Here is a 51,403-nt window from a genome sequence, read left to right as displayed (position 1 = left end):
GGCCCCGCCGGGGGGCGGGGGGGGGGGGCCCCCCCCCCCGCGGGGGGGGGGGGGGGGGGGGGGGGGGGGGCGCCGGCGCCGGGGGGGGGGGGGGGGGGCGCCCCCCCCGCCGAGGGTGGTGCCACGGCCGCGGGATCGGCGGGCGGCCGGGGTCCGGGTGGTTACTTCACCCACAGCTCGTAGTTCTCGAACTGGCCGCCGCCCGTGCACTGGTAGGTCGACCAGCGGCCGGCGTTGATCCCCTGGTTGCCGGTGTCGTTGCACGCACTGGCCCAGTAGTAGTCGGTGATGTAGGTGTAGCCGGGGCTGGCCGGCGGGTGGCACGGGTGGGTGCAGGCGACCGTCGCCGGAGCCGCCTGGGCGGGCGCCGCGCCCAGCACGGTGCCGGCCAGGACGGCGGTGCCGGTGGCGAGACCGAGGACGAAGTTGCGGAGACGCATGATGGAGCTCCTTCGAAGTGCGAAATGCGGACATCCCGTACACGTTCGGTGACGACACCCGGTATGACACGGATTGTGTGACCTGGGTCACATTGCGTGCTCGCCTGCTCGATCTGCGCGGCTCGACGCGGCACGGGCCCCCGCGCCCCGGCTCTCGATCCACCGGGTCGGGCCGGTCGAGGTCTGGTCGGGGAAGGTGGTCGATTCCCTCAGGCATCGACCTGCGTCGAGAGAGCCGATCTATCTTCAGTCGATATGCCGGGTATAAGCGCATTTCGCGGATTGCACTCTTGTCAAGGGAGGCGCAACCAGGAATATTGATCCTACCTTTATTGATCGCGCTCCGGCTCGGCCCTGCCCAAGGATTTCGCATGTCTGCATCCACCCCCGGTCACGACGATCCCGTTCGCCCGCTTCCCGGCTGGTTCGACGACGCCAAGCTCGGGGTGATGATCACGTGGGGGTTGTACTCGGTGCCGGCGTGGGCGCCGCTGGACGATCGGCTGGTCCGACTGCTCGCCGAGCACGACGACGGGGCGGACCGGAATCGCTCCTACGAGGCCGAGGTGGACGCGGACGGGTTCGATCCGATCGTGACCACGAGCTACAGCGAGTGGTACCTGAACTCGGTGTCCGTACCGGGTAGTCCCACCTGGCACCACCACCGGGAGACCTACGGGGACCGGACCTACGCCGACTTCCGCGGCGACTTCGGCGCGGCCGTGGAGCAGTGGTCGCCCGAGCCCTGGGCGGAGTTGTGCGCCGCGGCCGGCGCCCGATACGTCGTTCCGCTCGCCAAGCACCACGACGGCTTCCTGATGTGGCCCAGTCGCACGGCCAATCCGCACCGGCCCGACTGGGCTCTGGAGCGCGACGTGCTGGGCGAGTTCCGGGAAGCCGTCCGGGTACGCGGGATGCGATTCGGGATCTACTATTCCGGCGGCATCGACTGGACCTTCGCCAACCTGCCGATCCTGCGCGCCGACGACGTGGCCCGCGCGGTGCCGGACTCGCCCGAGTACGCCGCGTACGCCGACGCGCATTGGCGCGAACTGATCGAGCGCTACGAGCCCGCCGTGTTGTGGAACGACATCGGCTATCCGCCGGCCGCCGAGCCGGAGAAGCTCTTCGCGGACTACCGCAGGGCCGTTCCGGACGGCGTGGTCAACGAGCGCTTCTATGCCGGCACGCCCGACTTCGTGACGCCCGAGTACGCGACGCGCGCCACCTCGGGCGGTACCAAATGGGAGACCGTGCGCGGGGTCGGACTGTCCTTCGGATACAACCGCCAGGAGGACATGTCGTGCACCACGTCGGGGCCGGACCTGGTCGAACTGCTGATGGATGTGGTGAGCAAGGGCGGCAATCTGCTCCTGGGCATCGGTCCCGATGCGGCCGGCCGTATCTCGCCGGAACAGGACGCGGCGCTGCGCGAGTTGGGGGCCTGGCTCGCGGTCAATGGTGACGCGGTGTACGGGAGCCGCTCCTGGCACGTCCCGGAAGATCGGACGGCTGAGGGCCTGCGGGTGCGCTACACCGTGCGCGACGGCGACCTGTACGCGACTTTCCTGGACCGTCCGAGCGCCGGTTTCTCGGTGCCCGAGCGGCTTGCGGGCGCCGCCGACGCCGGGTGTGCGTGGCTCGGCGGGGACGGCGCCGTGGGCACCCTCGGCGGGCTGGCGGGCTTGTCGGTGCCGCCCGTTCGGGACGGAGTGCCCGCACCGGTGGTGTTGCGGATCAGCCCGGCACCCGAGCCGATGTGACGGCGAGCGCGCGTCGCGAGCGGACCGGCCGGGGGGCGGCGACCCGACCGACCTGTCGTCTCGTACACCGCCCCGTCATACTGGAAGTCATCGGACCTCTGGAAGGATCATCGGCATGGCTGTGACGGATGAGGCCATCGACAGGATCAAGGAGATGATCGTCTCCGGGGAGCTTCGGCCCGGCGACAAGCTTCCGAAAGAGGCGGATCTGGCCACCAAGCTGGGGCTGTCCCGCAATTCGCTGCGCGAGGCGGTCAAGGCGTTGTCGCTGATCCAGATCCTGGACGTGCGGCAGGGCGACGGCACCTATGTGACAAGTCTGGAACCCGGTCTGTTGATGGGCGCGATCGCGTTCGTCGTGGACTTCCACCACGACAAGAGCGTGCTCGACTTCCTCCAGGTCAGGCGGATCCTGGAACCGGCCGCGACCGCCCTCGCCGCGGCCCGGATCGATGCCGCCGGCATCGCCGAGCTGCGTGGCCTCGCACAGGTCGACGAGCCGCACCCCACCGCCGAGCAACTGATCGAGCAGGACCTGTCCTTCCACCAGGCGATCGCGGGTTTCAGCGGCAATCTCGTGCTCTGCTCGCTGCTGGACTCGCTGTCCAGTCCCACGATGCGCGCCCGGGTCTGGCGTGGTCTGACCCAGAGCGACTCGTGGGAGCGTACGGTGCGCGAGCACCAGGCGATCGTGGACGCGCTGGAGAGTGGCGACGCGGAGGCCGCGCGGGCGTGCTCGACGGCGCACATCGCGGGTGTCGAGCAGTGGTTGCGGAAGGTGGCCTGACGCGCGGTCCGGCGGGCCGGCCGTCCCGCGCGTCGGGCGGCTCAGGCGTCGGCGAAGGTCTGGCGCTGGGTGCCGAGTCCGGTGACGGCCAGTTCGACGGTGTCGCCGGCGCGCAGGTACGGCTTGGGCTCGGGCTGCCCGAGCGCGACGCCGGCCGGGGTGCCCGTGTTGATCACGTCGCCCGGGTACAGCGTCATGAACTGCGACAGGTACTCGACCAGGAACGCCACGGGGAAGATCATGTCGGCCGTCGTGCCGTTCTGGCGGAGCGTGCCGTTGACGCTCAGGGTGAGCGCCAGCGCCTGTGGGTCGGGCACCTCGTCGGCGGTGACCAGCCACGGACCGAGCGGGTTGAAGGTCGCGCAGTTCTTGCCCTTGTCCCACTGGCCGCCGCGGAACAACTGGAAGTCGCGCTCGGAGACGTCGTGGCTGATCGTGTACCCGGCCACATGATCCAACGGGTTCTGATCGGCCGTCAGGTATGCGGCGGTGCGGCCGATCACGATCGCGAGTTCGACCTCCCAGTCGGTGGCCAGGGATGTCCGCGGCACCAGGACCGTGTCGTTCGGGCCGACCACGGTGTCCGGGGCCTTCATGAACACGATCGGCTCGGTCGGTATCTCGGCGCCGGTCTCGCGCGCGTGGTCGTGGTAGTTCAGGCCCACGCACACGATCTTTCCGGGCCGGGCGAGCGGCGGGCCGTAGCGCAGGCCGGTCGCGTCCAGGACCGGCAGGCTCGCCGGGTCGGGCAGCACCGACAGGTCCGCGAGCAGCGCGGCGTCGATGTCCGGGACCACCGCCGACAGGTCGCGCAGGATCCCGTCGGCCTCCAGGACGGCCGGGCGTTCGCAACCGGGGTCGCCTACACGAACCAGCTTCACAACGGTCTCCTCGGGTGATCGCATCTTGCCCTTGTCGAATAAGTCATCCGATGTATAGGCCATGGTAGCGGGTTGAAACAAGTCGATTATGGCTCACTGTGCCCGTCTATCGAGATATTGATCCGACGGATGCTGGACGTATGCGCGCCGCCCACGGTATACATCGGATGTCTGGGGTCTCCGGGCCCAGCCCGTCCCGGACACCCACCGCAGGGAACCCATCCCGTTCGCGGCGGCCGGGCCGCACGGCCGACAACCGAGGAGCCACACGTGACCCCGCAGCACCCGAACGGCGTGAGCCGGCCCGCCCCACCCGAACGGCCCACGACACCGAGCCGACCCGTCGTCACCGAACTCGTGACCACGGACATCCGTTTCCCGACCTCCCGGGACCTGGACGGCTCCGACGCGATGAACCCCGACCCGGACTACTCCGCCGCCTACGTCGTCCTGCGCACCGACGCCGCAGACCGGCACGAGGGACACGGCTTCTCGTTCACCATCGGGCGCGGCAACGACGTACAGGTCGCCGCCATCGACGCGCTGCGTCCGTACGTGGTCGGCCGGCCGCTGGACGAACTGCTCGACGACCTGGGCGCGTTCTCCCGATCTCTGGTCGGCGACAGCCAGTTCCGCTGGCTGGGCCCGGAGAAGGGCATCATGCACATGGCCATCTCCGCGGTCGTCAACGCCGCGTGGGACCTCAGGGCCAAACGCGCGGGCAAGCCGCTGTGGCAACTGCTCGCCGACCTGACGCCGGAGGAGATCGTCGACCTGGTCGACTTCCGCTACCTCGGCGACGCGCTCACCCGCGAGGACGCGCTGGCGATCCTGCGCCGCGCCGAGCCGACCCGCGCCGAGCGGGCCGAAACGCTGCGCCGCGGCGGGTATCCCGCGTACACGACCTCGCCCGGGTGGCTGGGGTACGACGACGACAAACTCGCCCGGTTGTGCCGCGAGGCGGTCGCCGAGGGCTTCACCCAGATCAAGCTCAAGGTCGGCGCCGATCTGGCCGACGACGTCCGGCGCTGTCGGATCGCCCGGGAGAGCGTCGGCCCGGACATCCGCATCGCGGTGGACGCCAACCAGCGCTGGGACGTGGACGAGGCGATCGACTGGATGCGCGCGCTCGCCCCGTTCGACCCGCACTGGATCGAGGAACCCACCAGCCCGGACGAGGTGTTGGGCCACGCGGCGATCCGCAAGGCGATCAGCCCGATCAAGGTCGCCACCGGCGAGCACGTGCAGAACCGGATCGTCTTCAAGCAGTTGCTCCAGGCCGAGGCGATCGACTTCGTCCAGATCGACGCGTGCCGGGTCGGCGGCGTCAACGAGAACATCGCGATCCTGCTGCTGGCCGCCAAGTTCGGCGTCCCGGTATGCCCGCACGCCGGCGGCGTGGGTCTGTGCGAACTGGTCCAGCACCTCTCGATGTTCGACTACGTCGCGGTCAGCGGCCGGATCGAGGATCGGGTGATCGAGTACGTCGACCACCTGCACGAACACTTCCTCGCCCCGGTCGTGATCGCCGACGGCAACTACCGGGCGCCGTCCGCACCCGGTTTCTCGTCCACCATGAAGCCCGCCTCGATCGCCCGATTCCGCTACCCGGACGGCGAGTTCTGGGTCACTGATCGCGCCGCACAGGCGCCTGTCGTGGAGGTGTCCGCATGAGCAAGCCGGTCGGCCCGTCCAATCCGTCCTCCTCGTCCTCCGCGTCCGGCTCGTCCGGCTCGTCCTCGGCCTCTGTGCCGGCCTCGCCGTCGGCCGGAGACTTCGCCGGCCTGCGCGCCCTGGTCACCGGCGGCGCGTCCGGGATCGGGCTGGCCACCGCCCGGATGTTGACCGCCCGTGGCGCGACCGTCGCCGTGCTCGACCGCGACCCGGCCGCCCTGACCGGCGACCCGGAACTGTCCTCGTTCACCGCGGACGTCGCCGACGACGCCTCGGTCACCGCGGCCGTCCGGGACGCGGCCACGCTGCTCGGCGGCCTGGACATCCTGGTCAACAACGCCGGCATCGGCGCGGCCGGCACCGTCGCCGACAACGAGGACGCCGAGTGGCACCGGGTGTTGGACGTCAACGTCGTCGGCCTGGTTCGGGTCACCCGGGCGGCGCTGCCGCACCTGCGGGCGTCGGCGCACGCCGCGATCGTGAACACGTGCTCGATCGCCGCGACCGCGGGGCTCCCGCAACGCGCGCTCTACTCCGCCTCCAAGGGCGCGGTGCTGGCGCTGACCCTGGCGATGGCGGCCGACCACGTCCGTGAGGGCATCCGGGTGAACTGCGTCAACCCCGGTACCGCCGACACCCCGTGGATCGGCCGGCTGCTGGACGCCGCGGCCGACCCCGCGCGCGAGCGGGCCGCCCTCGACGCCCGCCAGCCGATGGGCCGGCTCGTCGGCGCGGACGAGGTCGCGTTCGCGATCTGCTCGCTGGCGAGCCCGCTGGCGGCCTCGACCACCGGCACCTCGCTCGCCGTCGACGGCGGCATGCAGGGACTGCGGCTGCGGCCGGAATAACCCGATCACGACCGGGATCCTGGAGTCGAGGGAGGCGAACGCATCGTGCGCGCCCTCGACTCCGCGGTCGTTTTTCAGCAAGGGAGCATCGTTCGTGGACACCAACCGCATCGGCGGTACGCCGGTCGTCACGAGCTCGATCGGGCTCGGGGCGGCGGCGTTCGGAAATCTGTACACCGCGACCGACGACGAACAGGCGCACGCGACCGTCGAGGCCGCGTGGGCCGCCGGCATCCGCTGCTTCGACACCGCGCCGCACTACGGGGTGGGGCTGGCCGAGACCCGGCTCGGGGCCGCGCTGCGCGGGCGCCCGCGCAGCGCGTACACGATCTCGACCAAGGTCGGCCGGCTGCTCGTCGACGACCCGGCCGCGCCGACCGCGGCGGACGGCTTCGTCGACACGCCGCGTCGGCGACGCGTGCGCGACTACTCCGCCGACGGCGTGCGACGCAGTCTCGAATCCAGCCTGGAACGCCTGGGGTTGGACCGGATCGACATCGCCCTCGTGCACGATCCCGACGAACACTGGGAGCAGGCCGCGCACGAGGCGGTACCCGCGCTGGTGGCCCTGCGCGAGCAGGGTGTCGTGGGCGCGATCGGGGTCGGGATGAACCAGTCCGCGATGCTCGATCGCTTCGTCGCCGAGACCGACGTGGACTGCGTGCTGCTCGCCGGCCGGTACACGCTGCTCGACCACAGCGGCCGCGCGCTGCTCGACCACTGCGCGAAGCGCGGCGTCTCGGTGCTGGCGGGCGGCGTATACAACAGCGGTCTGCTCGCCGACCCGCGACCGGGCGCCCACTTCGACTACGCACCGGCCGACGCCGACCTGCTCGCCCGCGCCCTGCGCTTGCAGGCGATCTGCGCGCGCTACGACGTCCCCCTGCGCGCCGCGGCGATCGGATTCGCCGCCACGCACCCCGCGGTCGCCACCGTCCTGGTCGGCGCCCGCAGCCCGGAGGAGGCGGCCGACGCGGTCACGATGGGCGAGTGGAACGTCCCGGCGGCCCTGTGGGCCGAACTCGCCGCCGCGACCTGAGACTCGACTCGCCCCGCACTGGGGCAGGGCGAGCCGAGCGGCCCGTTTCCCGCCGGGGAAACGGGCCGTTTCGTCGCGTGGTTGCGTATTGCCTGGTCACTTCGTTGTCGCGTTGCTGCGCCGGCCCGCCGCCGCGCACACGGTGCACACGGTGCCGACGAGAGAGCCCGACCGTACGTGAAGTACGGCCGGGCTCTCGGGTGACCGCGAACGGGGTCGGAGGCTACTTGGTCACGTATGCCGCGTCGAACTGGAGGTAGCTGCCTCCGGTCTTGGTGAGTGTGACGGTGTGCGGGCCCGAGGTCGGGAACTTCACCGAGTACACCTTCTGGCGGGGCGCGTACGATCCGCCGTTGTCGGTGGTGGCGGTTCCGGCCGCGATGCCGTCGAGGGTGACATCGGCGGTTGCGTAGCCGTCGCCCATCGGGGCGAGCACGTCGACGGCGCTGCCGGTGAACGTGATCGTGACCGAGTCGCCGTTCGTCGAGGTCCAGGTCACGTCGTCGCCGTGGTCGCCGCCGCCGCGATTGCCGGAATGGGTCCAGGCGCCCTGGTAGGAGACCGCCGGATCGGTGTCGTTGAGCGCCATCGGGCCCTCGATCATCCGGGCGCCGTCGATCGCGAGCCGCACCCCGGAGACCTTGACCAGCTTGACCGTGTGCGTGCCCGGCGCGAGGTGGCGCGCCGCGTACAGCACCGACTGCGGTCGGGGCCACCAGGAGAAGCCGTCCAGCCGTTGGACGAGCGCGCCGTCGAGGTAGACGTCGTACTTGCCGCCCAGCAGGTTGCGCGGGCCCAGGACGTCGGCGGCCGTGCCGGTGAACGTGTACGTGACCGAGCTGTCGTTCGCGGTCGCCGCCTGCACGTCGTCACCGAGATCACCGGTCCAGCGGTTGTTCGTGTGCGTCCACGCGCCCTCCCACACGAAGCCCGCCGTGTCCTGGTTGACCGGCTTGGCGTCGATGCGTTCGGCGTTGCCGCGCAGGGCCTGGCGCACATCGTTGAGGATCGAGAGGGACTGCTCGGAGACCTTGCCGTCCTCGTACATCATCATGTTGAAGCTGAGCGGGACCTTGCGCGAGGCGGCGTCCAGCGCCCAGTCGACGGCCTGCTTGGCGGAGAAGTTCGGGCCGCCGATCTTCTGGCCGCGCAGGTGGATGCCCCAGTCGTCCTCCATCCGGAACATCGCGTGCTGGAGCAGGCCCTGCTGCGGACCGGAGCGGAAGATGCCGTCGCCGCCGACCGGTGCGCTGCCGTCGATCGGCTCGCCGTGCACCTCCTCGGCGAAGTAGGTGTCCTGGAAGTCGGTGTAGCGCGGCAGGATCCACGAGTTCCAGGAGACCATGCGCGCCGGGTTGCCGGTGCGCGCGATCTTCTCCAACTCCTCGAACGGGGCCGGGTAGTAGATCAGGCCGTCGTCGAAGAAGAAGCCGTCGAGCTTCTTGCCGTAGCGGGTGCCGATGTCCGCGACGACCTGCTTCCAGTTGTTCAGCAGCGTGCTGCGGTCGCCGGTGCCGGTGGTGTAGAAGGTGCTCGGGAACTTCTGGGTGGGCCACCAGGCCGCGTCCTCGGTGCCCAAGTGGTAGTACAGCGTGAAGCCCAGGCCCTCGGCGTGCAGCGCGTCGGCGATCTCGCCGATCAGGTCGCGCTCGGCGGTCAGGTCGCCGTTGCCGACGACCTTGTCGATCGCCGCGTTCGGGCCGTCGACGTGGTAGCCCCACCAGCTGTACGACCAGATCACGTAGCCCGCGCCGGTGCCCTTGACCATCTTCACGAAGGCCGGCACGTCGAAGTCGGCGGCCTGGCGATTCAGCGACTTGGCCGGCCCGCCGTTCTCCGGGAAGCCCCAGGAACCGTACTGGAACATCAGGCCGTAGCCCGCCGACGCGAAGTCGGAGGTGTTCGCGCGGGCATCGGCGATCCGTGCCTCGCGGGCCGGGCGGTCCTTCTCCCGGACCAGTTCGAGCGACTTGACCTGCACGTCGCCCGCGAGCGTCGCGGTACGGCTGAGCACGATGGTCGACGTCCCGGACGGCAGCGCGAGCTTGCCCGCGTCCACGCGCGCCCAGCCGCCGGCGGGCTGGGCGAACCCGGTCGCCGCGGCCGAACCGCGGACGCCGATCTTGAACGTCTGGCCCGGTGCCGCGTTGAGCATCCCGGTGATCCGGTACACGTCGCCCTTGGGCACGGTCACGGTCCACGCGAGGTAGTCGTCCGAGGTCCTGAAGTTCTCGACCCAGAAGTTCTTCCTGGTGTCGGGGGCGAACACGGACATCGAGGGCGTGCGCTCGGCGGCCGTGCCCATCAGGGTCGTGACGTTGTCCCTGACCGCCTTCTGGTCGACCGGCAGCGGGACCTGTCCCGCCTGCGGGACGGCGCCCGGTGCCGCGGCAGGCGCCGATTCGGCGGGCCGGGATGTGCGCGCCGCGTGTGCGGCGGGCGCGACGACCACGAGCGGCGCGCACATGGCCGCGGTGGTCGCCAGGATGGTGCACCATCGTCTCAACATCGGTCAAGACTCCTTGCTTGTCGCCGGGAGGGTGCTGATGGATCGGCGCCGCCGCGGCCAGGCGGCGGCGCCATACGCGAATGCCCGGCGGTACGGGCGTACGGCCGGGCATTCGCGGGTTCGAGGGGTGGGGTGCCCGATCAGCGCAGGGCAGCTCCGGATTCGGCGTCGAACAGGTGGATCCGCGCGGGGTCCAGGGCCAGTTCGACCTTCGCGTCCGCGACCGCGGCGCTCTCGGCCGGGAAGCGGCAGGCGATCGGCGCACCGGCCGAGGCCGCGTCGTCGCGTACCGCGCCGAGGGTGACATAGACGTTCTTCTCCGCGCCCAGCGCCTCGACGTACTCGACGATCGCCGGGATCCGCACATGCTCGGCGGTGCCCCCGAGCATCGATGCGTCCAGCAGGTGCTCGGGCCGCACGCCGACGGTGACCGGTCCTTCCGGATACCCGCGCTCGACGGCGGGCAACGGTACGTCCACGCCGCCGAGTACCACCTCGGTACCTCGCTCGCCGGTGCGCAGCCGCGCCTCGACCAGGTTCATCGGCGGCGTGCCCATGAACGACGCGACGAAGGTGTTCGCGGGGCAGCGGTAGATCTCGTCGGGCGTGCCGATCTGCTGGAGGCGACCCTCCTTGAGCACCGCGACCCGGTGGCCCATGGTCATCGCCTCGACCTGATCGTGCGTCACGTAGATCATGGTGGTGCCGACCCGGCGCTGCAGGCGGGCGATCTCGCCGCGCATCTGCACGCGCAGTTTGGCGTCCAGGTTCGACAGCGGCTCGTCCATCAGGAACAGTGCGGCGTCGCGGATGATCGCCCGGCCCATCGCCACGCGCTGGCGCTGGCCCCCGGAGAGTTGGCCGGGCTTGCGGTCGAGGTAGTCGGTCAGCTCCAGCATCGCCGCCACTTCGCGCACCCGGCGCTCGATCTCGTCCTTGGGCCGCTTGGCCAGGCGCAGCGGGTAGGCGATGTTGCGGGCCACCGTGTAGTGCGGGTAGAGCGCGTAGTTCTGGAACACCATCGCGATGTCGCGCTCGCCGGGGTGCACGTCGTTGACGACGCGGTCACCGATGCGCAGTTCGCCGCCCGTGATCGATTCCAGGCCCGCGATCATCCGCAGCAGGGTGGACTTGCCGCAGCCCGAGGGGCCGACCAGAACCAGGAACTCGCCGTCGGCGATGTCCAGATCCATGCCGTGCACCGCGACGTGCCCGTTCGGGTAGGTCTTGGACACCTGGTCCAACATCACCTGGGCCATGAGTGCTCCAACGTGCAGAAGGGGTGGTGGGCGGTCGGGGCGGGCGCGGTCATTCCTTGACTCCGCCGCTGGTCAGGCCCGCGGTGATGAAGCGCAGGCCGAAGACGACGAGCAGCAGCGCGGGGACGGCGAGCAGCACCAGCGAGGCGTTGTACTTGCCGATGTCCGAAGGGCTGGTCGCCAGGTACTGCTGGAAGGACTGCACCGCCTTCGCGGCGGTCGTGTACTTCTCGTCGGTGAACAGCAGGCTCGGGAACAGGAAGTCCTGGAGCGACCACATGACGCACAGGATGGAGAGGTTGACCAGCGCCGGCCGGCACAGCGGCAGGTAGACCGTGCGGAAGACCTGCCAGTGCCCGGCCCGGTCCATCCGCGCCGCCTCGATCAGCGAATCGGGGATGTTGTCGCCGAAGTTGCGCAGCAGCAGCACCGCGAACGGCAGGGTCAGCGCCGCCTCGGGCAGCGCGACGCCCAGGTAGTTGTCGAACAGGCCCGCCTCGCGGATCGTGTAGTACAGCGGCACCAGGATCGCGGTCCCGGGTACCGCCAGACACAACACGATGCCGTAGTACAGCGCCTCCTTGCCGCGGAAGTGCAGCTTGGAGAAGGCGTATCCGGCGAGCGCGCCGACGCTGACCACGATGCCGGCGTGCAGTACGGCGATGATGAAGGAGTTCAGGTAGGTGTCGTAGATCGTGACGTCGCCGACCGGGTCGGTGAACAGCGCGGTGTAGTTGCCCGTTCCGCCGCCTTCGAGGGATCGCTTGATCGCCGCGTAGATCGGGAAGAGCCAGATCGCGCCCATCAGCAGGAGCATGCCCTGGAGGATCCGGCGGTCGCGCTTGCGACCGGTGAGTACGCGCATGGCGTCGCTGGTCTCGGCCACGGTCTACTCCTCGGACTTTCCGGTGAAACGGAGCTGGATCGCGGACAGCAGGAGCGCGAGCAGCAGGACGACCACGGCGGCGGCCGACGCGTAGCCGACCCGGGGACCGGGCGAGGTCGCGTAGTTGTACACGTAGGTGCCGGAGATCTCGGTGCCGCCGGCCGGTCCGCCCTTGGTGGAGAAGAAGACGATCTCGAAGGCACGGAAGGACATCAGCAGGATCGAGACGACCACCGTCTTGTGGGTGGTGCGCATCAGCGGGAAGAGCATCGTGCGCAACAACTGCCAGAACGAGGCGCCGTCCAGTACGGCGGCTTCCAGGAGTGAGGTGTTCAGCGCGCTCAGGTCGGCGGTGTAGTACATGATCGGCAGGCCGACCAGGTAGACGAAGATGCCGATGACCACGGCGTACGCCAGGCCCGGTTCGGTCAGCCAGTGACCGGCCAGGAAGTCCAGGTGGGCGCTGCGCAGCGTCTCGTTGAGGGTGCCGTAGCGGTTCTCCATCATGCCGCCGAACACCGAGGCGACCAGTGCGACGGGCATCAGCGAGGGGACCAGGAAGACCGCGTAGAAGACCTTGCGGCCGCGCATTCCGGTGCTCAGCACGACGGCCAGGAAGAAGCCCAGGGTCAGTGCGCCGGCGACGGCGGCGGCGGCGAACACGACGTTGTTCAGTAGCGCCCGGATGAACCGGTCGTCGGTGAACAGCAGTCGATAGTTCTCCAGACCGACCGACTCCGCGTCCAGGAAGGACAGGTCGGTGCGCTGGAGGCTGGTGCGAGCCAGGAACACGAAGCCGAAGACGTAGAACACGAGGTAGAAGGCGAGGAGCGGGAGGAGGAACAGCAGCGCCGTGCGCATCATCCCCCGCTGCTGCGGGCCGTCGATCCGCTTGGTTTTGCGTGTGCGACCGGCCTTGCCTGCACGGCGCAGGCCGGGCAGACGGCGGGGGGCCGCCGGCCCGGCCCCGGCTGACGCGGTGCCGGCCGGGCCCGGGGCGGTGGTGGTCATGATGGGCGTCCTTGCCGATCGGGGGCGGTGCAGCGGCGTGCCGGCCGAGGGAGGGCGGCGTGTTCCACGCGCGTGCTTGGGGTGCGCCGGGTGGTGTGGCTACTTGCTGTAGCGGCCGCTCCTGAACTCCTCCTGGAGCTTCTTCGCCTCGGAGGAGGGGTCGGAGCCCTGGATGACCTTCTTGACCGTGTCGCCGGCGACCACGGTGAAGTCGCTCATGTTGTTGCGCTCGCCGACGGAGGAGTCCACGAGCTGCTGGAGCGCGGTGTAGCCGGCCTTCGCGGTCTCGGTGGACAACACGTCCGGCGCGAGCGCGAAGTCCTTCTTGCTCGGGAACAGGCCCAGGTCCGCGCCCCATACGGAGACGCCGTCGCCGACGGTCAGGAACTTGAGCAGTTCGGCCGCTTCCTTGGGGTGCTTGGAGTTCTTCGGGACGGCCAGACCGGTCTCGATGAAACCGCGCAGCGAGGGGGTCGCGGTCGGGTTCAGCACGGGCAGGGCGGCGGCGCCGACGTCCTTGATGTCGATCTTGTTGGCGCTGCGGTAGCCGGGGGAGAGCATGCCCGCGTCCCAGGTGCCGCCCAGGTAGAACGCCGACTTGCCGGACGCGAACAGCTCGGTGGCGCGGGTGCCGGTCAGGTCGAGGGTGTCCTTGCTGAGCGTGCCGTCCTTGTACAGGCCCGCATAGTCGCGCAGCGCGCCGACGTAGGCCTCGTTGTCCCAACGCCCCTTGCCGTAGCGGATGTCGTTGAACAGCGTGGGTGCGGTCTGCCCGGCCACGGTGAGGGCGACCTCGTCCTGGAACCACGAGTCGCCGGCCATCACAACCGGGATGCTGTCCGGCGCCGTCGCCTTGACCTTGGTGACGGCTTCCTTGAGCTCGGCCATGGTCTTGGGCACGGTGGTGACGCCGGCCCGGTCGAGCATGTCCTTGTTGTAGAACATCGCGGCCGAGCCGAGTCGGCCCATCGGGATGAAGTAGAGCTTGCCGTCCTTGACCAGCTTCCGGCTCTGGTCCAGGGCCTTCGGTGCGAGTTGGTTCAGTACGTCGTCACCGATGCCCAGGTCGGCGATCGGGGTCAGCTTGGCGTGCAACTGCTCGGCCATCGCGGAGGTTTGCACGCCGACCAGGTCGAGTTTCTGGCCGCTGTTGAGCGCCAGCGGAAGCTTCTTCTGGTAGTCGGAGTTCGTGCCGAGCTGGAGGTCGACCTTGATGTTCGGGTTCGCGGCCTCGAATGCGGCGATGGTCTTCTTGAGCGTCGCGTCGGTCGGGAACCAGGTCGAGTACTTGAGGGTGACCTTGCCGTCGGTCGAGGACGACGCGCCGTCGTTGCCGCACGCCGAGGCCGACATGGCGAAAGCCGCGATACCCGCCACCGTGGTGGCGAACCGCCGTATCCCTGAGCTCTTCATGGTGCTCCGTAAGTTGTTGGAACGCTCGTGGCTCGGACCGACCCCGTGATCGAGCCGCGCAGGGCATCTTGTGAGGCACCTGCGGAGGGATGTGAGGGTTTGCGGGTCGCCCTTCAGGCGATCCCGCGCTGAGTCGGAGCTTATACATCCGATCTCTGGCCGCACAAGGGTTACGGAGTGCTGCGGCCGACTCGATACCTGGGTCCGTCTTTACAGGCAATCCTGACCTCGATGACACTGGATATCGGGGCTTTGGCGGTGAGATGCGCAGTTCTCGATCGAAGGCGGAGTTGTCGGTTCCCTACTGACGGTGACAAATACATCGGCTCTTTGTGATGGTGGGAGGTGTGCGTCGCCGAGGGATGCGGGTCGGGCCCTGGGCATCACAGGCTCCAGACCAGGGGCAGGGTCGCCTCCTTGCCGTCGGCCGAGTAGTCGTGCGGGACCTCCGTCAATTCGCCCATGCGGGCCTGCCATTCGATGTTGACCGGCAGGTCGGCCAGGGAGGTGAGCAGTGCCGCGTAGTCGTCGCATTCGAGTACGTGGAACAGGTCCAGGCCGCTGCGCCAGATGTTCCACTCGTGCACGCCGGCCGCCCGGATCGCGGCGATCAGTGCGGCCGGCACCTCGCGGTGGGCCTGTTCGTACTCGCTCTCGCGGCCGGCCGCGAGTCGGGTGTGCAGGGCTACGCGCATGATGAACTCCCAGGTGGGTGGTGGGCTTTGGGTGGTTGTTGTCGGTGTCGGTGACGGCGTCGAGCCTTGACAGTGGGTCGGCCGTCACGCTTCAGTGATCGGATCAATTCTTCGGATTGCCGCAACTTCGTTGCGCAACTCGGACTCTAGACAACGCAATGATCCGATGACTACCTCTCATGTACAGGAGGTCCGAGCGTGACCGTTTCGGTGCGAGTGGACGCGCATCACCACCTGTGGGATACGGCCGAGCGCGAATACGGATGGATGGACGGCGCCTGGGCGGACCCGCTGCGCGGCCGGTTCGGGCCGAACGAACTCGCGGCGGCCGTCGGCGGTCGGGCGGAGGTGGCGACGATCGCCGTGCAGGCGGTCGCCGACACCGCGGAGAGCGCCGAACTGCTGGCGATCGCGGCCGACCCGGGCACGCCGGTCGCCGCGGTCGTCGGATGGGTGGACCTGACCGCTTCGGACGCCGCCGATCGCATCGCCGCACTGCGCGCCGGTCCGGGCGGCGAGCACCTGGTCGGGATCCGGCACCTCGTCCAGGACGAGCCCGACCCCGAGTGGCTGCTGCGCCCGGACGTGACCCGCTCGCTGGCCGCGCTGACCCGCGCGGGCCTGGTGTACGACCTCCTGGTCAGGGCGCCGCAACTGGCCGCCGCGGGTCGGGTGGCCAGGGAGCATCCGGAACAGTCCTTCGTGCTCGACCACATCGGCAAGCCCGAGATCGGCGTCGGCCGGTGGGAACCGTGGGCCGAGGCGATCCGTGAGATCGGTGCGCTGCCCAACGTCACGGTCAAACTGTCCGGCGTCGTCACCGAGGCCGACTGGCGGGAATGGACGGTCGACCAGGTCCTTCCCTATGCACGTCACGCGCTGGAGACGTTCGGGCCCGAACGCACCATGTTCGGCTCGGACTGGCCGGTCTGCACGCTCGCCGCCTCGTACGAGGACGTGCTCTCCGTCGCCGAACGCACCTGCGCCGACCTGTCGACGGCCGAGCGCGAGCGCGTCTTCGGCGGTACCGCCCGGGCGGTGTACGGGTTCTGACGACCCGGCGGGGACGGCGGAGCCGGGGCATGCGGGCGGCCGATCCGGGTCAGGCCCACCCCTTGCGAATCGCCAGGGCGCCGGCCTGGAATCGGCTGTCCGCGCCCAACAGGGCGAGCAGGTCGCCGACCCGGCGGCAGTACGTGCGCGCGGACAGGCCGATCCGGGCCGCCCCCGCCTCGTCGGTCAGACCGGCGAGCAGGCAGTCGAGTACGGGAAGCAGGTGCGCGGGCGGTTCCTCGTCGCAGGGACGGGCGTTCGGGTCCTCGCCGCTCTGCCACGAACGTTGGTGGGCCCGGACCAGGGCGCGGACGACGACGGGGTCGCGGACGAGAAGCATGCCGTTGTACAGGACGTCGAGGTCGACCGGGACCAGTGCCACCGACCGGTCCATGACGCCCATCCGGAACGGGATCTCGTCGATCAGTCGGGCCTGACCACCGTCACGCCATCGGATGGTGCCCACCTCCGCGTCCCGGGCGAGGCCGCGGCGTGAGGTGATCTGGCGAACGTGCGGAACGCGGGCCACGACCTCGCGGACACACGTCGCCGCGTGCGCGAGCATGCGCTCCGGCACGCCCTGCCCGATGCAGCCGGACGGGTCGTCGAAGGTGAGCAGTTCGTGCCGGGTGGCGGCGGAGAGTCGGGCGGCGATCGTGCCGACATGCTCGGGGCGCACCCGCTGGGCGGGCGGCCTGATTCCGCGATCGGCGTGAAAGGCGGACTCCGCCAGCGTCTCGCTCAACGACTCGCGAAGGACCGAACGCGCCGGCGCAGGGTCGAACGACACCGACATGACCGCCCTCCTCGGACAAGCATGGATGAACCCGTCATCACCGAGAGTACGCAACCGAGCGTATGGCGCATTCGATTTTCCGATGGTCGAAGTGCATCGAAGTGCATCGAAGTGCATCGAAGGGGGTCGAAGCGGGTCGAGGTCGGTTGGAGACGTTGGAGACGTTGGAGACGTTGAAGTTTGTACCACTGGCGAGTTCACGCCATCGGGGCGCACGGGCGAAGCCGCGCTCGGCACAGTGATCTCGGGCCGCACAGCCGACCACCCCGCCTCGCCGGACGACGCGACACCGCGTCTCCGGTGACGTCGCACCGCGTCGGCGGCCCCGTACCGACGGATTCCCGTCCGTCGAGGACATGCGAAACGAGATCCGAAGATGCGCATCAACCATCCCGCGCGCCGCGCGGCGACCACACCGAACGCCGACCGAAAGGGAAACCCCGTGTCCATTGCTCGTACCACCCTCGTCACCCTGTCCACCGCCGTGTTGCTCGCGATCCCGGCGACCATGGTCACCGCCCCGACCGCCGGTGCCGCCTCCGTCGCCCCGGGACCGGGGTGCGCACAACTGGGCAACCACGGCCCCGGTTGGGCGGACATCGTCAACGACTGCTCGCACGGCATCAACGCCTCGGTCGAGATCGACGGTTGGGATCCCGACTGTGTCGCGATCCCCGCCAAGGAGACGCGCAAGGTCAGCTTCGCGGCGGACGCCGCTGCCTACTACGCGTACGAGTGCTGAGCATTCACCGCTCTCGGCGGAGCCCCGACCGGCCGCGCCGGCCGGTCGGGGCTCCGCCCTCGTCGTCCGGGGCGACCGACTCCGGCTCACCCGGGCGCCGGCGCCGCCCCCGCGCAGCCGCCGTCGCGCCAGAAGTCGAGGTTGTGCGTGCTCGCGTAGTCGACGGGTGCGATCCGGTCCGGGGCCAACGACTGGGTCTGCGGCGGTGCGGACGACGCCGGTGTGTCGACGAAGCGCGGCCAGTACGGCAAACCCCGGCGATTCGGGTCCCCGTCGGCCGCGAAGGCCGCCCAGTAGTCGGTCATGGTGTCCGACAATCGCACCTGCGCGGGGGTGAACAGGCGCTGCGCCGCCGGGTCTTCGAAGAGGTACGGGGTGTCCGCGGCATGGTAGGCGCCGAAGTCGAAGCGGCCGGGCAGCGGCAGGTACATCGGCGCACCCCGATCGGCGAACTCGTAGGCGTAGGTCGGCACGAAGCGGGCGAAGGCGGTGTTCTGCGCGTACGTTCCGCGCGCCCACATGCGATCGGTGACGACCGTGGACCAGGCCAGCGCGGGGTACGGGAAATCGCGCACCGGATACTCGGCGAGCACGCATTCCCGCCGGCCCGGGAACGCGGTCTCCACCGCCTGCCCGTAGTGCTCCTCGGTGAACGGACGTGCCACCGGGTCGTAGTTCGCGCCGACGAACAGACGGTGCTCGTCCCGGGTGGCCCCGGAGAGCACCGACACCCGGTGGAATCGACCCTCGCGCAATGCCCGTTCCGGCAGCTCGGGCAGGACCTCGTTGCCGAAGGCGAAGGCCTGGAAGGCGTTCATGATGTACGGCACCCGGAGCAGCCGCTCGACCGGCAGTGCGCGCAGGCAGCGCAGCACCTCGCCGGGATCCGACGCCGAACAGCCCAGGGAGGCGGCCGTCTCGACTCCGGTGTCCTGCATTTCGCGCGTGGTGCGCCAGCTGTACCACGGATACGCCGGAACGCCCGGGCCCATCGCGCCCGCGGGCATGTCCATCATGGCCTCGCCGCTGGAGACGGCGGCGCGCCGGAACAGGCCGCGGGCGGTGGGCGAGGTGAGATGCGCGCCGATCGCAGCGGCGCCGAACGACGAACCCGCCACCGTCACCCGCTCCGGATCGGCGCCGAACGCGCGGGCGTTGCGTTGCACCCAGCGCAGCGCGGCCTGCTGATCCTGGAGGGCGAACGTGCCCGAACCGGGCAGGCCCGGGTGGGCGAAGCCGCCGAAGACGCCCAGTCGGTAGTTGATCGTGACCACGACCACCCCGCGGTCGGCGAACCGGCGACCGTCGAAGAATCCGCCGCCGCCGACGGTGCCGTCCCCGTGGATCCACACCAGCACCGGCGCGGCGCGCCCCGGAGTGGTCCGCGCCGGCGTGGTGACGTTGAGCACCAGGCAGTCCTCGGCGCTGCTCGACACCTGCGCGTGGGCGGCCTGAAGCTGCGCGCACAGCGGACCTGGGGTGGTGGCGTCCCGGACGCCTCGCCACGGCGGGGCCGGCCGCGGGGCGGTCCAGCGGTGGTCGCCGGTCGGTGCTCCCGCGTACGGGATGCCGTGGAAGAGGCGGTGGTCGGCGGTTCGGACGCCACGCACCAGGCCGGCATCCGTGCGCACCACCGCGCCGGTGGCGGACGCGTCGGCGCGGTGGCCGAAACCGGTCGCGGAGCCGGAGGCCGCAGCGCTCGACGCCGACAACACCGCCCCGGCCAGAATCAGTGCCGCCAGGGCTCGTTTGCCGCCTGTCGGCGGAGTCCATCGCGCGGTCATGGTGTGGTGTTCATGGTCTTGTGCTTCCTTTCCCGGACCGAGGATGTTCCGGTCCCCTCGCCGGTGCTGGATCAATCGGCCGTGGGTGGTGGCGTGGCCCGTGTGGGTCGTAGGGGCCGTCCGGGTCACACGGGCCGTGTGGGTTGCGTGGAGGATGTGGATTACACGGGCCGTGTGGGCCGCGTGGAGCGGTCGTTCGGGTGCGGCGTGTGGATTGTGGGGCCGAGGGTCGTGGCCTTGCGGGGCGGCGGTTCACAGTCGCCACCGGACTTCGGGATCCGGCGTGTAACAGCACGTCGCGCCGGTCGAGATGGCGGCCCGCAGGTGCGCCGCGAGCTCCGGATGCCGCTCGTCCAGGCGTCGCAGGGTGTCCCGGATGCGGGCGGTGACGGTCTTGCGCGCGCGTTCGCTTTGATCGCCGAGGCGGCGCACGCGTCCGCCGAGGCCGGCCGCGCGGCGCAGTTCCGTCACCAGGGCGGCCCGCTCGCGGTCGTACTCGGCGGCCTGCCGGTCGTCGCCGCGGCCCAGGGCCCGGTCGATCTCCTCGTCGAGCCGATCCAGGCGGCGGCGGTAGCGCGTGCGCGCCTCGTCGTCCAACACCGTGTCCCCGCCGATGGTCGCCGCGGTGGAGACGACGGCTCCGCCCTCGGGCGCCAGCAGCCCGGTCGCCGGGATCGCGGTGCCCGGTTGTCCGAGCAGGCGGTGTACGTCCCGAAGCCCCTTGGCATCGGGCACGTGCACCACACGACCGGCGAAGCCCAGCCGCCAGACGGCTCCGTCCGGGCGGAACTCGCAACAGTGGGTATTCGGTTGTGCCGGCTTCGTCGACGCTGCCGCCCCGGCGTGCCGATCGGGCGTTGTGGGGCGGGTCGGTTCCGATGGCCCCGGGAGGTTCCCGGGCTCCTCCGCGTCCGCCGGCTCCTCCGCGCGCGCCGGGTCCGCCGGTTCCGCCGGTTCCGCCGGGTCCGTCGGCTGTGCGCGGCGGCGCGGTGGGGTGCTCAAGCGGCGTACGCGGTCGACCAGGTGTGCCATCCCGAGCCGATGTGCCTCGGCCCCCGCGTCGGTCAGCAGTACGCCGGCCCGGGCGCGGTCGCCGTCGGCGTCCCGGGCGAGCAGGGCCTCGGCCAACTCGATGCCGGCGCGGGTCGACCAGGGACGGGCGTGCAGTCGGTCCGCCGAGCGACGGGCGTCGGCGAACTCGCGTACCGCGTCGTCCCAGTGTTCCCGGGCGGCGTCCACGAGGCCCGCCCACAGGGACGCGGGTCCGGCGATGTCCCATCCGTAGAGCGAGACCAACCACCGGCCCCGGTACGGCGCCAGCGCGGCGCGCGCCTGCTCGCACCGTGCCGGATCCCGGTCCGCGGCGGCGAACTGGGCCTGGTGGCGCAGCCACAGCGGAACGATGCTCCGGTGCGCCACGGCGCCGTCGCCGTCGCCCACGGGAATCGCACACGGGTACCGGGGCCGGTCGCCGGACTCCAGCGCGCCGATGCTCTCCAGCAGATCCGCGAACGGGTGATCGTGCTCGCGCAACGCGCGATGCGCCCGATCCAACTCCGCGCGGTCGCCGCGCAACAGGGCCATCGACCAGGAGTGTTGGCAGCCGAAGTGGCGGTAGCTCGGCCGTGGACCGTCGAGCGCCAGCACCTCGCCGAGCAGCGACTCGGCCTCCTCGAAGCGACCCTGACACGCACTCACCACACTGCGATCGATCAGCGAGGTGAGCGTCATCCGAGGCGAGCCGCCCGCCCGGGCCACCGCCTCCAGCGCGTGCAGCCGGTCCAGGAAGCGCGGATCGCCCAGCTCCAACAGGGCCACCCAGCGCAGCGACATCGCGATGTGTTCCATCCAGCGGTCGCCCCGACGGCGCGCCACCTCACTCAACTCCGCGGTCAGGGAGGCGCGTTCGGGCACGGTGTCCGGCCCCCACGACGCCTGTACCGCCGCCCACAATCCGGTCTGCAGGGCGTGGTCGTCACCGTCGCGGCGGGCGGCGGCCGTGACGTGCCGGGCGACCACCGCCGCGGGCACGCAGGGATCGCCGTACGGGGTGGGGGAGTCGGCCGCGGCAGCGAGGGCGGACGGCGCGGGCCGTGGGCTCGGGGAGTCCGTGGTGAGAGCGGTGTGTGCCTCGTGCAGAAGGCGAGCCTTCAGGCCCGATGTGTCGCCTCGGGCGTCGACCGAGAGCAGAGTGAGCGCCACCAGGCCCAGCAGTACGGGGTCCTGCCGACGGGCCGTCGCGGCGGCCTCCTCGAAGGCGAGCCAGGATCTACGGTGGGCGCCGACGAGTTGCAGGGCGAGCGCCAGGTCCAGGGTCAGCATCACCCGGCGGCGCGGCGCGTCGGTGCCCAGTCGCTCCAGCGCGTGCAGGTAGTGCCGCACCGCCTCCTCGTTCGCCAGCCGGGCCGCCGCGTGCCGGGCGGCGGCCACGAGGAGGTCGACCACCGTCCCGGGAGCGAGTTCGGCGCCGGCGAGATAGGCATGGTGGGCGGCCTCGTTCGGCCGCGACGAATGGGCGACGGACGCCGTGGCGGGCAGCGCGCGCACCACGGCGGCGTGCAGCCGGCACCGGCGGTCCTCGGCCAGGGACGCGTACAGGGTCTCGCGTACCAGGTCGTGGCGAAAGGCCAGCACGCCGTCCGCGACCGACTCCAGCACATGCGCGTCGACCGCGTCGGTCAACAATCGGTCGGCGGTGGTCGCCCCGGCCCCGGCAGCCCCGGCGAGCAGGTCGACATCGAAACTCGGTCCCAACACGGCCGCATTGCAGAGGAGTTCGACGACGGCGTCGTCGAGGAGTGCCAACCGGCGCCGAACGGCGGCCCGTACGCCGGGGGAGAGCGCGGTGACGGGCCGACCGGCGGCCCACAAGCGGGCGGTCTCCTCCACGAAGAACGGATTGCCGCCGGTGCGCCGATGCACCTCCTCGACCACCGCATCCTCGGGCCGGGCGCCCGCCGTACGGGTCATCAACTCCGCGACCTCGGCGCGGTTCAGACCGGCCGGGCGTACGATCGCCGTCTCCGCGCCGGCCGCGGGCAGCTGCCGGCCGGCCTGCCGTGCCTCGAACTCGCGGCAGGTGCCCACCACCAGCAGGTGCTCGAACCAGGTGTGTCGGGCCACGAATTCGAGCAGGTCCAGCGACGCCGCATCGGCCCAGTGCAGGTCCTCCAGGACCACCAGCAGCGATCGCCTCCGGGCCGCCGTGCCCAGCATCGTCGTCACCGCGTCGCCGATCGCCAAGCGGTCGGGGCCGGCGGCGGGCTCGCCCGGTGCGGCGGGATCACCCGGTGCGGCGTGCTCGGCCGGCAGGACGGGGAGCGCCGCGCCGGCCGCCGCCGTGATCAGGGCCCACTCGTCGTCGGTCGTCTCCCGTCGCAGATTCCGGAAGACCTGGGTCCACGGCCAGTAGTCGGGCGTGGCACCGGAGTCCCAGCACGTCCCGCGCAGCACGCACATGCCCAGGCCCAGGGCCTCGTGGGCGATGTGGCGCGCCAGGGCGGTCTTGCCGATCCCGGCCTCCCCGCCGACCAGGACGAGCCCGCCGCGGCCCGCGCGGGCCCGCTCGACCCGGGACCGCAGCACGCCCAGACAGTGGTCCCTGCCGATGAGTGCGGAAGGCACGGTGTCCTCTCGGGCCGAAACGCCGGGGCCGCCGGGCGACGAGCCACGATCGCATCGGAGCGCCGACCCACTGCCGACTCTAGTGCCGCGCCCGGCGACGTTCACCCCGTCGCGGCGCCCGGCACGGCACCTCGCCGCCCCGCCGAAACGTCCGAGTACTCCGGTACGAGGACGCTCCTGCGGCACGCCGACGCACCGCACCGAACACCGCTACGGGGCAAACGTCGCCGGGCGCGGCACTAGGAAGCCGGCGGATGGGCGTGTCGCATCCGCGGGCTCGATTCCCTCGAAAGGATGGCCCCCGGGCGGGACTCGCGGACACGCGCCGGGGCGACCCGGTAGGCCTCGGGAGCCAGATAGACCGTCACCCGCGGCGGGCGGGCCGGCGCCTGCACCAGGGAGAGGTACGAGATCAGTCCCACCCCGTCCGCCGGACGGCGCCTCGACACCGCGCCCAGCGCCCGATCGAGCAGGCCGGTGGGCAGCCCCTGGCGTCGAAGCAGCGAGGCCGCGCGATCGCGCGCGTGGCCGTCGTCGGTGACGTGGTCCCGCACCGGTAGATGCAGCGTGTAGGCGGCCGGAGTCCGGGGGTTGCGACCGGTGAAGGACAGGCAGGACACCGGCGGACGGCGATCGAAACGATCCGTGCCGGCGGCGATACGGCAGAACTCCACCGCCTGCCGGCCGCACCGCTCCGAGAACAGCCCGGCGACGCGACGCACACCGTCGAGGTCGAATCGGTGGTGCGCCACGTAGACCTTCACCCGCGGGGCCGCCCACGGGCCCAGGTCCACCGCGAAGAAGGCGAAGCGATCGTCGTGGGGGTACCGCGCCGCGACGTGCTCGCGCAGCAGTGGCCAGGCCCGTGCGCAGCCGAACCGGGCCAGTGCCTCCTCGACGACGTCGGCCGTATGTTCGGGGCCGTGCGCGGCCGGGTCCAGGTAGGCCTTGAATCCCGGTGTGCCCGGTGTCGCCGGCAGCTCCATCGCACACCACAGCGCGAACGTGCCCTGTGGCGCGGCCGGGAGGAAGAGCGTCTCGACGCGGCGCAGCGGATCGAGCGGGAAGTCCCAGCGTCGGGCCGTGCGTTGCAGGGCCAGCCGGCCAAGCCGACCGTTCTCGGCGAGCGTTGCCGCGCCGCAGCCGGGCTCGGTCAGCACCCGTACCCGCGGGCGGTCGCCGGCCGGGAAGGTCACCGAGAACTCCGCCGGCGTGTGGTCGTCGGAGACCCCGGACGGCGGTGCGGGCGCCGAGAGCGGCCGATCGGCCCCCGCGCCGAGCAGTTCGGTCAGCGAATCCCGGTACCGCCCCTCGGGATCGGCCGTTCCGGCCGCCCGACACAGGCGATCCAGTCGGCCGCGCAGATGATCTCCCAATGTGGCCGCGGCGTGTTCGAGTTCCCGCCGCGTCGCGGTGATCCCGTGCGGGTTGTCGACCATGGTCATGACCGGCTCCAAGCAATCCGTCCCGATGCCCGCGGGGTCGCCCACGGGCTTGCCGGGGAGGGGGAGAACGCGGGTCGCTCGCGACCCGCAGAGCCGCCCGGACGGCGGGCCCTACCGAAGAGGCGCCGGATTCGATCCGGCGGGTGCTGGATCGAATCCGGCACCGCAGGGGGCGCCACCGACCGCATTCGTGCCGAGGGCCGCGGCAGGTGCGCGGCCGCACGGGCGTTCGGTGCGAAATCTTCGTCACCAACGCTGGTGGGGTCCCGCGGATGGCGATCGTGGGGCCGGGGCGGAGGGTCCGTGGCTTCGCGACGACGGCGGTGTTCGTCGCGGTGGCCGGGTGCGGTGGCGGGGACGACGAACGGGACCGTTCGAGCGACCGATTCGCGCGCCGGTCGCGCGCGACGACGACTGGATCCGAAATCGAATCCACCACGGACCGGTGCCGTCGTGCGCGGGGCACCCTCCCGAACCCGGCGCAGCCGAGCGAGGACCGCTTCCCGAAGAACCGCGTGAACGGGTAATTTTCCGGAGCTGTAAGGCAGTTCGACGTCCGGCCGACGATAGTCCGCGGATCGCACGGGAGCAGGATGCCCCCTCGCCGAACCGGCCTTGCGCTATCCGAGGGCGCACGGACCCGTCGATGTGGCGGACTTCGCGACCTGCTCGGGTCTGCCGGTCACGTAGTGGCATCCTCGGGCCAGAGGCGGCTCAGACGCGGGACGTCGCCGGCGAGGACGGAGGCGAGGCGGCGTTGCCGGCTACGCCGCAGATCGGGCAGCGCCGCGCGAACGGTATCGCGTCGTCCGACCACGATCAGGGTGTGCGCGCAGGCGAGGGCCGGATGGTGATGATCGTCGGCCAAGCCGTGTCGGAGTGTGGTGTCGATGGAACCGCCGTTCCAGGTGACTCCCGTGTTGTGGAGTCGGCGCAGGGCGTCGGCGGCGTTGGTGCGGACCCTGTGGTGTGGATCGTGCAGGGCACCCTGGAGGAACGGCAGGGCGTCGGGATCCGCGGTATCGCCCAGTGCCGAACAGGCGAAGTGCCGTTGCCGGGGCTCATCGGAGGCGAGCATGCCCGCGTAGTGGGAGACCGGGGAAAGGCGACGTAAGCGGGCGACGCCGAGTCCGATCATGTACAGCGGGTTGGTCGGGCTGACGAAGGGTGGTCGGTATCGCTTCGGGAAGCGAAACCGGGCCATGCCGCGTGCCATGTCCTCGTAGAACGGTCGCAGGACATCGATGATCGGGTCGGGATCGCGGTCGGGGTCGAGTTCGGCGGCGATGCGAGCCGCGATCTCGCGGGTTTTCGACAACCGGAAGGGGGTTTCCTGCGTGGGCGCGGTGCGGGTGAGGAAGTCGGTGACGGCGGCTTCCGCCTGCGGGCCACGGATGCGGTACAGCGACAGGAGGCCGGTGCGCCGGGACAGCGGGTCTTCGGTGTGGAGTTGAGCGATCGCGTGGTCGAGGTCGTCGTTGATGGCCGGGATCCTTCCGGAAGCCGACGTGGAGGAGCGCTCGCACGGCGGTTCGACGATGGCTACCGAGATTGTGGCAGCCGACTCCGGTGATGCCGGGAGGTGGAGCGGGTGGTGGCCTGCGACCCGGCCGTGGGCGGTGGGCCGTCGGCCGGGGCGACGGCTCGGGTGTGGTCGGGATGTGGCGGGGCGTCGGGTCAGCAGGCGTTGAGGATTGTGGTGAGTGTGTTCTTCTCGGTGGAGTCGACGGTGAGTGCGTAGTCGTGCTTCACCTGGACCCAGGCTCGGGCGTATGTGCAGCGGTAGGACGTCTGGGGGAGCCACTCGGCGGGATCCCGGTCGCCCTTGGAGCGATTGGACGAGGCCGAGACGGCGATGAGCTGGGGGTCGTTCACGTCGTTGGCGAAGGTGCGACGACGGGTCGTGGTCCAGGCCCAGGCACCGGAGGCCCAGGCTTCGGACAGCGGTACCAGGTGGTCGATGTCGAACGTCGACGGGTTGGTGGTCACCACGTTGTCGTAGGCGCTGGTCCAGGTTCCGGAGGTCGCGGTGCACGCGCTGTTCGTGGTCACGCCGGCGCCGTCCCGCTTGAGGATCCATTCGCGGGTGTCGCAGGTCCCGGAGATGGTGATCCAGGTGGGGAACAGGTCGCGGTCGTAGCTGTCGCCGTGCGTTTCGGCGGTCGCGGTCATGCCGGCCAGGTAGGAGCGGGCGGTCGCCGCCGATATCGGCGTGGGCAGTGCGGCGTGCGCGGGGGCGGTCGCGGTGGCGGTCGCGGCCAGGGCAAGCCCGGCTATACACATGGTGGTTGCGGTGCGACGCAGGGCGGACGGAGCGGTCACGGCAGGGCCTCCCGAAGGCGGTTGGCGGCATCCGGCCCGGACCCGGGCGCGGATCGGCGCGCCCAGCGTGCCCGAGCACCCGGGTCCACCGGGACCCCACGCGGCGTGAATTCTTGGTGACGGGGCACCGCCGAGGCCCCCACGTGCGCGGATGTACGACGTGAACTTCGTTCTCCGGCAACCGAATCGGGGCGAGCCCGGCCGGAGGCAGATCAGGCCATCCAGCGCGCTCGGAGCACCCCGTCGGGGTCGGGCAGCACGGCCGCGACCGGGGAACGCGAAAGGGATGGGGTGCGTCGGAAGGGGTGGGGCCGTTGGGGCGGTCGGCGATGCGGTGCGAATCGGAGGAGATTCATGCGTTTTGGGCGGCGAGCGGGCGATCTCGGTCCCAGGAACGGGGGGCGGGCGTTGGCCCGACAGGCCCGTGAACTGGCCGTGCAGGGCAAGGAGCGTCGCGCGTTGGTTCGTGCCTCCACCGCATACGAGTTGCTCGCCGACGAGTGGCCGACGCGCGACGCGTTCGCGACCGCGGACGCGTTCGCGGACTGTGCCGCGGCGTTCACCGCGTTCGGCAACCACGGCATGGCCTTCCGCTGCCTGAGCTCCGCCGTCGACGTGCTGGGCCGGCTGCGCGAGGACGAGCCCGAGAACGGGCCCGCGCACGTACGCTTCGGCATCCTCGGCTACGCGGCCTACACCTCGGCCGTGGCCGGTGGCCGGGAGCCCGCCGCGCTCGTGGACGTGTTGGAGTTCACGGTCCGGGCGCTGACGACCGGCCTGGAACTGGGCCACGCCGAACCGGACACCTTCATCGAGGCCGCCAAGGCACTCGCCGATCGCTACGACGAAGACAACCGCCCCGACGACGCGGCGGCCGTCAGACGAGCGGTCGAGGGCATGGCCGAACTGGATTGACGCGGCCCGGCTCGGCCCGGTGCGCCCCCGCCGGGGTGGCCGGGCGGGGGCGGCGTGGGAGCGGTGGGTGTGTTCAGACCGTGGTCACTTCGGTGTCGGTCACCCAGACGTTGACCGAGCGGGTACCGCCCAGAAGGCCGGGAAGGGTGAAGGCCACGTCGAGGCGTCCGTCGAAGCGATGCCCGACGACCACGCCCCGGGTGCCCGCGGGGATCGACTGGGCGAGGGCGCCGCCGAGGTCCCGTACGGCCTCGACCTTCGTTCCGATCTGCACAGCGGGCCTTCCTCGTCGTCGGTGGGCAGGCGTTCAGTGGCGGCGGTGGCCGCGGCCGCGTCGGTGTCGGTCACCGTCCGGGTGCCGGTCACCGTCCCGGTCCCGGTCCCGGTTGCGATGCCGGACTCCGTTCTGGTCCAGGCTTCAGCCGGGACTCCGGCCCCGGCCCCGGCCCCGGTTCCGGCTCGGGCCCCGGTTCTCGGGTCGGAGCGCATGGGCGAGGGCATGGTTCGGTCGGCGGTGCGGTCGGTCACGATCGGCCGTCCGGGTCGGCGCCGCGGTCCTGTTGCAGGCGCCACAGTTCGGCGAACAACCCGTCCTTGTCGGCGAGGAGTTCCTCGAATGCGCCGCGCTGTACGACACGGCCCGACTCCATCACGACGATCTCGTCGGCCACCGCCACGTTGGCCAGGCGATGGGTGACCAGGACCACGGCGCTGTCCCGGGCGATGCCGCGCAGTCCGGCGAAGATCCGGTGCTCGGCCCGGGGATCGAGTGCGGAAGTGGGCTCGTCGAGGCAGATCAGGCCGGGTCGCCCGTACAACGCCCGGGCGATGCCGAAGCGTTGCCACTGCCCCACGGACGGATCGATGCCGCCCCACCACTCCCGGGCCAGAAGCGTGCCGAGGCCGCGCGGCAGGCCGGCGATGACGTCGTCCGCGCCGGAGGCCGTCGCCGCCCGGTCCAGGGCGGCGTCGTCGTCGGCGCGCGGTTGGCCGAGGTTGATGTTCAGCCGGGCGGACAGCGGCCACCGGGCGATCTCCTGCGGGACGTAGCCGAGATGGCCCCAGGCCGCGTGCGGGTCGAGATCCGCGATGTCGGTTTCGTCCCAGGTGACGCGGCCCTCGTGCGGCAGGTAGAGGCCGCACAGGAGGCGGGAGAGGGTGGATTTGCCGGAGCCGTTCTCGCCGACCAGGGCCAGGATGCGGCCCCTGCGCACCTCCAGGTCGACGCCGTCCACGGCGGCGGTCGCCTTGCCCGGGTAGTGGTACGTGGCGTTCTCCGCGCGCACGACGAGCGGCGAACTCGGCGCGAGGGTGCCCCGCTTCATGCCGTGACCGCCGGCTTCGTCGAGGAAGCGGGCCCAGTCGTCGAGGTAGAGGCCGACGCTGTACAGCCGACTGCCCGACACCACCAGACCGCCCAGTGCCGTTCCCACGGTGCGCAGCGCGATGACGGCGGTGCCGGCGGCGGCCACCGACATCCGGCCGGTGGAGAGCAGGTAGGCAAGGGTGGCCCACACCAGGCTCGCGGCGAGGCCGCCCACGGCGGCACCGACCAGGCCGATCTTCACGGTGGTCCAGGCGCCGGCCTGGGTGACGCGTTGCACCCGCTCGGCGGCGATCGAGTAGCGGTTGAGCAGGTACGGCGCCATGGTGCAGGCGCGGACCTGGTCGGCCCAGCGCTGGTCGGAGATGTGCCACCGCAGCATGTTGAGCAGCCGCCGCTCGTCCTGGGTGCGCAGCGTGGTCAGGTACTCGACCCTGGCCCCGCGTACCGCGGCGACTCCGCGCGGCAGCGCGCCGAGCAGGAGCAGCGGGAGCAGCACCGGGTGCAGGATGGTGAGGACGGACGCGGCGGCGATCAGGGACGCGCACGCGGCGAGCACGTCCTGGGATTGCGGCATCAGGCCGCGCATGGATTGCAGGCCGCGGTCGGCGGCGTCCCAGCGGTCCTGGTAGCCGGGATGGTTGTAGGCGGCCAACTCGGCCCGGGAGGCGGCCTGGAGGAGGAGCCATTCGGATTCGCGGGTCAGGCGAGGGGTGACCCGCGCGGACAGGCCGACGACGGCGATGCCGAGTACGGCGCGCAGGCCGACCGCCGAGGCGAGCAGGACGATGGAGGGCAACGCCTCGCGCAGGCGGTCGGCGACGTCGCCCGAGGAGATCAGTGCCGTGATCGTGCCCGTCGTCGCCAACAGGCCGCCGGCTTCCAGGAGCCCGGCGAGGACCTGGCATACGAGCAGCGCGATCAACGCGCCCGGATCGGCCCGCCAGGCCAGGCGCATCGCGCGGATGATCAGTCGGGGCAGACGGGCCGCCATCGCCCGGGTGGTGATCCTGGTCAGCGCGATCGCGGTGTCGCGTCCGGGTGGCGCGAACTGCGGCTCCTGGTCCGCGGGTTCGTCCGCGGCGGCGGGGTTCGGCGGGGTCGGTCGAGCGGTGCCGGCCTGGTGTGGGATGCCGGTGGACCCGGGTTTCGAGCGTGCCGAGGAGGGGTCTCCTCCGGTGGCTTTCGTGGTCATCGCGGTGCCTCCTGAAGCTGCGGGCGGGGTCGCCTGCGGGAGTGTCCGCTCATGCTTCTGGCGTGTGCCCGGCCCCGGCAGAGCGCACGGATGTGCGAGCAAGGCGCGGGGGCGACGAGGGCGCCCGGACCGGACGCTCGACCAAACGAGTCGCTGCCGGGTGTGATCGGACGGCCTTCGGGAAAGACCGCGCGGGGTCCGGTATTTCGGCGGCGCTGCGGCCGTGCGCCGGGCGCACGCGGGCGGAGCGCGAGACCTCCGCGAACGGCGGCATGCGCAATGGCCGCCCGGGGGCGAGTCGTGCGCCGACGGCTTCGGGAGGCGCGTGAGGTGACGCGACGCGTGCGGTGACGCGACACGACGCAACCCGCGCGGCGGGGCGGGACACGATGCGACGCGAACACAATCCCGCACGCCGCCAACCCCCCCACACCGCCACGCGATGTGACGCAACGCATCCCGCACGCCGCCACTCGCCGCGCCCGCGACCGGTCTCGGACCCGGATTCCGGACCCGGACCGATTCCGGCGCGCTCGGTTCAGCCGGCGGTGCCGCCGGTGGGGATCGTTCGCTCGAAGAAGGTCTCGAGCACGATCGTCGCCCGCGTGCTGCTGACCCCGTCGATGGCGTGGATGCGGCGCAGTACGTCCTGCATCGCCTCGGTGGACGTGGTGCGGACCTTGAGCAGCACCGAGGCCGTCCCGGCGATCACATGCGCCTCCTGGATCTCCGGGACGGCCGCGAAAGCCGGTCCGGAGTCACCCATCCAGGCCACCGAGTCGACGGTGACGAAGGCCAGGACGTCGAGGTCCACAGCTGCCGGGTCCACGTCGACGAGGGTACGGCGGATGACCCCGCTCGCCCGCAGTTTGCGCACGCGCTCGTGGGCGGCACCGGCGGACAGCCCCACCTCCTTGCCGAGCTCGGCATAGGTGCGGACGGCGTCCTGCTGGAGCAGCGCGAGCAGGTCCCGATCGATGTCGTCCAAGGGGTTCCTCCGTGGTCGCGCCGATCGAGGGCGGTTCGGTGATCGAGGGCGGCTCGGTGATCGAGGCGGCTCGATGGTAGCGAGCCGTCTCGAACACGCCGCGACCGAGTACACCCGCGGCGCCAAGTGCCCGCCGCACCCCGGCCGAGCACTCGTCCGCTCCGTCCGTGCCGGCGCGTCGCCACGAGATGAGGTTCGATCGGATCTTGACGTAGCCGAATCATATTCTGTATTCATGCATGGAGCCAGGATGGTATTCAGACGCTACGAGGAGTCGCGAGACGATGTCCGAGGCCCGCACCCCGATCTACGACGTGATCGACGAACGTTTCCGTACCGAGCGCTGCATTTTCGGTGACGACCGGCTGGAGACCCTCTACACCGGCGGGCGCTGGTCGGAGGGGCCGCTCTACTTCCCGGCGGGACGCTTCCTGATCTGGAGCGACATCCCCAACGACCGCATGCTGCGCTGGGACGAGACCAACGGTGTCGTCAGCGTCTTCCGCTCACCGGCCGGACACCCCAACGGCAACACCCTCGACGCACAGGGCCGCCTGGTCACCTGCGAACAGGGCAACCGGCGGGTCACCCGCACCGAACACGACGGCTCCGTCACCGTGTTGGCCGACCGATTCGGGGGGAAGCGGCTGAACAGCCCCAATGACGCCGTCGTGCATTCGGACGGCTCGATCTACTTCTCCGACCCCGACTTCGGCATCACCACCGACTACGAGGGGCACCGCGCGGAGAGCGAGATCGGCGCGACCAACGTCTATCGCATCGACCCGGTCAGTGCCGAAGTGCGCCTGGTGGCCGACGGGTTCGGCGGACCGAACGGGCTGGTGTTGTCCCGGGACGAGCAGCGGCTCTACGTCTCGGACACCCGGGCCAACCATGTCCGGGTCTTCGACGTGCGCCCGGACGGGTCCCTCTCCGAGGGTGCGGTCTTCGTCGAATGCCGCCCGGGCGAAGGGCGGTTCGACAACATCCGCTTCGACGACCGGGGCCGCCTGTGGGTCGCCGCGATGGCCGACGGCGTGCACTGCTACGACCCCGACGGCACCCTCATCGGCCGCATCCGCACTCCCGAACCCGTCGCCAACATCACCTTCGGCGGCGCCAAGCTCAACCGCATGTTCCTGGCCGCCAACAACGCGCTGTACTCGCTGGTCACTTCCGTCACGGGCACCCCGCGACTGCCGGGCCGCCGCCCCGGCCCGGGTACGGACTGACCACCCGCGCCTCGGCGCACACCGCGGACGCGTCCGGCGCGGACCCGCGCGTCGTACCGGGCTCGGGTCCCGCCCCTCGTCCCGCCCCCTCGTCCCGCGTCCTAGCGGACGGCCAGCATCGGCAGCCGGGAGCGGGCGGAGTGCGCGGCGATGGTGGCCCAGATGTTGACCAGGTCGATCACGCCGTTCGCGTCGGGCGCCTCGCAGCGTACGGTCAACTGGTCCACGCGCTCCGCGCCCGGCGTGGACGCCGCGATCTCGGCGGCCAGCGGGATCTGGAACCCGACCTCGAAGACGAACTTCTCCGGCAACTCCAACGGCTCCACGGTCGCGGCCTTCTCCACCGCCGCCGCGGCGCCGGCCCGGATCAGGTCCTGAGCCGTGGACGGGTGCACGCTGTTCGCCGCGTGCACCCCCTCGGCCGTCTTGACCGGGACGGTGATCACCCCGGGGAACGCCGCGGCCGTCGCCGCACAGACCTCGTTGTCGCCGGTCACCAGCCCGATCGGGACGCCGTGCTGGGCCGCGAGCAGTCCGTTGACCTCGGCCTCGGTGACAGGGCGGTTGTTCAGCCGTACCGCCCCGAAGTCGGACGAGAACGTGTGCGCGAGCACGCCCGGTGCGCCGGCCGCCGCGTGGTAGCCGATGAACAGCGCCACCCCGTGGTTCGCGCCCAGGCCGCTCGCCATGCACTGGGCCTTGGGGCTGCCCTGGATCACCCGGGCCCGCGGGTCCAGGTCGCGCGCGAGCAGGTTGTCCATCGTGCCGTGGCTGTCGTTGATCAGGACGTTGTCCGCGCCCGCCGCGAACGCACCCTCGATGGCCGCGTTCGCTTCGCCGGTCATCATCTCCTGCGCATTGCGGTACCCGCCGCCCCCGCGCACGATCTGGTCGATCGTGGCGATACCCGCGATGCCTTCCATGTCGATCGAGATGTATACGTCCATCGGATTCTCCCGTTCGTTGCCCTGCTCCGCCGGTTCGCGGGGGTGCGCGACGCCCCGCCGAGCATCACGCACGGCACCCCGTCCGGGCGTTGGCGATTCGTACAGGTTCGGTGTCGGTTCTTCGTCGCGGGCGACGAGCCGGGGGTCTTGGGCGCTGCCTACCGTGAGCGCTCACCGCGGCGCTCCCGCCGCCGATCCAGGAGGTGCTCGTCCATGGCACGATCCGCCCCGTCCCCGGCCGCCACGCCGTCGTCCGGCCGCCCGGATCTGTCGAGTGCGTCCGGGTCCCTGCCGACGCCCGAGTACCTCCGGGCCCGGCTCGCCGACCTGGCCGAGCAGGCGGGCATACCCGGCGCGAGCATCGCGGTCCGCCTGGGCGATCGAACCGTGACCGCGGCGGTGGGCGTGCTCGACATCGAGACCGGCTACCCCGCGACGCCCGACTCGCTGTTCCAGATCGGGTCGATCACCAAGGTATGGACCACGACCCTGGTGATGCAGCTCGTGGACGAAGGTCTGATCGACCTGGACGTCCCCATCCGCACCTACCTCCCCGACTTCCGGCTCGTCGACGAGGACGCCGCCGCGCGAGTGACGATCCGTCACCTGCTGTGTCACACCGGCGGTTTCGAGGGCGAGCTGTACGACGATCACGGCCCCGGACACGACGCCCTGGAGCGCCTGGAGGCGAGCCTGGCGACCGCGGGCACGCAGCTGTTCCCGCCGGGCGAGACGTTCTCCTACAGCAACAGCGGATTCGACCTGCTCGGCCGCGTGGTCGAGGTGCTGACCGGGCGTACCTGGGAGGCGGCCCTGCGCGAACGGGTGTTCACGCCGCTGGGCCTGACCGAGGTGGCCAACGACGCGAGCGAGTCGATCCTGCACCGCACCGCCATCGGCCACCTCGGCGGACCCGACGGCCCGGTCAAGGCACCCATCCACCACATGTCCCGCGCCGGCGGCCCCTCCGGAGGCATGCTCGCCACGAGCGCGCGCGACCTGCTGGAGTTCGCCGCCGCGCACATTCGCCGCGGGCTGCTCCCGGACGGCACACGCCTGCTGTCGGAGAAGTCCGCACGAGCGATGTGCGAACCACAGATCGAGATCATCGGCGACGGCCGGCTCGGCAGGTCGTGGGGCCTGGGCTGGAACCTGTACGACTGGCCCGGCGAGCCCGTCATCGGCCACGACGGCGGCACGATCGGCCACGGTGCGATGTTGCGCGTGGTGCCCTCGCGCGAGTTCTCGGTCGCGCTGCTGACCAACGGCGGCGCCCTGTACGGCGCTTTCGACCTGGTCCGCGAACTGCTCGGCACCGTCGGCGGCGTCGAGGTCCCGGAGCCGCCCGCGCCGCCCGCCGAACCGGTGTCGATCGACACGGGCTACGTCGTGGGCCGTTACGCGTCACCGGCCGTGCAGATCGACATCGCCGAGACCGAGGACGGCCTGACCTTCACCGCGCGCGCCCTCGGTGCCATCGCCGAACTGGTCGGTGACGAGGCCGGCACCAGCCGGGTCGTGCCGTTGGACGCGCGCACCCTGATCACCGCCGAGCCCGAGGGCGGGCGGCACCCCTCGTACGTTTTCCTCGGCGACGGGGAGCAGGCCGAATTCCTGCACATGGGAAGGGCGTTGCGCCGAGTCCGGGACACCGGCAGCGCCGCCGGACCGGACGCGACGGGCGACACCGCGCCCGGAGCCACGCACTGAGACGTACCCCGGCCGACCGGAAGGTCGGCCTTCTCTCCGATCCCCGACCACCCGAGGGGAAGAACTTCGGCGGGCTCCCGCGAACCCGGACACGGCGTAGGGGGACCGGCCCGGACAGCGGGCGGCGTTAGCCTCGTTCGCATGGTGCACCTGCCTCCTGCCCGGTACTACGCGTCGTTGCCCAGGCACATCGGCGCCGCCGGGGCGATCCTGCACGACGAGCGCGGACGCGTTCTGTTGGTCGAACCCGCCTACGGCGACGGCCACTGGGAGATCCCCGGCGGCGCCATGGACCACGGCGAGTATCCCTGGGACACCGCCCGTCGGGAGATCGAGGAGGAACTCGGTCTCGCGTTGTTTCCCGGTCGGCTGCTGGTCGTCGACTGGGTTCCGCCGCAACCCGACGGTCGGCCCGCCCTCACGAACCACCTCTTCGACGGGGGAGCCCTCACCGAGGCCGAGGCGCGTGCCCGGATCCGGCTCGACGCCGGCGAACTCACGGCCTGGCGTCTGGCGGCCCCCGCCGAGTGGGACGCGCTCATGGCGCCGCACATGGCCCGCCGCCTGCGGGCCTGCGCCGAGGCTCTGACCGGGAACACCACCGCCTACCTGCACCACGGCGTGCCGCCGCACCCGTGACCGGCGCGGTCGGGGACCGTCACCGCGGCCGGAGTTGCGCAGCGTCGGCACGTACCGCAGCACGAACGGCAGTACGCGGTCGCCGCCGACCGCCGCCGTCACGGCCACCTGACCACCGAGTCCGGCGAGTTCGTCGTCGGTACCGCCCTGGCCGACCCGACGACCACGCGGACCGTACCGGTGCGCGGCGGCCGGGCCCGAACCCGGTCGGCAGCCGGGCAGCGCTCGGCGCACCCGGGAGCGCCCCCGGCCCCGCCGCCGCGGGTATCGTCCCGACGGCCGTTTCGGCGCATGCGGTGCCCGTGGGCGGGTGCGCCCGGTGCGTACCATCCGCCCCCTGCGTATCCCGCAACCCCACCAGGGCTCGCCACGCCGCGTGCGGGTCGAAGGCGGGGCGGCGCGTCGGCGATTCCACCGCCGGCAGGGGCTGTTCATGTGCGGCGACGCGGGGTTCACTCGGAGTACGGCAGGTCCCAGCCGCGGTGCCCGTATCGAACGGACAGGAGGAATCCCATGGTTCGACCGCTGATCCTCACCCGCAGGGCCCCTTCTCCCGACCCTGCCCGGGCGTCGCGCCCTGCGCTGCCCGAGCACCACTTCGACGCCGTCCTCGGCCTCAACGTCACCGCGGACGGCGTACCGCTGGTCCACACGGGCAAGCAGGCCGCGCTCGCCGAGTACACCGGTACCCAGGAAGCCGGTCGGTGGAAGAAGGACGACTGACGTCCGCACCTCGGGCAGGTCGCCGCCGGGCACAACCACGCCACCGCCCGGCGGCGTTCCGCTCCGTGCGGCGGTCACGCGGCAGGTCCGTTCGCGGGTCGGTGCGCGGGTCGGTGCGCGGCGGCCGGACCGGACCGATCGTCCGGACCACGAGGACGTGACGATGGACGCGCTGCTCGCCGCCGCCCTGGAAAGCCTGGGCATCGCGGAGGATCCGCGCCCGCTGACCCGGGACCACACCGCCGCCTGGCGCACCCGGCACTGGAAGATCAGGACCGCGACGGAACCCGCCGACGTCGCCGCGTTGTTGCACGAGGCCCGTGCCGTCGCCCTCCTGCGCGACCGGGAACTGCACCCGGCCGGAGCGGCGAGCGGACGTCTCGGCGACGGTGCGTGGATCGCGATCGCCTGGCGGCCGGGCACCACCCTGTGGGACTGGTGCGTCGCCGCCCGCCGTACCGCCACGCCGGGCACCCGAGCGAGCCTGCGTCGGATCGCCCATCGGGCGTTCGCGCTGCTGGCCGCACTGCACGCCGCGGGTTGGCGGCACGGCGACATCCAACCGGCCAACATCCTGATCACTCCGGGAAACGCGGTCGAGTTCATCGACCACGACCTCGCCCACCATCCCGATCTGCCGCTGCCGCGTCCCTACCGAGGAGGCATGGACCAGTCCACCGCTCCCGAGATCGCGCGCGCACTCCTCCACGGCAGGCCCGACGCCGCCGTCACCCTCACCGAAGCCGCCGAGGTCTACAGCATGGGCGCATCGCTGCGCTGGGCCTGGACCGGCCACGCGCCCGCCACCACCCGCCTGCTCGGCCCCGGCGTCACCGCCGAGGACATCCTCCGGGACATCGCCACCGGCCGACACCGTGCCGCGCTGGCCGCGCACCGCCCGTGGGCCGACCCCGAGTTGGAGGCCCTGATCGAGACCACCACCACCCGAGACCCGGCCCGCCGGGCCCCGAACCCGGCCCGACGCCGACCGGCGGGCGGGGTTGATTCCGGACGCCCGGGGGCCCGGACGCCCGGAGGCTCGGACCCCGAAAGGTGAACCGGCACCGCCCGACGCCCGCGTCGCACCCGCCCGGATGCGCACGGAGGCGAGGCCCGCCGCCGGTCGGATCGGGACGGCCGCGTCGCGCGTGAACCCGGGCGGCATACTCGCAGGATGCGAATCGGCGCGTGGGGTCGAGACGAGGTCGACGAGTGGGGCGCGACGTTCACCGGGGCGGTGGCGCGCGGGGAGTTCGGGTGGGCGCACCGGTTGATGGACCAACTGTCGGGTGATCGCGACGATCGTGTCAGGTGGGTCCTCGGGCGGGCGATGTTGTTCGCGCGGCAGCGGGAGTACGCGGCTTGCCTGGACGTCGTCCGAGGTTGGTTGGACGCGGCTCCGGCGGACGACCCGTTTCGATCCCTTATGGCACACAAGTACGCGGACTACGCGGCTGTCGGCTTCCTGGCGGGCGAGTTCTCCTTGGCCGGCACGTCACCGTTGCTTCGGACCGCCGAGGCGGTCGCCGACGAGCTGGAATCCCCGTTCTGTCCGGTGACGGTGGCGCTCGACGTGTTCGCCTGCTCGGGGTACGTCGCCCGGAGTTGCGGGCGGCCGAAAACGGGTGTCGGTCCGCGCGTCGCGCGGCGGCGGTGGACCCGCCGGCCGACCTGTCGACCGGCAGCGGTGGCAAGATCGACAAACAAGTTCTCCGCGGTTTGTGTGAACTGCGTGTGAGTATGCTTGGATAAGCGCCGGCCGGATATGCGCGGCTCGTTACGGGGCGTTTTTGATCTGTGATCCACGTCACATTGACGTGCCTTTGGTCTGGGGATTCACTTTCCAGGCGACGAGAATCGGAAAGTCGGATTCTGTAGCGATGGTTTATCGCCCCGACCGCCCGTGTCATCCGAGACTCGGCCGGTTCACAGTCACCTGGAGGTTGTCGTGATCAAGATCGTCAACTCTTTCTCCAAGAGGTTCAGGCCCGAGAAGTCCCTGAAGTCCGCAGTCTGGTACATCTGGTACAGCTGATCAACACACGCTGAGAACCGGTTGATCATCGAACCGATGCGGGTCGTGGCCGCTCCCGCCGCACGATCGATAATCCCGCGGTAGCGCCGCCACGACCCGACGAAGTGTCGGTTCACCGTCCGGGTTCGGGTCCGGTGTCGCCGTATGTCGGCGGCACCGGATGCGAGACTCCCGCCACGTGGAGAGCACCGATGAGTTCCGATACGGTCGGGCGCGCCCGGACCACGGTTTTTTCGCCGAAGATCGAAGAACTCCTCCGGGAACATCGCGGTGTGAAGTTCTTTCGGGTGGACGCCGACACCGTCGGAGTCGCCGACCCGGACCTGATCGAGAAACTTCTCGGCAGCAGGTCCGCCCATGAATTCGAGCGGCCGACTTTCAAGCCGCTGTACGGAAGATCCATTGCCCGCGCGGAGGCCGCCGACGTGATGCAGGCGCTCTCGCGAGACGTCCGCGCCGCTTTGCACGAGCCGATTCCCGATAGTGTGGATCTTTCCGGGAACTGGCCGCACGCGGGCCACGCCTATCTTCGTGATCTGCTTTTCCGTCCCGATCCCTTGCGACTGCGCATGCTCACGGATCGCCGGCTCGAGGCGATGCCCGTATTGGCGCGGGCCGCGGTCCGCACGAGTGCCGCCCTGCCCGGCACGCCCGATCCCGACGCGCCGATGTCGCAACTCGCGGCGCTGACCGCCACGGCGGCCGCGGATCCGGACAACCGGCACCATGCGCTGGGGTTGTATCGACGGGTCGCGGCTCCGGTGTGCCTGGGAGTCTCGGCACTGGTCGCCAACGCGCTCTGGCTGGGCTCGCCCTTCGACGCCGACGCGTCGAACCGGCACATCGTGCTGGAGTCCCTGCGCCTGCTGCCGCCGTCGTGGAACATCCTGCGGGTCGCCTCCCCCGAGTTTCCCGCCCTGGACTCCCGGATCGGCCCGAACGACGACGTGCTGCTGCTCCCGCTGCTCAGTCACCGCGATCCCGAACTGTGGGTCGACCCGGACGATTTCCGACCCGAGCGCTGGAGCGACCTGGACGCCGACAACCATCCGGGGTACTTCCCCTTCGGCCACGCCTCCGACCGCTGCCGCGGCCGACACCTGATCATGCCGCTGGCCGAACACCTCCTCGATCGCATCCGCTCCCAGGGCCTCACGGTGAGCCCGCACCAGACCGCCGCCAGGGTTCCCCTCGCCGGTCTGCTCGGTGTCACCCGCGTGAAGATGACCCGAACTGCCGAGCCTGACAGGTGAGTTCGGCGGCAGGAGGATGGGGCCCGCGGAGTCGAGGCGGGTAGGCGGGGGGAGGGGCGGCGGCCGTGCGGGTGGGGCCGGGAGCATCTTCGCGTGCATCGAATTCGACCGCGGCATCCCGCATGCCCCGCCGCCGGCGCGCAGCGCGGCCGATTCCGGTCGGAGGCATATCTCCGGCGACATGGAAGATTGCTATTACCCGCGGCCGGCCGCCATCGGGATCCTGGTACCCCCTGGACACCACACGCGAGATGCCGCGTGTCTTCGGAAACGAGGAACTTTGCGAATAACCAGGATAGTCCCCGCTCTCTTGGCCGCATTGCTCATGGTGCTCACCCTCGGCGCCACCGCCACCGCCTCCCCCGCCACGTCCGCGATTCCGGTCGGCCAGCCGTCGGCAGGCGGCCCCCAGCCGATCATCGGTGGCGGATATGCGCAGAACGCCCCCTGGGCGGCCCGCCTGTTCTCCGCCGGCAGGCAGACGTGTACCTCGACCATCATCGCGCCCACCTGGATCCTCACCGCGAAACACTGCGTCAGCGGCGGGCAGTTGACGTTCCGCATCGGCAGCCTGGACCAGACCTCCGGGGGCACCGTGGCCAACGGCGTCCAGACCTATACCAGTCCGTCGGCCGACCTGGCCCTGGTTCGGCTCGACCGCTCCGTCTCGGCCACCTACTCCCGGCTCGGCCAACCCGGTTCGGTGACGGTGGGTCAGAGCGTCCAGGTCTACGGATGGGGCGCGACGTCACGGTGCGGCCAGGAGATCAACTGCCAGTCGCAGTTCCTGAAGGTCGCGAACGTGACCGTGACCGGTGGTTGCCGCGACGCGTACAACGGTTCGGCGATCTGTGCGCAGCGCGGTAACGGGATCACCGCGGGCGGCGACTCGGGTGGTCCGATGCTGGCGAACGGTGTCCAGGTCGGCGTCGCCTCCACCAGCGACCGACAGACCACCACCGCGTACACGAACGTGACGGCGTACCGCTCCTGGATCCAGTCGGTCGCAGGCGTCTGACCGACCCGACTCGTCGCCTCACCCCGCGGCCCGAGCCACCTTCGGAACCACGCTCCGAACCATTGCCGGGACCGCGACCGGAACCATGCGCCGAACCGAGCCCGATCGTCGTCCGCTTCGCCGCCGCGAACGGACGACGATCGGGCACGAACGTCTGCCCGCCCCGGCCCGGAGGGCGCCCGCCCCGCGGTATGGCCCGCCGGCACCGCGTCCCACGTCACGAGTGCCGCGGGTGGGCCCGCCGTCCGCCCCGGACGCGTGTCGATTCCGTCCCCGCTCAGGCCATCGGGCGGAGGTCGCCCACGTGGGTGTCGTCGGCGCGGACCGGGCTCCCGTCGGGCCGTACGTACGTGAGCCTGCCGAGGGGTTCGCCGGTCGCGTGGTCGATCAGGGGTGCGTACTGCTCACCCCGGACCACGGTGTGGTGTTCGCCCCACTGGCGCAGGCTGATGATCAGGTCGAACAACTCACGTCCCCTGTCGGTGAGGACGTATTCCCGATAGCTGCTGCCGTCCGAGGCCGGCTCACTGCTCAGCACGCCCGCGTCGACCAGCGTGCGCAGCCGGATGCTGAGGATGTTCTTGGCCACGCCGAGACTGCGCTGGAACTGCCCGAAGCGCCGAACCCCGTCGAACGCGTCGCGGATGATCAACAGCGACCACTTGTCACCCAGGAGGTCGACCGTTCGCGCCACCGGGCACGGCGAGGTCGTTCGCGTCGTCTCGTTCATCCGTTTCCGCATCCCCCTACTGGTTGCAAAACAAAACCAGAGTGTCTATGTTTCCTGGCAGGTTTCAATTTAGTACCACCTCCGGTGCCGTTGCCGGGTCGGACCCCGAGAGCCCGCATGGCGCACGACCAAGGAGTCGAACCGACATGATCGCCGCCCAGGAAACCTTCGAAGGCAGCTATCCCTTCGCGCCGAACCACACGTCGGCGCCCGGGTTCGAGATGCACTATGTCGACGAGGGCGCCGGCCCCGTCCTGCTTCTCCTGCACGGCGAACCCACCTGGGGGTACCTGTTCCGCGACCTCATCCGTCGGTTCTCCACCACCCACCGGGTCGTCGTGCCCGACCACATGGGCTTCGGCAAGAGCGAGACGCCCGCGACCAGGTCGTATCGCCTCCAGGATCACGTCGACAACATCGAAGCCCTGGTCCTGGCCCTCGGCCTCGAGGAAATCACCCTCGTCATGCACGACTTCGGCGGCCCTGTCGGCATGGGCCTGGCGGCCAGGCACCCGGACCTGATCTCCCGCGTCGTCGCCGTCAACGCCCCGACCCCCTTCGGCCAGGCCGACCTGGCCCGGGTGCTGGCGGACAACGCGGCCGAGTCGCCGTGGTTCCGCTGGATCGCCCGGGCGCAGCGCGACAAGACCCTGGAACGGGTCCTGGAGCAGCTGGAGTTCAACATCCTCAGCACGCTCAAGCTCAACGGCTTCGAGAACAACGGGATCATCTCCGACACCTGGATCAGAGCGTACGGCTCGGCCTTCCCGACTCCCGATGAATGCCGCGGGGCGATCGGCTGGGCCCAGGGATTCGCCACCGGCGCGCACACCTTCGAAACCCCCACGCCGGCGGCCCGAGCCAGGCTGGCGGGCCTCCCGGCCCTGGCCCTGTGGGGCAGCGCCGACCAGACCCTGCGCAGCACGCACTTCCTCCCCCTGTTCAGGTCCGTCTTTCCCGACGGCCTGATCACCGAACTCCCGGAGGCCGGCCACTACAGCCTCGAAGACGCCCCCGACACCATCGCCGCCCTCCTGGGACGGTTCCTCGACACGACCGCCGCCGGTACGACCACCGCCGGTGCGACCGACGTCCGGCCGCGCACGGGCGGCCGAACGCGATAGAGCATCCGGCGAATCGACCGGACCAGAGCGGACCCGAACTCGATCCTCCGTCGGGCGTGGGCCACGCGTCTTCCCGGCGGGGCGGGTGCGCGCCGGCGTCAGGGCTCCCGTCGTGCCGGGCCTTGGTGCAGGATCGCCATCGCCGCGTTGTGCCCGGGGATGCCGCTCACGCCGCCGCCGCGTCGCGCGCCGGCCCCGCACAGCAGGATGCGTTCGTGGGCCGTTTCCACACCCCACGTGCCGTGGGTCTCGGCGTCCTGCGCGTACGGCCAGGACAGGTCCCGGTGGAAGATGTGCCCGGCGGGCAGGCCGAGTTCGTGTTCGAGATCCAGTGGCGTGTGCACCTCCAGGCACGGATTGCCGTCGCCGTCGCGCAGCAGGCAGTCCTCGATCGGCTCGGCGAGCACAGCGTCGACGGAGTCGAGCATCGCGCGCAGTGCCTTCGTCCGGGCACTCTCGTTGTCCTCGGCGAACAGGCGCGCCGGCATGTGCAGGCCGAACAGCGTCAACGTGTGCACACCCGCCTCCCGTGCCCGCGGCCCGAGGATGGACGGGTCGGTCAGCGTATGGCAGTACATCTCGCCCGGCGGCAGCGCGGGCATCCGGCCGCTCGCGGCATGCTCGTACGCGGCCGCGAGCTGTGCATAGCCCTCGTTGACATGGAAGGTGCCGGCGAAGGCGCGCTGCGGGTCGGCGAGCGGGTCGCGCAGCCGCGGCAATCGGGCGAGGACCATGTTGATCTTGAGCTGCGACCCCTCCGGCCCGGGCCCGTCGGGGGTGTTCCCCAGGAGCCGGTCCAACGTGTCGGGCGCGACCGCGGCGAGCACGTGCCCACCCGTCACCCGGAACTCCCGGTCGCCGAGCGTGTATCGCACCTCGCCGTCGGGATCCACGGAGCCGACCGCCGCCCCGGTCCGCAGCTGCGCCCCCGCCGCGCGGGCCGCGTCGGCAAGGGCCGCGGTGACCGCTCCCATGCCGCCCACCGGTACGTCCCAATCCCCCGTACCACCGCCGACGACGTGGTAGAGGAAGCAGCGGTTCTGTCGCAGCTCGGGGTCGTCCATCGGGGCGAACGTGCCGATCAGCGCATCGGTCGCCACCACGCCGCGCACCGTGTCGTCGGCGAACTCCGCCTCGATCAGGGCGGACAGGGGCTGCGCGAACACCGCGTCCCACACCCGATCGTCGTCCACCAGCCGGCGGAACTCGGCCGCGGAACGCAGCGGTTCGGTGAGGGTGGGAAAGACCCGACCGGCCAGTCGCGCCGTGGCCGCGCCGAACCGCTCCCACGCGTCGGCCTCGCGCGAACCGGCGAAACGGGTCAGTTCGGCGCGGGTGCGTGCGCGGTCCGCGGCGTCGACGAGGAAGCCGCCGGCGCCGAGCGGGGTGTACGAGCCGACCCGGCGCCGGCGCAGTTCGACGGGCAGCCGCAGGTCCTCGACGATCTTTCGGGGCAGCAGGCTGACCAGGTACGAGTAGCGGGACAGTCGCACGTCGACCCCGGGAAACGGCCGGCACGACACCGCCGCGCCGCCCACTTCGTCGAGCCGTTCCAGCACCAGGACCGACCGGCCCGCCTGCGCCAGATACGCGGCCGCCACCAGGCCGTTGTGCCCGCCCCCGACCACGACGACGTCGAATCTCCCACCGTCACGCACCACATCCGCCTCCGAAATCGACGACCTCCGGCCACCGGCACCGCACACAAGCCAGCGTAGGCACCCACCAACCCACCCGCCCCACCCGGCTCGCGAAAGTCCCGAGCCGCCTCCGCCCGGCGTCGCGGGCACTCGGACATTCCACCCGGCGACGGTCAGCCCCCCGCCGACCCCGCACCGCCCGCCCGCCCAGGCCCTCCCGGTGCGAATCGCCCGGTGAAAGCCGCCCGGTTGACCGAGTCGGGCGAGCGATCCGGGATCGCGAACACCACCCTTTCGAAGGCGGCGGACAAGGAGCCGTTCGCGGTGAGCGGGGCGTGGAACGCCGCGGCGACGACGCGCGGGTCGTTGCCGAACACCCCGCACCCCCATGCACCCAGTACCAGTTGCCGCGCGCCGTGCCGGTGGGCCACCGTCAGCACACGCTCGGCGCGCCGGTACAGCGCCTCCCGGATGCGCTCGCCCGCGCCCGGGTCACGGCGCAGGACCTCGCCGGCATTGGGCGCGGCACAGGTGAGGAAGGACACCCGATCCGGCTCGGCGAGCAGTGCACCCCACTCGTCGCGGTGCACGGGGACGTCGGGGGACCACACCACCCGGTCGCTGTAGACCAGGTCGGGGCAGGCCCGGTGGGCCGCATAGTAGTCGGGGACCGCCAGGAGACAGGGGTACAACAGGGAGTTGCGGCAGAGGTCCTCCTCCTGGGCCCGGGCCCCGCGAAGGTAGCCGCCTCCCGGGTTGCGCGCCGACGCGAAGTTCAGCACCGCGACCGGTCCGATGCCCGTCGCGACCAGGCGCCGGGCGGCCTGGAGGCTGTTCTCGTCGGTCACCTCGAACGACGTCGAATGTTCGACGCCCGGGTGGCTCGGTTCGACGGGTCCCTCCGGTGGATGACTCACCGTGCCGGATATCGCCGCGCGAAGTGCGGGAGCCACCACGACGGTGCCCACCGGCGTCGAGTATTCGCCCGCGGCGACGATGCGTGCGTTGGTCTCCGCGATTTCCTGCAATCGGTCGCTCACACGTCCGTACGCTAGGGGCGGTCGGTCGGATGCTCCATCGCATTCCTGAACGGGGCCCGAGTTCTCGATCGCGTGGTCGGCCCGGGGGTGCCTTCGGCACCGGCGGTCTTCGTGTGGATGGACACATCTTCGACGTGTCGCTCGTGCCGGAGCCCATGATCGGGTGGCGCGGGCGCGGCGATACTGAGGGGCGCCCGGGAAGTGGCTCACTCGTACTCGAAGAGGCTCCGTATGCAGGTCGATCTCGTTGTCCGCGCAGGCTCCCTCGTCGACGGGAGCGGATCGCCCGCATTCGACGGCGATCTCGCGATCGATGCCGGACGTGTGGTCGCGGTCGGCGACGTCGGCGATCTCCGGGGCCGCGACGAGATCGATGCGCGGGGCTGCGTGGTCTGCCCCGGCTTCGTCAACGTGCTGAGCCACGCCTACTTCACGCTCCAGCAGGATCCCCGCGGCCTGTCCGACCTCCATCAGGGGGTCACCACCCAGATCTTCGGCGAGGGCGTCTCGCTCGGCCCGGTGACCGGCGCGATGACCGACGGGATGATCGAGCTCGGCCCGTCGGCCGAGGGGGCCCGCCGGTCCTGGCCGCGATTGCGCGAGTTCCTGGAGCAGCTCGAAGCCCAGGGCGTCGGCCACAACGTGGCCAGCTTCGTCGGGGCGGACAACCTCCGGATGTCGGTGGCCGGGCCGGCGGACCGCGTGCTGGACGCCGACGAGCTCGCCCGTGCCTGCGCACTGCTCGAACAGGAACTGGCGGACGGGGCGCTCGGCGTCGGCTCCGCGCTGATCTACCCACCCGGCAGCTACGCCGACACCGACGAACTCATCGCCTACGCCCACGTGTTGGCCCGCCACGACGCGCTGTACATCTCGCACCTGCGCAACGAGGGCGACCGCCTCCTGGAGGGCGTCGACGAACTCCTGGACATCGCCCGAGCCTCCGGCGCGCGTGCCGAGATCTACCACCTGAAGACCGCCGGCCGCGAGAACTGGGCCAAGATGCCCGCCGTCCTGGACCGGATCGAGGCCGCCCGGGCGGCGGGTGTCGAGGTGACCGCCGACATCTACCCCTATACGGCCGGCAGCACGTTGTTGTCGGCCGCGGTCCCTCCGCCCTTCCACCTCGGCGGCCCGGAAAAGCTCCGGGAGCGCCTCGGCGACCCCCGGAGCAGGGCGCAGATCGTCGACGCGGTGCGCGACGGCGGCGATTGGGAGAGCCTGTGGCGGATGAGCGGCGGCGCCGAGGGCATCGTGATCCTGTCGAATCACCCGGACATCGGCGTGCGCACCGGATCCACGATCGCCGACATCGCCAAGGACCGCGGCGACGCCGACCCGATCACCACGATGCTGGACATCGTGCTCGCCGAGCCGCACGCCGACGCGGCGTACTTCATCGGCAACGAGGACAACATCCGGCTCGCCTTCGCCCGCGACTGGGTGTCGGTGGGCTCGGACTCGGACGCCCCCGCGGTCGAGGAACGCTTCGCCGACCATCCCGTGCACCCGCGGGCCTACGGCACCTTCGCCCGGGTGCTGGGCCGCTACGCGCGCGAGGAGGGGATCGTGTCGCTGGAGGAGGCCGTACGCCGGATGACCGCCCTGCCGGCGACGACGCTGCGACTGCGTGATCGAGGCGTGCTGCGCGTCGGCGCACATGCCGACGTGGCGATCTTCGCGCCCGAGGACTTCGTGGACACGGCGACCTACGCGAACCCGGCGAGCTACGCACGCGGCATGCGGCACGTCCTGGTGAACGGGACCGCCGCGCTGCGCGACGGCCGGCCCACCGGTGCCCTGGCCGGTCGGGCCCTGCGCCGCGACGTGTCCTGAGGCACCGCGTACCGAACGCGCCCCGACCCCGCTCCGGGCCGGGGCGCTCAGGTCGGCAGGCGGACGGCGAACACCGAACCGACGCCGGGCGTGCTGCGCACCGTGACCGAGCCGCCGTGGGCCCGGGCGAGGCGCTGCACGATCGCCAGGCCGAGTCCGCTGCCGCCGGTGCGGCGGTTGCGGGACTTGTCCGCGCGCCAGAACCGGTCGAAGACGTGCGGGAGGTCCGCCGCCGCGATGCCGATTCCGGTGTCGGTCACCTCGAACACGATCTCCGACCCGTCCGGGAAGGCGTGCACGGTCACCCTTCCGCCCTCCGCCGTGTGCCGCACCGCGTTGGACACCAGATTGCCCACCATCTGACGCAGCCGCACCGGATCGGCCGACAGCCGAAGGTCCGCGTCACCCCACACCACCAGGTCCACGCCCTGCGCCGCGGCCCGGGCCAGGTGCGCCGCCACGACCTGCTCCGAGACCTCGTGCGCCGACACCGATTCCCTCCGCAGGCGGAGCCGGCCCGCGTCCGCCTCGGCGAGGTCCTGGAGATCGTCGATCACGTGTTGGAGCAACAACGCCTCTTCCAGCAGCGAGGAGGTCAACGCCCGATCCGGCACCGCGACCCCGTCCTCGACCGCTTCCAGCCAACCGCGGATGTTGCTCAGCGGTGTGCGCAACTCGTGCGCCACGTCGCCGACCATCTCCTTGCGCTGCTCCTCCATCCGGAGCCGGTGCTCGGACATGTCGTTGAACGCCTCGGCGAGTCTGCCGATCTCGTGATTCGCGGACAGGTCCACCCGCGTCGCGTCGTCGCCGTCGCGCATGCGCAGGGCCGCGTCGGTGAGTGCGCTCAGCGGCCGGATCAGCCGGGCCGCGACCAGGCCGGTGACCGCGGCGGTGAGCAGCAGGATCAGCGCGGCGACGCCGGCGATGCGTGCGGTGTCGGCGCGGCTCAGGTCGAACACCGGGGCCGTGGAGCCGTCGTGGTCGCCCACGAACAGCAGCGTCGCGGGCACCACGTACGGGGTGAGCTGCTCGCGTCGGGCGGTGTCCACGCACGCGGCGACGTCCCGGGCGACCACGGGCGAGGCGTCCTTGTCCCAGGTCAGGTCCTGCCCGAGGGTGAGCGGCGCGATGTTCTTGCGGGTCAGGCAGGCCGCGAACAGGGCGTTGAGTTCGCCCAGGGCCCGCTGTTCGGTCGCGGTCGGCACGTTCGGTCGGTCGAGGCCGCACGCCGCGGCGACCGCACCGTCCGAGGCCCGGCCGCTCTCGACTCCGGGGCGTGCGCTGGATGCCCTTGGCACCACGCTCGGGCCACGCCGGGGCAGCGGGCGGGAACCCCCGGTGTCGCCGGGATCGGTCACCGGAGCCGGGACGGTTGTGGTCCCACCGGGGCCGGGCGAGTCGCCGGCCCCGGTGGGACCGCCCACGATCGCGACGACCGAGCGTCCGTTCGGCCGCTGGGTGATGTCACCGGAGCGGCCCGCCGCGCGCAGGCACTGCACCGCGATGTCGGCGTCCCGGCGCGACTGCGCGCGTTCGGCGTCGGTGAGCCGGAACGGGCCCACCGCCTCGGGGTCGATGCGGTCGGATCCGGTGGTGGGTACCAGGGCCGCGTCCACCGCGCGGTCAGTGTGCCCGTTCCCGCGACCGACATCGGCTCGATCGCGGTGGACACCCCCGTGACCGTCGTACTCCCGGACAACACCGAGGCCCGGGGCACGGTGTCCGCGATCGGCCGCAGCGCCGAGCGCAAGGACGCCGGAGCGGGCGCGATGGGTCCGGACGTCGGCGGGACGAAGATGACCGTGACCGTCACCCTCGACGACGCCGCCGCGGTGAAGAACCTCGACGCGGCCGGCGTCCGGGTCCGCTTCACCACCGAGACCCGAAAGGGTGTCCTGACCGTGCCGGTCGGCGCACTGGTCGCGCTCCGCGAGGGCGGGTACGCGGTACAGATCCCCGCCGGCCGTCTGATCGCGGTCGAGACCGGCCTGTTCGTCAAGGGCATGGTCGAGGTCACGGGCAACGGCCTGGAGCCGGGCATGCGGGTGGTGACCACGTCGTGAGCCCCGTCCTGGAGGTCGTGCACGCGAGCAAGGCATATCCCGGCGGCGTCAGGGCCCTCGACGACGTGTCGCTGGCGATCACGGCCGGCGAACTCGTGGGCATCGTCGGCCCGTCCGGCTCCGGCAAGTCCACCCTGCTCAACCTGATGGGCACGTTGGACAGCCCGACCGCGGGTACGGTGTCGATCCTGGGCCACGACGTCGGCACCCTGTCCGATCGTCGGCTCTCCGCACTGCGCGGACGCCTGCTCGGCTTCGTGTTCCAACAGTTCCACCTCGCCGACGGCCTCACCGCGGCGGAGAACGTGGCAACCGGGCTGCTGTACGCGGGAATTCCACGCCGCCGTCGGCTGCCCCTCGCCGTGCGGGCGCTCGGCCGGGTCGGCCTGGCCCGCCGGGCCGGACACCGGCCCCACGAACTCTCCGGCGGCGAACGCCAACGCGTCGCGATCGCCCGAGCGTTGGTCAACACGCCGGCCCTCGTCCTGGCCGACGAGCCCACCGGTGCACTGGACACGGCGAACGGGCAGGCGGTCCTGGAGTTGTTGCATCAGCTGAACGCCGAGGGAGCCACGATCGCGATCATCACGCACGACCGGGACATCGCCGCCGGGCTGCCGCGCCGGGTGGAGATCCGCGACGGCCGACTGGTCACGGACACGGCGTGCGCTCCGTGCGAGCGGGGAGGGGGACCGCGACTGTGACTGCGACTGCGACTGCGACTGCGACCGAGAGTGATCCGACTCGGCCCGTGCGGCTGGCTCCGGCCGACATCCTCCGGCTGGGCCTGCTCGGAATCCGAACCCGCAGGATGCGCGCGGCGCTGTCCGCCCTCGGCATCTCGATCGGCATCGCGACGATGATCATCGTCATCGGGATTCCGGCGTCGAGCCAGAAGGCGTTGATGAACGAACTCTCCGCGATGGGCACCGACACGCTGCGTGCCGAACCGCAGCCGGACCAAAACCCCCCGGTGCTGCTGCCCGAGGCGGCCGACGCGATGGCCGCCCGAATCGGCCCGGTCACATTGACCAGCGCGGTCGCGAACACCCATGCGGTGGTGCGGCGTTCGGACCGGATCGACCCCGACGACGGTTCGGGACTGGCGGTGTTGGCGAGCCGGACCAATCTCCTCGAAGCCATCCACGGCAAGGTCCGTTCCGGACGCTTCCTCGATGCGGTCACCGAACGTTTCCCGACCGTCGTGCTCGGCCACGAGGCAGGCCGCCGGCTCGGCTTCGACACATTGCGGCCGGGTCAGACGCCGCCACAGGTGATCATCGGCAACCGCTGGTTCACCGTCGTCGGCATCCTCGCACCGGCCCCGCTGGCCCCGGACATCGATCGTGCGGTCCTGGTCGGCTGGGAGGCCGCGCGCACAAGCCTGGGCTTCGACGGCCACCCCACCGTCGTCTATGTCCGCACCGCCGAACCGGCCATCGAGTCCGTTCGCGCGGTCCTGGCGCAAACCGTGAATCCGGCACTGCCCGGGTTGGTCCAGGTCAGCCGCCCCTCCGACGCGTTGGCCGCGAAGCGCGCGACCGAGAGTACGTTCTCCGCGCTGTTCCTGGGCCTGGCCGGCGTCGCGCTGCTGGTCGGTGGCATCGGGGTGGCCAACACGATGTTCATCTCGGTCCTGGAGCGCCGCAGGGAGATCGGCCTGCGCCGCGCCCTGGGCGCCAACCGCGGCCAGATCCGCGGCCAGTTCCTCACCGAGTCCATCGCCCTGTCCACCCTGGGCGGTCTCGCCGGCACGGCCCTGGGCGTGGTCGCGACCATCGGCTACGCCTGGTTCCAACACTGGCCCGCGGTGGTCTCGCCGGCCTCCGTCGCGGCGGGCTTCGGCGGGGCGATCCTGGTCGGCATGGCGGCCGGCGTCTATCCCTCGATCCGCGCGTCCCGGCTGACCCCGACGGAGGCGCTGGCCGGCACGTGAGCCGCATCCCGCGGGGGCGGGGGGGGGGGGGGGGGGGGCGGGCGGGCGGGGGGGGGGGGGGGGGCCGCGCCGGCCCGCCCC

The 51,403-nt window shown here is 71.3% G+C and carries 44 protein-coding genes; 22 read left to right on the top strand and 22 right to left on the bottom strand.

Annotation, left to right across the window (positions count from 1 at the left end):
- Positions 1 to 161 precede the first annotated feature (161 nt).
- Entirely contained in the window at positions 162 to 440 is a 279-nt protein-coding gene (locus ACIBM5_RS29780) for a hypothetical protein (protein ID WP_396009617.1), read from the bottom strand.
- 371 nt (positions 441 to 811) lie between these two features.
- Here ACIBM5_RS29780 and ACIBM5_RS29775 point away from each other — a divergent pair, with 371 nt between their 5' ends.
- Both ACIBM5_RS29775 and ACIBM5_RS29770 read left to right on the top strand, forming a co-directional pair.
- Positions 812 to 2,203, top strand: a complete 1,392-nt coding sequence (locus tag ACIBM5_RS29775) for an alpha-L-fucosidase (RefSeq protein WP_396009615.1) — start codon at positions 812 to 814, stop codon at positions 2,201 to 2,203.
- Positions 2,204 to 2,318: 115 nt separating this feature from the next.
- Complete coding sequence (locus ACIBM5_RS29770; RefSeq protein WP_391584529.1) at positions 2,319 to 2,990, top strand: FadR/GntR family transcriptional regulator; 672 nt, start codon at positions 2,319 to 2,321, stop codon at positions 2,988 to 2,990.
- Positions 2,991 to 3,031: 41 nt separating this feature from the next.
- On the opposite strand, the gene ACIBM5_RS29765 is transcribed toward ACIBM5_RS29770, so the two are convergent.
- A complete protein-coding gene (locus tag ACIBM5_RS29765; RefSeq protein WP_396009613.1) occupies positions 3,032 to 3,871 on the bottom strand; it encodes a fumarylacetoacetate hydrolase family protein in 840 nt (279 codons plus the stop codon).
- 270 nt (positions 3,872 to 4,141) lie between these two features.
- Here ACIBM5_RS29765 and ACIBM5_RS29760 point away from each other — a divergent pair, with 270 nt between their 5' ends.
- From ACIBM5_RS29760 to ACIBM5_RS29750, 3 genes are all read left to right on the top strand, one after another.
- Positions 4,142 to 5,545, top strand: coding sequence for an L-fuconate dehydratase (locus ACIBM5_RS29760; protein WP_396009612.1), 1,404 nt, complete (start codon positions 4,142 to 4,144; stop codon positions 5,543 to 5,545).
- Complete coding sequence (locus ACIBM5_RS29755) at positions 5,542 to 6,393, top strand: SDR family NAD(P)-dependent oxidoreductase (RefSeq protein ID WP_396009611.1); 852 nt, start codon at positions 5,542 to 5,544, stop codon at positions 6,391 to 6,393. Before ACIBM5_RS29760 ends, ACIBM5_RS29755 begins: the two co-directional genes overlap by 4 nt.
- A 94-nt stretch (positions 6,394 to 6,487) precedes the next feature.
- The gene (locus ACIBM5_RS29750) at positions 6,488 to 7,432 is read left to right on the top strand and encodes an aldo/keto reductase (protein WP_396009610.1); all 945 of its coding nucleotides are present in this window, start codon (positions 6,488 to 6,490) and stop codon (positions 7,430 to 7,432) included.
- A 223-nt stretch (positions 7,433 to 7,655) separates the two neighbouring features.
- Here ACIBM5_RS29750 and ACIBM5_RS29745 read toward each other — a convergent pair whose 3' ends face one another.
- From ACIBM5_RS29745 to ACIBM5_RS29720, 6 genes are all read right to left on the bottom strand, one after another.
- Positions 7,656 to 9,941 (bottom strand): alpha-L-fucosidase, encoded by a 2,286-nt coding sequence (locus ACIBM5_RS29745; protein ID WP_396009609.1) that lies wholly within the window; start codon positions 9,939 to 9,941, stop codon positions 7,656 to 7,658.
- 140 nt (positions 9,942 to 10,081) lie between these two features.
- On the bottom strand, positions 10,082 to 11,200 hold the full coding sequence (locus ACIBM5_RS29740; protein WP_396009607.1) for an ABC transporter ATP-binding protein: 1,119 nt from the start codon (positions 11,198 to 11,200) through the stop codon (positions 10,082 to 10,084).
- Between the two features lie 49 nt (positions 11,201 to 11,249).
- Positions 11,250 to 12,086 carry a carbohydrate ABC transporter permease gene (locus ACIBM5_RS29735; RefSeq protein ID WP_020552454.1) on the bottom strand — a complete coding sequence of 279 codons (837 nt, stop codon included), beginning with the start codon at positions 12,084 to 12,086 and terminating at the stop codon, positions 11,250 to 11,252.
- A 3-nt stretch (positions 12,087 to 12,089) separates the two neighbouring features.
- Positions 12,090 to 13,097 (bottom strand): carbohydrate ABC transporter permease, encoded by a 1,008-nt coding sequence (locus ACIBM5_RS29730; protein WP_396009606.1) that lies wholly within the window; start codon positions 13,095 to 13,097, stop codon positions 12,090 to 12,092.
- Positions 13,098 to 13,196: 99 nt separating this feature from the next.
- Complete coding sequence (locus tag ACIBM5_RS29725; RefSeq protein ID WP_396009604.1) at positions 13,197 to 14,510, bottom strand: ABC transporter substrate-binding protein; 1,314 nt, start codon at positions 14,508 to 14,510, stop codon at positions 13,197 to 13,199.
- A 383-nt stretch (positions 14,511 to 14,893) separates the two neighbouring features.
- The gene (locus tag ACIBM5_RS29720; protein WP_391584538.1) at positions 14,894 to 15,205 is read right to left on the bottom strand and encodes an L-rhamnose mutarotase; all 312 of its coding nucleotides are present in this window, start codon (positions 15,203 to 15,205) and stop codon (positions 14,894 to 14,896) included.
- 198 nt (positions 15,206 to 15,403) lie between these two features.
- Between ACIBM5_RS29720 and ACIBM5_RS29715 the strand changes: the two genes are divergently transcribed.
- The gene (locus ACIBM5_RS29715; protein WP_396009603.1) at positions 15,404 to 16,258 is read left to right on the top strand and encodes an amidohydrolase family protein; all 855 of its coding nucleotides are present in this window, start codon (positions 15,404 to 15,406) and stop codon (positions 16,256 to 16,258) included.
- Positions 16,259 to 16,307: 49 nt separating this feature from the next.
- On the opposite strand, the gene ACIBM5_RS29710 is transcribed toward ACIBM5_RS29715, so the two are convergent.
- Positions 16,308 to 17,054 (bottom strand): DNA-binding response regulator, encoded by a 747-nt coding sequence (locus tag ACIBM5_RS29710; protein ID WP_396009601.1) that lies wholly within the window; start codon positions 17,052 to 17,054, stop codon positions 16,308 to 16,310.
- 442 nt (positions 17,055 to 17,496) lie between these two features.
- On the opposite strand from ACIBM5_RS29710, the gene ACIBM5_RS29705 reads away from it, so the two are divergent.
- On the top strand, positions 17,497 to 17,796 hold the full coding sequence (locus tag ACIBM5_RS29705; RefSeq protein WP_391584541.1) for a hypothetical protein: 300 nt from the start codon (positions 17,497 to 17,499) through the stop codon (positions 17,794 to 17,796).
- Between the two features lie 86 nt (positions 17,797 to 17,882).
- Here ACIBM5_RS29705 and ACIBM5_RS29700 read toward each other — a convergent pair whose 3' ends face one another.
- The 5 genes from ACIBM5_RS29700 to ACIBM5_RS29680 form a co-directional block, all read right to left on the bottom strand.
- Positions 17,883 to 19,580 (bottom strand): carboxylesterase/lipase family protein, encoded by a 1,698-nt coding sequence (locus tag ACIBM5_RS29700; protein WP_396009600.1) that lies wholly within the window; start codon positions 19,578 to 19,580, stop codon positions 17,883 to 17,885.
- A gap of 252 nt (positions 19,581 to 19,832) precedes the next feature.
- Positions 19,833 to 23,204 (bottom strand): AAA family ATPase, encoded by a 3,372-nt coding sequence (locus ACIBM5_RS29695; protein WP_396009599.1) that lies wholly within the window; start codon positions 23,202 to 23,204, stop codon positions 19,833 to 19,835.
- A 239-nt stretch (positions 23,205 to 23,443) separates the two neighbouring features.
- Positions 23,444 to 24,649 carry a tryptophan dimethylallyltransferase family protein gene (locus ACIBM5_RS29690; protein WP_396009598.1) on the bottom strand — a complete coding sequence of 402 codons (1,206 nt, stop codon included), beginning with the start codon at positions 24,647 to 24,649 and terminating at the stop codon, positions 23,444 to 23,446.
- Positions 24,650 to 25,331: 682 nt separating this feature from the next.
- Positions 25,332 to 25,967 carry a HEAT repeat domain-containing protein gene (locus tag ACIBM5_RS29685; RefSeq protein WP_396009597.1) on the bottom strand — a complete coding sequence of 212 codons (636 nt, stop codon included), beginning with the start codon at positions 25,965 to 25,967 and terminating at the stop codon, positions 25,332 to 25,334.
- A gap of 359 nt (positions 25,968 to 26,326) precedes the next feature.
- The gene (locus ACIBM5_RS29680; RefSeq protein WP_396009714.1) at positions 26,327 to 26,932 is read right to left on the bottom strand and encodes an HNH endonuclease family protein; all 606 of its coding nucleotides are present in this window, start codon (positions 26,930 to 26,932) and stop codon (positions 26,327 to 26,329) included.
- A 393-nt stretch (positions 26,933 to 27,325) separates the two neighbouring features.
- Here ACIBM5_RS29680 and ACIBM5_RS29675 point away from each other — a divergent pair, with 393 nt between their 5' ends.
- A complete protein-coding gene (locus ACIBM5_RS29675) occupies positions 27,326 to 27,886 on the top strand; it encodes a hypothetical protein (RefSeq protein WP_396009596.1) in 561 nt (186 codons plus the stop codon).
- A 73-nt stretch (positions 27,887 to 27,959) separates the two neighbouring features.
- Here ACIBM5_RS29675 and ACIBM5_RS29670 read toward each other — a convergent pair whose 3' ends face one another.
- The 3 genes from ACIBM5_RS29670 to ACIBM5_RS29660 all read right to left on the bottom strand — a co-directional run bounded on the left by ACIBM5_RS29670 (position 27,960) and on the right by ACIBM5_RS29660 (position 31,393).
- Positions 27,960 to 28,160, bottom strand: a complete 201-nt coding sequence (locus ACIBM5_RS29670) for a hypothetical protein (RefSeq protein WP_391584548.1) — start codon at positions 28,158 to 28,160, stop codon at positions 27,960 to 27,962.
- 250 nt (positions 28,161 to 28,410) lie between these two features.
- Positions 28,411 to 30,405, bottom strand: a complete 1,995-nt coding sequence (locus ACIBM5_RS29665) for an ATP-binding cassette domain-containing protein (RefSeq protein ID WP_396009595.1) — start codon at positions 30,403 to 30,405, stop codon at positions 28,411 to 28,413.
- A 538-nt stretch (positions 30,406 to 30,943) separates the two neighbouring features.
- The gene (locus ACIBM5_RS29660; protein ID WP_396009594.1) at positions 30,944 to 31,393 is read right to left on the bottom strand and encodes an Lrp/AsnC family transcriptional regulator; all 450 of its coding nucleotides are present in this window, start codon (positions 31,391 to 31,393) and stop codon (positions 30,944 to 30,946) included.
- A 284-nt stretch (positions 31,394 to 31,677) separates the two neighbouring features.
- Between ACIBM5_RS29660 and ACIBM5_RS29655 the strand changes: the two genes are divergently transcribed.
- Positions 31,678 to 32,625, top strand: a complete 948-nt coding sequence (locus ACIBM5_RS29655; protein WP_396009593.1) for an SMP-30/gluconolactonase/LRE family protein — start codon at positions 31,678 to 31,680, stop codon at positions 32,623 to 32,625.
- Between the two features lie 101 nt (positions 32,626 to 32,726).
- Here the strand turns inward: ACIBM5_RS29655 and ACIBM5_RS29650 are convergent, their stop codons facing one another.
- The gene (locus tag ACIBM5_RS29650; RefSeq protein WP_391584552.1) at positions 32,727 to 33,572 is read right to left on the bottom strand and encodes a M55 family metallopeptidase; all 846 of its coding nucleotides are present in this window, start codon (positions 33,570 to 33,572) and stop codon (positions 32,727 to 32,729) included.
- A gap of 213 nt (positions 33,573 to 33,785) precedes the next feature.
- On the opposite strand from ACIBM5_RS29650, the gene ACIBM5_RS29645 reads away from it, so the two are divergent.
- The 8 genes from ACIBM5_RS29645 (at position 33,786) to ACIBM5_RS29610 (ending at position 40,950) form a co-directional block, all read left to right on the top strand.
- Positions 33,786 to 35,282 carry a serine hydrolase domain-containing protein gene (locus ACIBM5_RS29645; RefSeq protein WP_396009592.1) on the top strand — a complete coding sequence of 499 codons (1,497 nt, stop codon included), beginning with the start codon at positions 33,786 to 33,788 and terminating at the stop codon, positions 35,280 to 35,282.
- Positions 35,283 to 35,423: 141 nt separating this feature from the next.
- Complete coding sequence (locus tag ACIBM5_RS29640) at positions 35,424 to 35,921, top strand: NUDIX domain-containing protein (RefSeq protein WP_396009591.1); 498 nt, start codon at positions 35,424 to 35,426, stop codon at positions 35,919 to 35,921.
- Positions 35,922 to 36,434: 513 nt separating this feature from the next.
- Complete coding sequence (locus ACIBM5_RS29635; protein ID WP_396009590.1) at positions 36,435 to 36,644, top strand: hypothetical protein; 210 nt, start codon at positions 36,435 to 36,437, stop codon at positions 36,642 to 36,644.
- 163 nt (positions 36,645 to 36,807) lie between these two features.
- Positions 36,808 to 37,701 (top strand): hypothetical protein, encoded by an 894-nt coding sequence (locus ACIBM5_RS29630; protein WP_396009589.1) that lies wholly within the window; start codon positions 36,808 to 36,810, stop codon positions 37,699 to 37,701.
- Positions 37,702 to 37,818: 117 nt separating this feature from the next.
- Positions 37,819 to 38,382: a hypothetical protein gene (locus tag ACIBM5_RS29625; RefSeq protein ID WP_396009588.1), complete on the top strand. Its 564-nt coding sequence runs from the start codon at positions 37,819 to 37,821 to the stop codon at positions 38,380 to 38,382.
- A 165-nt stretch (positions 38,383 to 38,547) separates the two neighbouring features.
- Entirely contained in the window at positions 38,548 to 38,679 is a 132-nt protein-coding gene (locus ACIBM5_RS29620) for a tryptorubin family RiPP precursor (protein WP_396009587.1), read from the top strand.
- Between the two features lie 191 nt (positions 38,680 to 38,870).
- Positions 38,871 to 39,932, top strand: a complete 1,062-nt coding sequence (locus ACIBM5_RS29615) for a cytochrome P450 (RefSeq protein ID WP_396009586.1) — start codon at positions 38,871 to 38,873, stop codon at positions 39,930 to 39,932.
- 280 nt (positions 39,933 to 40,212) lie between these two features.
- Positions 40,213 to 40,950 (top strand): S1 family peptidase, encoded by a 738-nt coding sequence (locus ACIBM5_RS29610; RefSeq protein WP_396009585.1) that lies wholly within the window; start codon positions 40,213 to 40,215, stop codon positions 40,948 to 40,950.
- A gap of 277 nt (positions 40,951 to 41,227) precedes the next feature.
- Here the strand turns inward: ACIBM5_RS29610 and ACIBM5_RS29605 are convergent, their stop codons facing one another.
- Positions 41,228 to 41,680, bottom strand: a complete 453-nt coding sequence (locus tag ACIBM5_RS29605) for a winged helix-turn-helix transcriptional regulator (RefSeq protein ID WP_396009584.1) — start codon at positions 41,678 to 41,680, stop codon at positions 41,228 to 41,230.
- 146 nt (positions 41,681 to 41,826) lie between these two features.
- On the opposite strand from ACIBM5_RS29605, the gene ACIBM5_RS29600 reads away from it, so the two are divergent.
- Positions 41,827 to 42,804, top strand: a complete 978-nt coding sequence (locus tag ACIBM5_RS29600) for an alpha/beta fold hydrolase (RefSeq protein ID WP_396009583.1) — start codon at positions 41,827 to 41,829, stop codon at positions 42,802 to 42,804.
- 98 nt (positions 42,805 to 42,902) lie between these two features.
- Here ACIBM5_RS29600 and ACIBM5_RS29595 read toward each other — a convergent pair whose 3' ends face one another.
- Together ACIBM5_RS29595 and ACIBM5_RS29590 are read right to left on the bottom strand one after the other, a co-directional pair.
- A complete protein-coding gene (locus ACIBM5_RS29595; RefSeq protein ID WP_396009582.1) occupies positions 42,903 to 44,462 on the bottom strand; it encodes a phytoene desaturase family protein in 1,560 nt (519 codons plus the stop codon).
- A gap of 155 nt (positions 44,463 to 44,617) precedes the next feature.
- On the bottom strand, positions 44,618 to 45,484 hold the full coding sequence (locus ACIBM5_RS29590) for a TIGR02452 family protein (protein ID WP_396009581.1): 867 nt from the start codon (positions 45,482 to 45,484) through the stop codon (positions 44,618 to 44,620).
- Between the two features lie 231 nt (positions 45,485 to 45,715).
- Between ACIBM5_RS29590 and ACIBM5_RS29585 the strand changes: the two genes are divergently transcribed.
- Positions 45,716 to 47,320, top strand: a complete 1,605-nt coding sequence (locus ACIBM5_RS29585; RefSeq protein WP_396009580.1) for an amidohydrolase family protein — start codon at positions 45,716 to 45,718, stop codon at positions 47,318 to 47,320.
- 47 nt (positions 47,321 to 47,367) lie between these two features.
- Here ACIBM5_RS29585 and ACIBM5_RS29580 read toward each other — a convergent pair whose 3' ends face one another.
- A complete protein-coding gene (locus ACIBM5_RS29580; protein ID WP_396009579.1) occupies positions 47,368 to 48,939 on the bottom strand; it encodes an ATP-binding protein in 1,572 nt (523 codons plus the stop codon).
- A gap of 60 nt (positions 48,940 to 48,999) precedes the next feature.
- On the opposite strand from ACIBM5_RS29580, the gene ACIBM5_RS29575 reads away from it, so the two are divergent.
- Genes ACIBM5_RS29575 through ACIBM5_RS29565 form a run of 3 tightly spaced genes read left to right on the top strand, consistent with a single transcriptional unit; the run spans position 49,000 to position 51,322 of the window.
- A complete protein-coding gene (locus tag ACIBM5_RS29575) occupies positions 49,000 to 49,386 on the top strand; it encodes a hypothetical protein (protein ID WP_396009577.1) in 387 nt (128 codons plus the stop codon).
- The gene (locus ACIBM5_RS29570) at positions 49,383 to 50,090 is read left to right on the top strand and encodes an ABC transporter ATP-binding protein (RefSeq protein ID WP_396009576.1); all 708 of its coding nucleotides are present in this window, start codon (positions 49,383 to 49,385) and stop codon (positions 50,088 to 50,090) included. The genes ACIBM5_RS29575 and ACIBM5_RS29570 overlap by 4 nt, the downstream gene beginning before the upstream one ends.
- Positions 50,087 to 51,322: an ABC transporter permease gene (locus tag ACIBM5_RS29565; RefSeq protein WP_396009575.1), complete on the top strand. Its 1,236-nt coding sequence runs from the start codon at positions 50,087 to 50,089 to the stop codon at positions 51,320 to 51,322. Before ACIBM5_RS29570 ends, ACIBM5_RS29565 begins: the two co-directional genes overlap by 4 nt.
- Positions 51,323 to 51,403: the final 81 nt, after the last annotated feature.

This window comes from Embleya sp. NPDC050493, from assembly GCF_044458105.1.
Classification (GTDB): Bacteria; Actinomycetota; Actinomycetes; order Streptomycetales; family Streptomycetaceae; genus Embleya.
This window is presented reverse-complemented; position numbering and strand designations above follow the sequence as displayed.

Excerpts from the sequence above, each read along its gene's own strand:
- ACIBM5_RS29780 (WP_396009617.1), bottom strand. The coding sequence starts at position 440 with ATGCGTCTCCGCAACTTCGTCCTCGGTCTCGCCACCGGCACCGCCGTC.
- ACIBM5_RS29775 (WP_396009615.1), top strand. The coding sequence starts at position 812 with ATGTCTGCATCCACCCCCGGTCACGACGATCCCGTTCGCCCGCTTCCC.
- ACIBM5_RS29770 (WP_391584529.1), top strand. The coding sequence starts at position 2,319 with ATGGCTGTGACGGATGAGGCCATCGACAGGATCAAGGAGATGATCGTC.
- ACIBM5_RS29755 (WP_396009611.1), top strand. The coding sequence starts at position 5,542 with ATGAGCAAGCCGGTCGGCCCGTCCAATCCGTCCTCCTCGTCCTCCGCG.
- ACIBM5_RS29745 (WP_396009609.1), bottom strand. The coding sequence starts at position 9,941 with ATGTTGAGACGATGGTGCACCATCCTGGCGACCACCGCGGCCATGTGC.
- ACIBM5_RS29740 (WP_396009607.1), bottom strand. The coding sequence starts at position 11,200 with ATGGCCCAGGTGATGTTGGACCAGGTGTCCAAGACCTACCCGAACGGG.
- ACIBM5_RS29730 (WP_396009606.1), bottom strand. The coding sequence starts at position 13,097 with ATGACCACCACCGCCCCGGGCCCGGCCGGCACCGCGTCAGCCGGGGCC.
- ACIBM5_RS29725 (WP_396009604.1), bottom strand. The coding sequence starts at position 14,510 with ATGAAGAGCTCAGGGATACGGCGGTTCGCCACCACGGTGGCGGGTATC.
- ACIBM5_RS29720 (WP_391584538.1), bottom strand. The coding sequence starts at position 15,205 with ATGCGCGTAGCCCTGCACACCCGACTCGCGGCCGGCCGCGAGAGCGAG.
- ACIBM5_RS29710 (WP_396009601.1), bottom strand. The coding sequence starts at position 17,054 with ATGTCGGTGTCGTTCGACCCTGCGCCGGCGCGTTCGGTCCTTCGCGAG.
- ACIBM5_RS29700 (WP_396009600.1), bottom strand. The coding sequence starts at position 19,580 with ATGACCGCGCGATGGACTCCGCCGACAGGCGGCAAACGAGCCCTGGCG.
- ACIBM5_RS29690 (WP_396009598.1), bottom strand. The coding sequence starts at position 24,649 with ATGACCATGGTCGACAACCCGCACGGGATCACCGCGACGCGGCGGGAA.
- ACIBM5_RS29680 (WP_396009714.1), bottom strand. The coding sequence starts at position 26,932 with ATGTGTATAGCCGGGCTTGCCCTGGCCGCGACCGCCACCGCGACCGCC.
- ACIBM5_RS29675 (WP_396009596.1), top strand. The coding sequence starts at position 27,326 with ATGCGTTTTGGGCGGCGAGCGGGCGATCTCGGTCCCAGGAACGGGGGG.
- ACIBM5_RS29665 (WP_396009595.1), bottom strand. The coding sequence starts at position 30,405 with ATGACCACGAAAGCCACCGGAGGAGACCCCTCCTCGGCACGCTCGAAA.
- ACIBM5_RS29655 (WP_396009593.1), top strand. The coding sequence starts at position 31,678 with ATGTCCGAGGCCCGCACCCCGATCTACGACGTGATCGACGAACGTTTC.
- ACIBM5_RS29650 (WP_391584552.1), bottom strand. The coding sequence starts at position 33,572 with ATGGACGTATACATCTCGATCGACATGGAAGGCATCGCGGGTATCGCC.
- ACIBM5_RS29645 (WP_396009592.1), top strand. The coding sequence starts at position 33,786 with ATGGCACGATCCGCCCCGTCCCCGGCCGCCACGCCGTCGTCCGGCCGC.
- ACIBM5_RS29640 (WP_396009591.1), top strand. The coding sequence starts at position 35,424 with ATGGTGCACCTGCCTCCTGCCCGGTACTACGCGTCGTTGCCCAGGCAC.
- ACIBM5_RS29635 (WP_396009590.1), top strand. The coding sequence starts at position 36,435 with ATGGTTCGACCGCTGATCCTCACCCGCAGGGCCCCTTCTCCCGACCCT.
- ACIBM5_RS29630 (WP_396009589.1), top strand. The coding sequence starts at position 36,808 with ATGGACGCGCTGCTCGCCGCCGCCCTGGAAAGCCTGGGCATCGCGGAG.
- ACIBM5_RS29625 (WP_396009588.1), top strand. The coding sequence starts at position 37,819 with ATGCGAATCGGCGCGTGGGGTCGAGACGAGGTCGACGAGTGGGGCGCG.
- ACIBM5_RS29615 (WP_396009586.1), top strand. The coding sequence starts at position 38,871 with ATGAGTTCCGATACGGTCGGGCGCGCCCGGACCACGGTTTTTTCGCCG.
- ACIBM5_RS29605 (WP_396009584.1), bottom strand. The coding sequence starts at position 41,680 with ATGAACGAGACGACGCGAACGACCTCGCCGTGCCCGGTGGCGCGAACG.
- ACIBM5_RS29600 (WP_396009583.1), top strand. The coding sequence starts at position 41,827 with ATGATCGCCGCCCAGGAAACCTTCGAAGGCAGCTATCCCTTCGCGCCG.
- ACIBM5_RS29585 (WP_396009580.1), top strand. The coding sequence starts at position 45,716 with ATGCAGGTCGATCTCGTTGTCCGCGCAGGCTCCCTCGTCGACGGGAGC.